The 57,346-nt window shown below is 58.6% G+C and carries 55 protein-coding genes (1 of these 55 running past the window's edge); 17 read left to right on the top strand and 38 right to left on the bottom strand.

The window, feature by feature from the left end; genetic code table 11:
• On the top strand, positions 1-1,969 hold the 3' portion of the coding sequence (locus AAE484_RS04860; protein ID WP_341937210.1) for a P-loop NTPase fold protein. Its footprint begins 551 nt before the window's first position; the window shows 1,969 of its 2,520 coding nt (coding positions 552-2,520); its start codon lies beyond the left edge, outside the window; the stop codon is at positions 1,967-1,969.
• A gap of 165 nt (positions 1,970-2,134) precedes the next feature.
• Here AAE484_RS04860 and AAE484_RS17450 read toward each other — a convergent pair whose 3' ends face one another.
• Positions 2,135-2,338, bottom strand: coding sequence for an EAL domain-containing protein (locus AAE484_RS17450; protein WP_445928830.1), 204 nt, complete (start codon positions 2,336-2,338; stop codon positions 2,135-2,137).
• Positions 2,339-3,224: 886 nt separating this feature from the next.
• On the opposite strand from AAE484_RS17450, the gene AAE484_RS04855 reads away from it, so the two are divergent.
• On the top strand, positions 3,225-3,674 hold the full coding sequence (locus AAE484_RS04855; protein ID WP_341937209.1) for a hypothetical protein: 450 nt from the start codon (positions 3,225-3,227) through the stop codon (positions 3,672-3,674).
• Here the strand turns inward: AAE484_RS04855 and AAE484_RS04850 are convergent.
• From AAE484_RS04850 to AAE484_RS04745, 22 genes are all read right to left on the bottom strand, one after another.
• A complete protein-coding gene (locus tag AAE484_RS04850) occupies positions 3,573-3,929 on the bottom strand; it encodes a hypothetical protein (RefSeq protein ID WP_341937208.1) in 357 nt (118 codons plus the stop codon). The genes AAE484_RS04855 and AAE484_RS04850 overlap by 102 nt on opposite strands.
• Complete coding sequence (locus AAE484_RS04845; RefSeq protein ID WP_341937207.1) at positions 3,926-4,330, bottom strand: 3TM-type holin; 405 nt, start codon at positions 4,328-4,330, stop codon at positions 3,926-3,928. The genes AAE484_RS04850 and AAE484_RS04845 overlap by 4 nt, the downstream gene beginning before the upstream one ends.
• Positions 4,331-4,415: 85 nt before the next feature.
• On the bottom strand, positions 4,416-4,703 hold the full coding sequence (locus tag AAE484_RS04840) for a hypothetical protein (RefSeq protein ID WP_341937206.1): 288 nt from the start codon (positions 4,701-4,703) through the stop codon (positions 4,416-4,418).
• Positions 4,700-5,152: a hypothetical protein gene (locus AAE484_RS04835; RefSeq protein WP_341937205.1), complete on the bottom strand. Its 453-nt coding sequence runs from the start codon at positions 5,150-5,152 to the stop codon at positions 4,700-4,702. Before AAE484_RS04835 ends, AAE484_RS04840 begins: the two co-directional genes overlap by 4 nt.
• 47 nt (positions 5,153-5,199) lie before the next feature.
• Complete coding sequence (locus AAE484_RS04830) at positions 5,200-5,442, bottom strand: hypothetical protein (RefSeq protein WP_341937204.1); 243 nt, start codon at positions 5,440-5,442, stop codon at positions 5,200-5,202.
• Position 5,443: 1 nt separating this feature from the next.
• Positions 5,444-6,211, bottom strand: a complete 768-nt coding sequence (locus tag AAE484_RS04825) for a hypothetical protein (RefSeq protein WP_341937203.1) — start codon at positions 6,209-6,211, stop codon at positions 5,444-5,446.
• 3 nt (positions 6,212-6,214) lie between these two features.
• Entirely contained in the window at positions 6,215-7,042 is an 828-nt protein-coding gene (locus AAE484_RS04820) for a hypothetical protein (RefSeq protein WP_341937202.1), read from the bottom strand.
• Positions 7,039-7,428, bottom strand: a complete 390-nt coding sequence (locus tag AAE484_RS04815) for a hypothetical protein (protein ID WP_341937201.1) — start codon at positions 7,426-7,428, stop codon at positions 7,039-7,041. Before AAE484_RS04815 ends, AAE484_RS04820 begins: the two co-directional genes overlap by 4 nt.
• Entirely contained in the window at positions 7,413-7,658 is a 246-nt protein-coding gene (locus tag AAE484_RS04810; RefSeq protein WP_341937200.1) for a hypothetical protein, read from the bottom strand. Before AAE484_RS04810 ends, AAE484_RS04815 begins: the two co-directional genes overlap by 16 nt.
• A complete protein-coding gene (locus AAE484_RS04805; RefSeq protein ID WP_341937199.1) occupies positions 7,658-7,978 on the bottom strand; it encodes a hypothetical protein in 321 nt (106 codons plus the stop codon). The genes AAE484_RS04810 and AAE484_RS04805 overlap by 1 nt, the downstream gene beginning before the upstream one ends.
• Positions 7,979-7,987: 9 nt before the next feature.
• Entirely contained in the window at positions 7,988-8,842 is an 855-nt protein-coding gene (locus AAE484_RS04800; RefSeq protein WP_341937198.1) for a major capsid protein P2, read from the bottom strand.
• Positions 8,843-8,844: 2 nt separating this feature from the next.
• The gene (locus AAE484_RS04795; RefSeq protein ID WP_341937197.1) at positions 8,845-9,003 is read right to left on the bottom strand and encodes a hypothetical protein; all 159 of its coding nucleotides are present in this window, start codon (positions 9,001-9,003) and stop codon (positions 8,845-8,847) included.
• Between the two features lie 127 nt (positions 9,004-9,130).
• On the bottom strand, positions 9,131-9,775 hold the full coding sequence (locus tag AAE484_RS04790) for a hypothetical protein (RefSeq protein WP_341937196.1): 645 nt from the start codon (positions 9,773-9,775) through the stop codon (positions 9,131-9,133).
• Positions 9,657-10,205: a hypothetical protein gene (locus AAE484_RS04785; RefSeq protein ID WP_341937195.1), complete on the bottom strand. Its 549-nt coding sequence runs from the start codon at positions 10,203-10,205 to the stop codon at positions 9,657-9,659. Before AAE484_RS04785 ends, AAE484_RS04790 begins: the two co-directional genes overlap by 119 nt.
• The gene (locus tag AAE484_RS04780) at positions 10,193-10,633 is read right to left on the bottom strand and encodes a hypothetical protein (protein WP_341937194.1); all 441 of its coding nucleotides are present in this window, start codon (positions 10,631-10,633) and stop codon (positions 10,193-10,195) included. The genes AAE484_RS04785 and AAE484_RS04780 overlap by 13 nt, the downstream gene beginning before the upstream one ends.
• A complete protein-coding gene (locus tag AAE484_RS04775) occupies positions 10,630-10,797 on the bottom strand; it encodes a hypothetical protein (RefSeq protein ID WP_341937193.1) in 168 nt (55 codons plus the stop codon). The genes AAE484_RS04780 and AAE484_RS04775 overlap by 4 nt, the downstream gene beginning before the upstream one ends.
• Complete coding sequence (locus AAE484_RS04770; RefSeq protein WP_341937192.1) at positions 10,782-10,910, bottom strand: hypothetical protein; 129 nt, start codon at positions 10,908-10,910, stop codon at positions 10,782-10,784. Before AAE484_RS04770 ends, AAE484_RS04775 begins: the two co-directional genes overlap by 16 nt.
• A 121-nt stretch (positions 10,911-11,031) precedes the next feature.
• Entirely contained in the window at positions 11,032-12,777 is a 1,746-nt protein-coding gene (locus AAE484_RS04765) for a hypothetical protein (protein ID WP_341937191.1), read from the bottom strand.
• A complete protein-coding gene (locus AAE484_RS04760; RefSeq protein WP_341937190.1) occupies positions 12,774-13,052 on the bottom strand; it encodes a hypothetical protein in 279 nt (92 codons plus the stop codon). The genes AAE484_RS04765 and AAE484_RS04760 overlap by 4 nt, the downstream gene beginning before the upstream one ends.
• Complete coding sequence (locus tag AAE484_RS04755) at positions 13,049-13,207, bottom strand: hypothetical protein (protein ID WP_341937189.1); 159 nt, start codon at positions 13,205-13,207, stop codon at positions 13,049-13,051. The genes AAE484_RS04760 and AAE484_RS04755 overlap by 4 nt, the downstream gene beginning before the upstream one ends.
• Positions 13,204-13,416, bottom strand: a complete 213-nt coding sequence (locus AAE484_RS04750) for a hypothetical protein (protein WP_341937188.1) — start codon at positions 13,414-13,416, stop codon at positions 13,204-13,206. The genes AAE484_RS04755 and AAE484_RS04750 overlap by 4 nt, the downstream gene beginning before the upstream one ends.
• Positions 13,413-13,724: a hypothetical protein gene (locus tag AAE484_RS04745; RefSeq protein WP_341937187.1), complete on the bottom strand. Its 312-nt coding sequence runs from the start codon at positions 13,722-13,724 to the stop codon at positions 13,413-13,415. Before AAE484_RS04745 ends, AAE484_RS04750 begins: the two co-directional genes overlap by 4 nt.
• Positions 13,725-14,062: 338 nt before the next feature.
• Between AAE484_RS04745 and AAE484_RS04740 the strand changes: the two genes are divergently transcribed.
• Positions 14,063-14,269, top strand: a complete 207-nt coding sequence (locus AAE484_RS04740) for a hypothetical protein (RefSeq protein ID WP_341937186.1) — start codon at positions 14,063-14,065, stop codon at positions 14,267-14,269.
• Between the two features lie 160 nt (positions 14,270-14,429).
• Here the strand turns inward: AAE484_RS04740 and AAE484_RS04735 are convergent, their stop codons facing one another.
• Both AAE484_RS04735 and AAE484_RS04730 read right to left on the bottom strand, forming a co-directional pair.
• Positions 14,430-15,332, bottom strand: coding sequence for a CHAD domain-containing protein (locus tag AAE484_RS04735; protein ID WP_341937185.1), 903 nt, complete (start codon positions 15,330-15,332; stop codon positions 14,430-14,432).
• 106 nt (positions 15,333-15,438) lie between these two features.
• On the bottom strand, positions 15,439-15,987 hold the full coding sequence (locus AAE484_RS04730) for a PadR family transcriptional regulator (RefSeq protein ID WP_341937184.1): 549 nt from the start codon (positions 15,985-15,987) through the stop codon (positions 15,439-15,441).
• Between the two features lie 129 nt (positions 15,988-16,116).
• Between AAE484_RS04730 and AAE484_RS04725 the strand changes: the two genes are divergently transcribed.
• The 3 genes from AAE484_RS04725 (at position 16,117) to secD (ending at position 21,252) form a co-directional block, all read left to right on the top strand.
• Positions 16,117-16,512 (top strand): DUF2306 domain-containing protein, encoded by a 396-nt coding sequence (locus AAE484_RS04725; RefSeq protein ID WP_341937183.1) that lies wholly within the window; start codon positions 16,117-16,119, stop codon positions 16,510-16,512.
• 114 nt (positions 16,513-16,626) lie between these two features.
• A complete protein-coding gene (locus tag AAE484_RS04720) occupies positions 16,627-18,393 on the top strand; it encodes a DUF4153 domain-containing protein (protein WP_341937182.1) in 1,767 nt (588 codons plus the stop codon).
• 555 nt (positions 18,394-18,948) lie between these two features.
• On the top strand, positions 18,949-21,252 hold the full coding sequence (secD, locus tag AAE484_RS04715) for a protein translocase subunit SecD (RefSeq protein WP_341937181.1): 2,304 nt from the start codon (positions 18,949-18,951) through the stop codon (positions 21,250-21,252).
• Between the two features lie 60 nt (positions 21,253-21,312).
• Here the strand turns inward: secD and AAE484_RS04710 are convergent, their stop codons facing one another.
• From AAE484_RS04710 to AAE484_RS04700, 3 genes are all read right to left on the bottom strand, one after another.
• The gene (locus AAE484_RS04710; protein ID WP_341937180.1) at positions 21,313-22,725 is read right to left on the bottom strand and encodes an energy transducer TonB; all 1,413 of its coding nucleotides are present in this window, start codon (positions 22,723-22,725) and stop codon (positions 21,313-21,315) included.
• Positions 22,722-23,267, bottom strand: coding sequence for a hypothetical protein (locus AAE484_RS04705; protein WP_341937179.1), 546 nt, complete (start codon positions 23,265-23,267; stop codon positions 22,722-22,724). The genes AAE484_RS04710 and AAE484_RS04705 overlap by 4 nt, the downstream gene beginning before the upstream one ends.
• Before the next feature lie 212 nt (positions 23,268-23,479).
• Positions 23,480-24,763, bottom strand: a complete 1,284-nt coding sequence (locus tag AAE484_RS04700; protein WP_341937178.1) for a DUF2254 domain-containing protein — start codon at positions 24,761-24,763, stop codon at positions 23,480-23,482.
• 155 nt (positions 24,764-24,918) lie between these two features.
• On the opposite strand from AAE484_RS04700, the gene AAE484_RS04695 reads away from it, so the two are divergent.
• Genes AAE484_RS04695 through AAE484_RS04685 form a run of 3 tightly spaced genes read left to right on the top strand, consistent with a single transcriptional unit; the run spans position 24,919 to position 30,269 of the window.
• A complete protein-coding gene (locus AAE484_RS04695; protein ID WP_341937177.1) occupies positions 24,919-26,235 on the top strand; it encodes an acetyl-CoA C-acetyltransferase in 1,317 nt (438 codons plus the stop codon).
• An 11-nt stretch (positions 26,236-26,246) separates the two neighbouring features.
• The gene (locus AAE484_RS04690; RefSeq protein WP_341937176.1) at positions 26,247-28,355 is read left to right on the top strand and encodes a 3-hydroxyacyl-CoA dehydrogenase NAD-binding domain-containing protein; all 2,109 of its coding nucleotides are present in this window, start codon (positions 26,247-26,249) and stop codon (positions 28,353-28,355) included.
• A 9-nt stretch (positions 28,356-28,364) separates the two neighbouring features.
• Positions 28,365-30,269 carry an acetyl-CoA hydrolase/transferase C-terminal domain-containing protein gene (locus AAE484_RS04685; RefSeq protein ID WP_341937175.1) on the top strand — a complete coding sequence of 635 codons (1,905 nt, stop codon included), beginning with the start codon at positions 28,365-28,367 and terminating at the stop codon, positions 30,267-30,269.
• Positions 30,270-30,326: 57 nt separating this feature from the next.
• On the opposite strand, the gene chrA is transcribed toward AAE484_RS04685, so the two are convergent.
• The 5 genes from chrA to glgC all read right to left on the bottom strand — a co-directional run bounded on the left by chrA (position 30,327) and on the right by glgC (position 36,523).
• A complete protein-coding gene (chrA, locus tag AAE484_RS04680; protein WP_341937174.1) occupies positions 30,327-31,532 on the bottom strand; it encodes a chromate efflux transporter in 1,206 nt (401 codons plus the stop codon).
• Positions 31,533-31,612: 80 nt separating this feature from the next.
• On the bottom strand, positions 31,613-32,002 hold the full coding sequence (locus AAE484_RS04675) for a PilZ domain-containing protein (RefSeq protein WP_341937173.1): 390 nt from the start codon (positions 32,000-32,002) through the stop codon (positions 31,613-31,615).
• Between the two features lie 15 nt (positions 32,003-32,017).
• Positions 32,018-33,538, bottom strand: coding sequence for a 4-alpha-glucanotransferase (gene malQ, locus AAE484_RS04670; protein WP_341937172.1), 1,521 nt, complete (start codon positions 33,536-33,538; stop codon positions 32,018-32,020).
• The gene (locus AAE484_RS04665) at positions 33,538-35,265 is read right to left on the bottom strand and encodes a glycoside hydrolase family 57 protein (RefSeq protein WP_341937171.1); all 1,728 of its coding nucleotides are present in this window, start codon (positions 35,263-35,265) and stop codon (positions 33,538-33,540) included. The genes malQ and AAE484_RS04665 overlap by 1 nt, the downstream gene beginning before the upstream one ends.
• The gene (gene glgC / locus AAE484_RS04660) at positions 35,255-36,523 is read right to left on the bottom strand and encodes a glucose-1-phosphate adenylyltransferase (RefSeq protein ID WP_341937170.1); all 1,269 of its coding nucleotides are present in this window, start codon (positions 36,521-36,523) and stop codon (positions 35,255-35,257) included. The genes AAE484_RS04665 and glgC overlap by 11 nt, the downstream gene beginning before the upstream one ends.
• Positions 36,524-36,901: 378 nt before the next feature.
• Between glgC and glgB the strand changes: the two genes are divergently transcribed.
• The 5 genes from glgB (at position 36,902) to AAE484_RS04635 (ending at position 43,575) form a co-directional block, all read left to right on the top strand.
• Entirely contained in the window at positions 36,902-39,088 is a 2,187-nt protein-coding gene (glgB, locus tag AAE484_RS04655) for a 1,4-alpha-glucan branching protein GlgB (RefSeq protein ID WP_341937169.1), read from the top strand.
• Positions 39,085-40,563, top strand: a complete 1,479-nt coding sequence (glgA, locus tag AAE484_RS04650; protein WP_341937168.1) for a glycogen synthase GlgA — start codon at positions 39,085-39,087, stop codon at positions 40,561-40,563. Before glgB ends, glgA begins: the two co-directional genes overlap by 4 nt.
• A 44-nt stretch (positions 40,564-40,607) precedes the next feature.
• Positions 40,608-41,201 carry a redoxin domain-containing protein gene (locus AAE484_RS04645; protein ID WP_341937167.1) on the top strand — a complete coding sequence of 198 codons (594 nt, stop codon included), beginning with the start codon at positions 40,608-40,610 and terminating at the stop codon, positions 41,199-41,201.
• Positions 41,202-41,333: 132 nt separating this feature from the next.
• Complete coding sequence (locus tag AAE484_RS04640; RefSeq protein ID WP_341937166.1) at positions 41,334-42,170, top strand: hypothetical protein; 837 nt, start codon at positions 41,334-41,336, stop codon at positions 42,168-42,170.
• 1 nt (position 42,171) lies between these two features.
• On the top strand, positions 42,172-43,575 hold the full coding sequence (locus tag AAE484_RS04635) for a Y-family DNA polymerase (protein WP_341937165.1): 1,404 nt from the start codon (positions 42,172-42,174) through the stop codon (positions 43,573-43,575).
• A gap of 205 nt (positions 43,576-43,780) precedes the next feature.
• Here AAE484_RS04635 and AAE484_RS04630 read toward each other — a convergent pair whose 3' ends face one another.
• Positions 43,781-46,861, bottom strand: coding sequence for an efflux RND transporter permease subunit (locus tag AAE484_RS04630; RefSeq protein ID WP_341937164.1), 3,081 nt, complete (start codon positions 46,859-46,861; stop codon positions 43,781-43,783).
• A 28-nt stretch (positions 46,862-46,889) separates the two neighbouring features.
• Positions 46,890-48,011: an efflux RND transporter periplasmic adaptor subunit gene (locus tag AAE484_RS04625; protein ID WP_341937163.1), complete on the bottom strand. Its 1,122-nt coding sequence runs from the start codon at positions 48,009-48,011 to the stop codon at positions 46,890-46,892.
• Positions 48,012-48,259: 248 nt separating this feature from the next.
• On the opposite strand from AAE484_RS04625, the gene AAE484_RS04620 reads away from it, so the two are divergent.
• Complete coding sequence (locus AAE484_RS04620) at positions 48,260-51,373, top strand: error-prone DNA polymerase (RefSeq protein ID WP_341937162.1); 3,114 nt, start codon at positions 48,260-48,262, stop codon at positions 51,371-51,373.
• 21 nt (positions 51,374-51,394) lie between these two features.
• Here the strand turns inward: AAE484_RS04620 and AAE484_RS04615 are convergent, their stop codons facing one another.
• Together AAE484_RS04615 and AAE484_RS04610 are read right to left on the bottom strand one after the other, a co-directional pair.
• Positions 51,395-52,000 carry a DUF938 domain-containing protein gene (locus tag AAE484_RS04615; RefSeq protein ID WP_341937161.1) on the bottom strand — a complete coding sequence of 202 codons (606 nt, stop codon included), beginning with the start codon at positions 51,998-52,000 and terminating at the stop codon, positions 51,395-51,397.
• Positions 52,001-52,032: 32 nt separating this feature from the next.
• Positions 52,033-53,625 carry a fused MFS/spermidine synthase gene (locus AAE484_RS04610; protein WP_341937160.1) on the bottom strand — a complete coding sequence of 531 codons (1,593 nt, stop codon included), beginning with the start codon at positions 53,623-53,625 and terminating at the stop codon, positions 52,033-52,035.
• A gap of 155 nt (positions 53,626-53,780) precedes the next feature.
• Here AAE484_RS04610 and AAE484_RS04605 point away from each other — a divergent pair, with 155 nt between their 5' ends.
• Positions 53,781-54,458, top strand: a complete 678-nt coding sequence (locus AAE484_RS04605) for a hypothetical protein (protein ID WP_341937159.1) — start codon at positions 53,781-53,783, stop codon at positions 54,456-54,458.
• A gap of 18 nt (positions 54,459-54,476) precedes the next feature.
• Positions 54,477-55,865 carry an aminodeoxychorismate synthase component I gene (pabB, locus tag AAE484_RS04600; RefSeq protein ID WP_341937158.1) on the top strand — a complete coding sequence of 463 codons (1,389 nt, stop codon included), beginning with the start codon at positions 54,477-54,479 and terminating at the stop codon, positions 55,863-55,865.
• Positions 55,866-56,319: 454 nt separating this feature from the next.
• Here pabB and thrH read toward each other — a convergent pair whose 3' ends face one another.
• Positions 56,320-56,937 (bottom strand): bifunctional phosphoserine phosphatase/homoserine phosphotransferase ThrH, encoded by a 618-nt coding sequence (gene thrH / locus AAE484_RS04595; RefSeq protein WP_341937222.1) that lies wholly within the window; start codon positions 56,935-56,937, stop codon positions 56,320-56,322.
• Positions 56,938-57,346 lie beyond the last annotated feature (409 nt).

Below are 57,346 nucleotides of genomic sequence, written 5' to 3'. Positions count from 1 at the left end.
ACAGAAAAGCCTACCTATTTCAGACAGCGCTGAAGACGATGCGAGCCAATTTCAAACGCTCGACGTTAGGCATTTAAACCGACCCCGTCAAATCGACCGAAACCCACTTTATCCCTTTATTGGCGATATTATCCATCGGGTTTTCCAAGACCTAGCTTCCGAGAACGCAGAGTCGGAAATTCTCGAGCACTGCTACGTCGACTCACCTCAAAAGCCAGACAAAAGACAGCCCTACATTGACCGAAGCACAAGAAGACTCAAAGTTTCCAAGAAGGATGCCGGCGACTTTCAACAGAGAGTAGTCTCTGCATTGAAAGCAGGGGAAACGGGTCACGCCGAGGTTATATTGTTAATCGGGAGCGTAGGTGTTGGCAAAAGTACATTTATACAGAGATTTCGGAAGGTTTTGGTAAGGAACGAAATTAATGAATCAGGAATCTGGATATACTTAGATTTCAAAAACTATAGTGACACCGGAGAAACTCTTGACAGCTTCATATCCGGGGAAATCGATGAAACATTAACCGAGGAGTATTCAGAGCTCGGGCTAAATGATTGGCAGTTTCTCAAACAGGCTTATCATGCTGACTATGAGAAGTTGAAAAAAGGCGCTCTTTCTCCACTTTTCCAGAAAGACCCGGATGGTTTTGAGCTAAAGTTCGGGGAGAAAATCGATGAATGGAGCTCTTCAGATCGTGGGAAACACTGCACGAAGATACTAACAACAGCCTCGAAACGCTTGCAAAGAAGTATATTTTTGGTTTTCGATAATGCGGATCAGCTCAACCCGGAGACTCAAAATAAAATTTTCCTAGCGGCACAGAAACTGACCAATACGATTGGTTGTTACGCTTTGATTGCGATGCGCGAGGAAAGCTATTGGAAGAACCGAGATGCAGGCCCGCTAGATGCTTTTCATAACACCGCATACCATGTTCAGCCGCCCAGCCTAGATCAAGTATTGTCCAAAAGGTTTTCTTACGCAAAGAGTCTTATACTTAGCGAGCGCTTTAGCGTCTACAGTGATTTTGAAGTAAGTGAAAAAGAGTTGGCGGCGGTTTTTGATCGGCTGGTGCAAACCCTGCTTGGTGAAGACAGGTCCTATATTAATTTTATCGAGGCGACCTCAGCAAGAGATACCCGAAGAGCTCTAGATAACGTCGCTGCTTTCATGGTTTCAGGCCACACTAATATAGAGGCGATTCTGAGAGATGAGAGAAAATCAAATCCGATTGGTTTTCCAGTACCATTTCATGAGTTCTTGAACGCCATCATATTACGAGATCACCAGGTTTTTTCTGAAGATGATTGCGACACAATCAACATTTTTAATGTGACAGGGACATCTGATGCATCAAACTTCAATAGGATCGCGGTCCTCGGTCGTATACTAAGCTCAAAGAACAGCAAGAGCGAAATTGGAACAGGGTATGTACTTATTGAACAAGTTGTGAACGATTGCTATTCAGCGGGAATACTACCTGAAACTACAATTTCTATTATCACGACCCTAAACTCGAGACGACTAATCGAAACTGAAACGACAATAAAGAGCGACATATCTCAAAGTAAGTACTTGCGGGCAACAAAGGCGGGTAGCTATTACATTGAGGACCTATGCAAGATGTTTGGCTATCTTGATCTCGTCGTCTATGGGACGCCGATTTGTCGAGAGAAGTCGTTCAATAAGCTGAATAAGATATATCAAGATATAAACCGTATTTCAGAAAACACTAGTGCAGCGCGCTTGCAAAGAGTGCAGAAGAGACTGGAGCTTGTAGAAGCCTTTGTTGAATATCTTTTTCATGAGAATCAAAAATGTGCATTCTCTAGCCAACCAGAGCTTTTTTCACCAGAAGCTACCGGATTGGTAGATGATATGAGAAAAAGGTTTTCTATTGAGAAACAGGCAGTCATGGAAAGGGCTCGTAATATCTTTGACAGGAAACCATCACAAAAAACTAGTTAGAGTGCGGTATGGCCATGAAAAAATCTTTTAAATTCATCTATTTAACTGTAGATATTTGATATAAACAGAAGTTTTTAACTTATTGCAAAAATCGCGCTTCGAAAAGCTCTGAAGGAATCGCCTTGCTGTACAAAAATCCCTGCCCATTCTCACAGCCAGTACTCTTTAAAAAATCGCCGTTTTCTTCCGGTCATTGGCAATACTGGGAAGAAAACTTTGTTCAATTTTTAGCTCGTCTAGCGGTATTCCCTGGAGATAACTCAATAATGAATAGCCAGTGCCAAAATCATCCACTGAAATGTCGACACCAAGGGCTTTGAGTGTGTTGACTCGATTGGGCGCGCCGCAATGTTCGTCATCAACAACGATTCTGTGATCTCAAGCTGCAGTTGGTCAGGCTGCAGCTGATATAACTGCAGAAGCTCCTCAATGCGATTCAACAGCGTGTCGTTGCCGCAACTGCAACATGATACGTTACGGCCACAACGACTGCACTCGGATGTACGTCCGCTTTTGGCCGAATGCGGACAGTCGGATACACCCTTGAATGAAGGAAAGACGACCTGTAAGCCTTCCGTGCACAGAACGCCGAGTCCAGGGCCAGAAATTAAACCCTGAGAGGACAGCAGAAGGCGGTAGGGCAGTGTATCGGGAATGAGCGCTGAAACGCTTCCCAGAGACGACGGGATCGCATAGTGAACACGCTGCCTCTAGCAACTGATACGTAAACTGATACAAGATCGGGATATTTTGCGCTGAAGCACCATGTAACTTATTGTTACATAAGAGGTTTTTCCCACAATTGGACAATTTTAAACTGATAGCAGGTTTGACTGATAACAAAGAGAGCGCTTCGGGTCTTTGCCATACGCTGTAAGTGCACGGCAAGGGCAACTTTAGAAGAAGTCAAAAATGGCAAGAATCTCATCTAATTTTGAAAACAGGCATCTTGCTGTGAGCTGAAATAGGGCTGGAAGCTAATTGTAGCAAGGGCTTGCGCTTTTCAAATGGTGGTGAGACCGAATCTCAGTCTCACATTGAAATGACATAAACAAACTTAGTCTGTCTATACGAGATAATGCTATATTTAACATAATATACATTATGCGAAGTGTTATTTCTGGGCGCCATAAAACGCCTTCAAAATCAACCCCCTACGCGAGCCCTCGCCGCGACCTTATATCAAAATATTCTTACTCGGTGTCGCCTAAATCACCATCCTTCAGGCCCATTCGCAACCTGAAGGAGTGATTTTATGCAATTCGACCCCGAAAACCGGCCCAGCTGGCGACAAATCGTATCAATCACAGGCGTGTCAGAGCGCACGGCCCGGCGCTGGCTCACCGAAGGAGCGCCGACCTACGCCGTACGCCTGATCGACCTGGAGCGGCGCGGGCGCATTATTCCCGAGAGCTGGCCCGAGGATTTCAAATTTAATCATGGGGGCTACTTTGAGAGCGGCAACCACCAGCCCGCCTACAACTGGCAACAGCTGACGTGGCTAAAGTATATCGTGAGTTGCTGGTATGAGGCCCTTGAGGCCGTGAGACTGGCTCAGGCGAGCATTGATTACCTGACCGACAAACTGCCACGCGCCGAGGTGTTAGAGCTTGAGGCGCACCGCGAGCGTCTGCGGGAGATTGAACGCCAGCGCCGGGTATCGGTGGCCGAGGCGGTGGCGCTCGCCAGTGAGCGGACGGGCTAACAGCAAGGCCGGAGCCCCCGAGCTGGGGGCTTTTGTGGCGGGATGGTGTGCGCCCTGCTGATTGGCCACGGCCTGCTCCAGCTGCTCGATCCGGTAGACCAGCAGCGCCTGGGTTCGTGCCATGTCCGCGACGGTTTCCGGTATTGATCGCATCTGATTCCCAAAGAAAAACAGCACCAGCGCCAGCAGCGCGACCGCCGATCCGTTGAATTTTCCACTGTCCACGTTTTGCAACTTCTCGAACATATCCGTCATTTTTTGCCCATCGTCTGTTTCAGCTGCGGTGCGATTTTCTCTGCCGAGCGCCCGACCACGTAACCGCCCAGGCCGATCTGCAACAGTGTCCAGGCTTCGTCGGATAGCCGAAACTCGGTCCATCCCATTGTGTCGAGCACCACCAGCACCAGAAACGTCAGCATTGTGATTGGCCGCCAGCTGCGTTGAATCCAGCTTTGCCCTTGCGCCTCGGCGGTAATGATCTGCGCCTGGGCGTCGAGCACTTTACGCTCGTATCCGATCAACTCGCCGGCCATTTCATTTTGCATTTCGATCAGCTTGTTTTTCAGCTGCAATCGCTCTGCATCACTGGTGTGCATGTTGTCGATCAGCCCAGTCACCGGCTTTATCAGATCGCCCAGGAAGTTGATCACACTCACTGCGGGAACACCTGGCGCTTGATGTACTCGGCCAGCAGTGTGGCCGCAACGGACGCGCCCACCATGATGATGACTTTATTTCCGCTCATTGGAGCCCCCACACTTTTTGTGCATAGTCGTCGTTTTCGTTCCAGGGGTTGATCAGGTCCACCGCCGCAAAGAGATGCGTGTCATAACTGTGGCCGTTGTGTTCGCCCCTGATAGCGTATTTCTCGGCGGTCTGGTTGACGAAGTTGTCCTGATGCGCCGGGTTCACTTTGTTGAGCGCCTCGCCGATCAGGTGGCGCTTGCTGTACAGGAACAGCCCGCCCCCGACCGCCAGCACCGTCAGCACCATGACACCATCGACCTGAACGCTGACCCGCTTTTTCATGCCAGAACCTCATTGATGCCCATGTACTCGCCGCTGATGCGCGACCACTTGGCCGGGTTGCCGCTCAGCCGATCCCGGCGAACGTCCAGGTGCAGCATATTGCCCGGCGCGGTGTCGGTATAAAGCCCGATGCCGGTAAAGCCAATCTCTTTGGCCAGCCGGTAGGCGCGGGCGCGTTCTTCGCCGGTTTGCATCCAGCCGTACACGCCCGGCTCAATTTCGACTTTGGGAAATACGTCGATCGCTCGCACCTCGCCCCAGACTTCCACGTTGTGTTGGCTGTGGTCGCCCTGCCCGGTTCGACCTATGGCGCCATTGGCATCAGACACGACCACCGGCGCACCCCAGGCGGCGCGGAAGGCGTCGAGCTTTTGCAGTAGCTCAGGGTTTAACTGGTCGTACCAGTCCCCGAATTCTTCCGGTGTGAAATAGGTCAATGTTCTGCGCATGAGTGCTGCCGCTCCGATGATGCCAATGATGATCAAGGCCGCCCGTTTCACAGGTCGTCCGTTTGTACCGTGAGGCCCATGTCGCTTGCCGCTTGGTGGATAAACCCTTGCGGCCAATCGCTTTTGGTTTTGGCGTTGTTGGCGCGCAGCGTGTCGAAGTCGATGGAGCCTGGAAAATCCGGCGCCGTAATTTCGGCATCGATCGCGACTCGGATCGCGTCAATAATGGCCTGTTTGTCTTTGGTTTCTTGGGTATTTTTCGGCCCGTAAATAATGGCGGATTTTTTCACTTTATTCCTCCCACTCAAACACGGCTGTCAGACCCGCTTCGGTCACCTCACCGGCGCGGATCATCATGCCCGCGCCGCTCGGAATCACTATCGGATAGTCAAAGTTTTTTTGTTCCGGTTCGTCGGCGGCTACCCGGTTGTTGATGATTGTTTGAACGCCTGCCGCCGCTTCGCTTTGCAGAAAATTTTGAGTTGACGTCCCTGGATAGGCTTTTATCTTGGACTTAGCCCCGACAATATTTTTAACCACCCCCTCCAATCCGGTCCCCCATACGTGCGAGGCGTCGGCCAGCGCTTCGCTTACATCGGATAGCACGTCCACCGTTAACCTGCCCGCTTTGTTGCATGAAAGACTCAGATTCCCGACGCTGACTTCATGGCCGCTTTCGTTTTCCAAAAGAATCGAGGCGTATTCACCCACCGCACTGACCGACACCCGAGGACGGATAAAGGTTTTTCCGGCTGAGCTTTTTTCCTTGTTGGCGTCGATCACATACACGCTGCCGGTTACCCGGTTATCGAATACCTCCCGGTCGGAGACTTCAAACTCCACCTCTTGAGATACGTTCAACAGGTTGACGATTTCCAGACCGTCGAAGCGCTCTCCCTCGCGCATCGCAATGCCTTTGCCCGGTTTTAGGACAAAGCGGCGCGTATCGCCGCCCGTCTTGAGCTTTATTTCAATCTCGCCCAGGCCTTCCATGTAATAGAAGCGCCCGCCCTGCTGGCTGATGGACTGGCTGAGCCCTGCTCCGATGACTGTTTTCACTCGTTACCCCTTGAATACTTGGCTGGCGACGTAGCCGCCGATAGCGATAATGGCTAATGTTTTTCCGGTGTCGGCCAGCTCGCGCACGGTCTGGTTCGCCGGTTCGGTGACGGCCTGTCCCGCCTTGATGTTCATGGCTCCGGCCAGTGATTGGCGGGCGACCTGATCGCTTGAGGCCAGCACTTTTTCGCTGAACTCGTACATGTTGTCTTGATTTTCACTGAGGAACTCAATCACTGAATCGCCCATTCCGCCGACCAGATCGAACGCGCCACCATCGGTGATATTGCGCACACTGTTGTCCACGCTGTTGTCACTGTTATCTGTGGCGCTCCGGTCGCTCGAATCGGCAAAATCTACCGTCATCGAGCTATCGGAAGAATCATTAAAACTCCGATCACTGGAATCGTTGAAGCTGCGGTCGCTTTCGTCGGTGAAGCTGCGGTCGCTGTTGTCTTCCCAGTTGCTCGACCGGTCGCTGTTGTCCTCCCAGCTTCGGGAGTAATCGCTTTCATCGGTGAAGCTGCGGTCACTGTTATCGGTAATGCTCCGGTCGCTGTTGTCTTCCATGTCTACATCCATGGAATTGTCGCTGTTGTCGGAGTAGTCGTACTCCCGAGAATAGTCCTGGTTGTAATCCTGATTGTAATAGCGCCGGCTGCTGTCACTGGTGATTTCGGTATCGCCATGATTGCCCGAGCTGACAAAGGAGTCATCAATCCCGCCACTGATACCGGCGTTCAGCGTCTCCGTTTTTCGTCTATCGGTGTAGTCGGTGCTTGTCCGGCTACTGGTTTGGGTTTTCGACTTGGAGCCGAACATATTACTCATAGCGACGCCCTGAAAATTGATACTTTGCGCTCGAAGCCGAGCGGCCCCATCAGTCGGCTGATGGTGGCTTCTGGATGGATGGTTTCGAACGCGATTGAGTCCACGCCCTGGGCTTTGGCCCGGCGCTTCAACTCGGCAAAAATGGCGCGGGAGTGACTGCCCGCCAACACCTCCACCCGCAATTCGATATAGCCCCCGTTGAGGCTTTCAAAGTAAGTCACCAGCCACGACCGCCAGCCGTCGCCGGTGACCTCCCACAGTGTGGAATGGCCCTCAATAATGGCGGCTTTGAATTCCAGCCAACGCGCCGGATCAACGATATCGCGCAGCGCTTTGCCCGCTTCATCGTTCCAGCCTCGTTGCTTGAATATCAGATCTGTTTCCACAACCACACCGCCGCCAGTCCGATTCCGACCACTGCCGCCCCTTTGCCGATGGTTTCAGCGTCCAGGCGCAGACCATCGGGCGCCATGTTCAGGCCCCCGACATTCATACCCCCGGCGTTTTGGCTGGCCCGGTTCGCGTTGCGCTGATCGCCGCCCGAGGTGGCGGAGGTGCTCGAACTGAGCCCCCCGCCCCCGGTCAGGCTTTCAAACGCTGGCAGACCCGGCAACATTACTTCACCGCCTTCATCAGCAGACCCAGGCCGAGCAGACCCAAAGAGCCATACAACAGCGGCTTGGGAATTTGATCGACGTAGCCACCCATGGAGGGCTTGCCGGTGCCGGGAACGCGAGCGTTCCCGGTCTGATAGGCCTCTGAGGTGGTAGCCGCCTCACTTTCGTGCAGCGCGGCCTCCTGCTCATTGGGCGCGTTTTGGTATCGCATGGCGTCGCGCTCGTTTTTGACCTGCTGGACTTTGGCGTACCCGTCCACCAGGCGGTCAAGTGCGCCGCCAAAATCGATACCCCCTTCTGCCGCTGGATTGCGTAGCATATGGCCCCCTTACGCGGCTTTTTGCGTGTTGCCACCGGCCAGAGACGCCCAGGTGCTTAGGTACTCCACCAGATAGCGCGTGGTGTTGCTGTAGGTAGCACCCATGGTGGCCGACAGCCGCATCTGCTGGATCTGCCGACCGCCACTGGCCTGCATGACCAGCGCTTCATCCAGCACACCCGCCGTGGTGAAGTCGATATACAGACCCTCGGCAGCGGCGTACTGAGTGCGCCCGGCCACTTCCACGTCCCACGTAGCGCGGGCGCGGTTCAGGTCGAACACCACGGCGTCATCCACTTTCAGTTTGAGATGGTCAACGGCGGCATTCAGCACGTGAATCGCGGCGATCCGGTCGCGCTTTTCAATGGCGTCATAGTGGTTTTCACCCTCGGCCTGGCCGCCCACGTTGTGGTTGACCACGTAGGGCAGAATTCCCGCCGACACCGGACGGTTGGCGGTTTTGCGGCCCCAGGCGCTCACGCCGGGACTGACCACTGCGCCGTCAATGTCGAACTCCACCCGCAGCGCCTGCAAGCCACCGGTACCGAGCGCGGTCGCCATGGACTGGCCTTCGTTTTCGAGCTCCGGCTTGCGGAAGTAAAAGCTCAGGTTTGAGGTGCTGGTTTTACGGCCATAGCGATCATTGAACGCTTTCAGCTCCTCGCCGTCCTTGAACTCCTGCAGGGTGATGGTTCGGTTGGGAGAAACGAGCAGGACGCGTACGTTTTTGGCCTGGGCCAATGTAATGTTGGTCAGCTCGATATTAAAATCGAGCCACGTCCGGCCCACCATCGGTGATACCAGAGCGCGCTGGCCCGGTGAGACGTTTTCAATGAGCGTGATTTCTTCGCGAATACGGGACATGATTACTTACCCCCCTTCGCGACAGAGGCAGCCTGCTTCAACGGCTTCACGCCGGATCGAACAGCCGCATACATGATGGCGCCAAAGGCGCTCATACCCACGACCACGGAGGTAACCACCTTCGCGTCGATGTTTTTGGTAATAGGTTTCAATTGGTTCACAGTCGCCCCCTTTGGCGTTGTTACTGGTTTGCGCCCTGTGCGCTGTAAACCAGTGTCGACTGTGACTCGCTTGGCCTGTCTACCCCACTTCGCTCAATAGTTCGCTTTAGTTCGCTTACCTTTTCGCTCAAAGTGGGGTGAAAACTTTGATTTTTTCGGCGGGTTTACCATTGCCCCGGTACCAGAATTCGCCCGGCTGGCAGGCCCCCAGCTCCGAATGGTTGATGTTCAGCGCTTTGCCCGCCTTCACCGCCGCATCAAAATCCATGTAACTGGCCCAGATATGACCGGCCTGGAAAGCGTCTTTGGTGATCAACTGGGGGCGCTGGCTGGTGGCGTGGATGATCACGCCGTACTTGCGGCCCTGAGTCCAGAGACGGCGGTGATAAAACAGGCGCTTCGGGTTGATCGCTCCCGGCCCCTCGCAGCAGTCGGCGTACTCCTCCACCACCCCATAGGTCGTCCGGTTGCCGTCCGCAATCTCCCAGAGGGCATGGGCCCAGACCTCGAACGCCGCTGGCGACGGATCGCCCACGTAGGCGATACGGAAACCCTTGCCGCTCCGGTGAGCGCGGGCCAGTGCTTTGACGTACTCGGCCAGTGACTCGAACCGGTGCGCCTTGTGGTCCTTGTTGTTGTCCCAGAGCGCGACCCTACAAGAACTGTTCGGAATTCCACCCCGGCGCTGGAGCGTCTGACTCTTCCCGAATCCGCTGTTCGCCAGATAGAGCGTGTGGTTGTTCTTGAGGTTGGTGTTCTCGTTGATCGCCATTGGCCTGGCCTTCCTCCTGTTGCTGTTTTCGCTTGGCTTCCGCTTTATCTTTCGCTCTGAGTTCGGTCAGAGTCCGCTTAATGCGCCGCCAGAGACCGCCCAGGTAGAAACCGGCGGTGATCTCCTCCTGATACGGCAAACGCCCGTCGCCGGCTGTCAGGTGGTGCTTGTCGATGGCTGGCCCGAGACTGGCCCGGCCCGCCTCGATTTCTTCATCGTCCAGGCGCAAACGCTGATCGACGAAGGTGGTCACGCCCACCTCTACCACCCGTAGGAACGACTCGCCCATGTTCTGCGCGGCCTCCATGGGGTCAACGCCCTGCACCTGCACCCGCTCTGGTTCCGCTTCGGGCTCGCTCCAGTCGCTCGCTTGAGCTTGCTCACGCTCGAAGGCTTCGGCCCGGTTGATTACCTGGTCTAGTTCAGCCATGCACCCACCCCCGCTGCTGTTATCAGTGCCAAGCCGCTCAACAGAGCGCCTTTGTTGAGCGAACGGCCCTCGGCGGGCGCTTCGGCTTCGCTCTCCGGTTCGCTTTGTGTTGGGTCAAAGTCGCCCAGGCTTTCGCTTTCCGGTTCGCTCGCCGGCTCGCTCGGCTTCTGATGCTCCAGCGCCGGTTCATTGACCGGCGCTTCCCGCCTGTTGTCTGTGACATTGGACGGGCGAATAATGGTTACTCCGGTAACAAACTGTGCCTCGTCCCAGATTTTTTGCTGGCGCACCTTGCCGGTGCCCTGGTTCAACCCGCAGCACTCGCACTGAGTGTAAAAATGCCGCCCCCGTTTGGTGGTCTGGCGTACCTCGGCCTTTCCGCCCTGCTCGCACGTCCAGTGGCCCAATAGTTCGTTTTTGCTGCTCACGATGCACCCCCCGGCGCCCATTGAACTGTGAGTGTTCCGCCGTCGCCCAACGCAAACGCGGCCGCACCGACCACCAGCGCGACCGCTGCGCCCGCTTTGGTGGCCATGGCCATGACTGCGTAGGCTTTGCCGTATTTGATTATTTCGCTCAGTTGTTCGCGCACCAGTCGCCCCCCTCATCATTCACCACGACAGACAGACCACCCACCTCATAGGGCACACCCAAATAGGCATTTCTGGCGATCAGCCCAATAATGTTGCTATCTACTATCACCATTCCATCGACCACCAACGTCACCCGTACGTCCTCGAGAACTGACGCTCTCACACTTTGCCGACTCGCTATCCACTCCCTTACCCACACTCTAATTCGTTCAAACATTTCTCACCCCGTACAGTTATTGACACAAGTCCAAGCCCGCGAACTGGGCCCAGGCGTTCGCCGTGTCCCGTTTCGCTTGCTCCCATTGCTCCAGCATCCAGGCGGCGGTTTCATTGGTCACCGCATGACGGCGCCGCTTGACCTCCTGGAACTTCTTTTTCAGGTTTCGCCAGTAGTGCCCTGATTTCGCGCCCGGTGTCGCGCCGGGCTCCCACGCCAAGTCTTTTGGCAGCTCTGGCAACCACTCGGGCGGGCGGTTTGAGTCGCCCATGGCCCAGCTCATAAAGCAGCTTTTGGCGTCCTCGCCTTTTAGAATTATCTGGTATTTATTGCACCGGACCGGCAGGGCGTTCAGCTTCTCGCGCACCGCCTGCAGGCGCTGGCCGATCTGGTGGCGCTTGTCCCGTTCGGTTTTCGGCGTGTCTTCCAGTTTTTTGTTGAGCTGCTTCCGGCGCTTGTAGTCGGCGCCGTTTTTCTGGGTGAGGTGGTCGTACACGTCCGCGATGATCTGGCCCATGGCGTGAAGCTGGGCTTTACCGATGGTGACCCAATCCGGCGCCCTGGCCGGCTCGCTGATCCCGTATCGGTTGCCCCGCACCTTGCCCTGGCTGTCCGATCCCTCGGCCTTGGTCATGTACCCCGCCGCTTTCGCCATATAGGCGCCCGCGCAGGTGCAATCTTTGATTTTCTCGAGGTGGAAATAGCCGTTCCCCCAGATGCGTTCGATTCGCTCTGCCCAGCTCTCGAATTGCTTGTAGGGCACCTGCCAGCCCAGCAGCATGTGAACGTGGGGATTTTCCTCCCCGTTTTCGTTCGTGGGCACTTCCACCACCCAGCTATAGGCCAAACCCTCTGCCGCTTTGAAAGTAACGGGCGAGCATGGGCCCGCGTTGTATTCCCTGGTAACGATATCGCCCACCAGCATCGTTTTATTGGGTTTAGTCCACCCGATAACGGCGCCGGTTTTTTTGTTGTAGCGCGGCGTGATTCGGCTGAATGGCCCCTCAGCCTTGATGATCGTTTTTGAAACAACCATTTTCCCGGCGAGCATCGTTTTATTGTCCCGGGTCAAAGTCGTTTTACAGACTGGATCAACCCGCGTCCCGTCCGGCATCGTCCAGCCGCGGCGATACATTTTCTGCATGGCATCCATGCACCGGGAAACCTCGCCCTGGATGGTGGTTTCTCCCGCGGCGATTCTCGCCCGGGTTTCGTCGTTGAACGTGCCGGTCACGAAAGTTTTATACCCGCCCTTCTGGGCGCTCATGTACTCGCAGCTTTCCGCGATTTTCTTGGCGCCGCGCTGGCTCAGCATTTCGCTGATCCGCTCGCCGTCGACCTGGGGCGGTACGTTGTTGGCGGTTTCCGCCTGGGTTCTGATTCGCCACTCGTCGGACCACTCGCGAAATTCGACGATGGTGGCGCACCCCGTCTGCCCGGTGGGCGTTATCTGCGCCCGTTTCTCGACCTCGGACGGCTCTGGCGGTTTCGGTTCGCAGTGCTGCAGCTTGAGCGATTCATATTGGAATTTTTGGCGCTTGTAGGCGCGTTCAAATTGCCGCTGGGCCTTTGTCGGACATTTGGACGCCTTGACAAGCCTATGCGTCGCTTCGCTCCGCGCGGCGCGTTGCGCCTTCGTTTCCACCACCATCGGACCAATTAGCGAGCCACCCAAAAAAGCCCGCGTGATGGCGGGCCGGTGGTCGATTGGCGTTTGGCGCTCCAGCGCTTCGCGCACCTGCTTTTCGATTACTTCATTCATGGAAACAAAAACCCCATGACCGTGACGCGGTACCGGCCACCCTCGCGCACCCTGGAAACGGCAAAGCCCATATCAAGCTGGTGCTCGATGTACTGGATTGAGGCCTGTTTGGTGGCGAAATGGTGAGTGGCCTCCACCTCCAGCAGGGGGCGAATTTTTCCCGGCTCGATCACTCGGGTTTTGATTTCCGGCAGGGGGGTACAACAGGGGCTTCCCGGCCCCTCGCAGTCGACTTCGGGGCAGCACATAGTGCGGTTCTCTCTTGGCTGATTCACAAGACACCCCCGTTATCGATGATTTCCTTTTCCAGTGCACTCAGCCGCTCCGCAAAGTCGGTGTAGTACTTCCGATTCCTGATCAACTCTTTTCGGGCCGCTTCCGCTCTCCACAGACGCTCAGGCTTAAAGCCCTCGATGATTAGCTGGGTCACTGTTCGCCCTCCTGCTTGCAGCACTGGCACTCAAAGTCATTGAGAGAGGTCGCCCAATCGTGCGGATAGACGCCAGGGAACGCCACGGCCACCTCCACCAGCGCATCTTCGAGCTCTGGATACGCCGCCGTATCCCAGCACTCTGGGTAATGGATTTTCCCCGCGACCATTGCTTTTATGCCTGCCATAACGGCGCCTTTAGGAATCATGACGCACCCTCCCCGGCCTTGATCACTTTGCCCATAAAAACCATCTGCTCTTTCATCTGGCCCAGGCGCTCCAGCAGTTGCTGGTTAAAATCCGTGTCGTACCGGGGGGCGGCGCCGTGCGCTTCTTCGTGCTGCATGAACGCGGCGTGTTCCACATCGCGGCAGAGTGCCAGCAGGCGGGTGGATCCGATAAATAGGGTGGTAGCTTCGGCGGGTGACCGCCGGCCCATGGCCTGGCGGTAGGTCTGTTCGGCGTAGCGTTGTTCTAGCGAGCCGTTCAGCTGTTGTTCATTTGGACTATGATTCATTGAGGTTTCCTCCGCTGTTTATTCGGCCCCTCGCCTCGAATACCGCCCTGGGACCGGTGCCAGCCAGAAGACCAGGGCGGGTTCCAGCGAGGAACAGGGAGGAATTTATACCTGTGTGAAAGGTATATCAATGCCAAGAGTCCATTGATTACCGAACCGATAGGCCTAGAATAGGAGTTTAAGAAGAAATGGATCTAACCGACCGGTGCCAACCAGTGTTGAAAACGACGATGATTCTGGACCTCTTGAGAGAGCGTCTAGGGTCCGATTACAAGACTTCCCTTGCCCTCGGAAAGCGCCCCTCGTTTGTGTCCGGAATGCGCTCCCGAGGCGCCGTTATGTCGGACGAAATCGGCCTAAAAGCGGCGGAATTACTGGACTTCCCGGCCGACGCCTTGCTTTTGTCGCTGGCGGCTGAACGCGCCATGAACACGCCCAACGCGCTGGAAATTCAGCGCCTCGCCGAACAGCACTACCCGCCCGATTGGGGCTCTGAGGCCGACCATTCCGACCGCCCAACCGACACGCACAAAAAAACCGCCTGAACGAGGGCGGTTGCTGTCAGAGTGCCGTTTAAATTGTCGAGCTAAGCCCTTGATCTGGCGGCACTTTCCTCTTTTTTTGACTGCGATGGTCTATACATTATGCGAAGTGATCGATGTGTAGGCTTCATCTAATTCATGGGGTTTTTCGTGAGATCTGGTGCTACCGCTGTTCTGCAGGCCTTTCCCAGATTTGCCAATAGCGCTGCCAACGTTTTCCGAGTGCCTTGGGTTTTTCTGCGTAGAGACGTTGTCCGATCTCCCATGCCTTCCCGCGCAAGCATTGTTGCTCCTCCAGAATGACCTGTTGCAGGCGTTGCCTAGTCTCGTCCGTCGCCAGGCGCTCGCCCTCGGATTCCAGTAGAGAGTCCAACAATGCCAGATCGTGGTCGTTACCCAAGATGTCCGCCAGGGCCTTGCCCTCGTTCCGCCAGGCCTTGTTGACCCGAGGCCAGAGCGGACGTAGCAGCTGCAAGTGATGGCTGTGGTATTTGACCCGTTTGCGCCACCCGTGAAAGTCGCCAGCGATGCCGGTAAACGCGCGTCTGGCCGCTTTGCGGCCGCGCTTGTAGGTCTTGCCGAAGCCGCGCACGGCCTTGAATCCATTCTCTTCCAGGCACCACCGATCAACGCTGCGGTGCGCCTTTTCCAGCGCTTGGCGGGCTTCGCTCAGCAGTGCCTCGGGGTCTTGCTCGGCGGCCGCTGTGTCTCGCCTTTTCCGCAGTTCGACCAGCACCGGCGCACATGTGGCGCGCTCGGTGTCCTCGAGCGTTGCCAGCAGACGCTCGAGTGCTTCCACCATTGACTGCTCGTCCCTGACAACCGCGAGATTGCGGGCGATATCCCGAAAGCGGGCGTTCTCACGCCGATAGGCTTTGCCCAGGGCCGGTCGTACCAGTCGCACGAGAGCACGCAGTTTTTTACAGCGTTTGCGCACCTGGTGGATTGCCTCGTGACGGTCAAGTTGGGGATCGTCGATCTCGGCGATGGCTTTGTCGATCTGCTCGCGGCCGATCCGCCGGAGGCTCTTTTGCACTGTCTCGTCTTTCCCCACTGCGTAGCTCATGGCGCGAAGTCTCCTCATGGGTTTCTGCTCGCGTGCCCTACCCCGTCTTTTGGGTTGTCGCTATATATCACAGTGTAGGAAAGTGAGCCCGAATCGCCAACACGGTTCAAAGGGGTTTTGTCGATGATCCGAGGACGTCCATCAGTTCTTCCGACCAGGAAAGCCAGGACCGGTTAACCTGAATTCCCCTTTTCAGAGCGAGATACTGAAGTCGATAATGGCGTGGTAGGCCGTCAGGCTCAGAGAAGTACCTGGCTTCAATAGCGAGATATTTTTCCAACGTCGCCCGCCAATGGTTACGGTGAACGGAAAGCTCTTCGAGAGCATTGTCGTCTTCCCAGAACTCGCCAGCGAACAGTTTCAGAAGCAGAGGATCACGTGTTTTTGGACGAGGAGAGGGAGTATTCACCCACTCCTTCAGAATCTCTTTTCCTTGTGCGGTTATTGAATAGACCTTGGCGTCTGGCTTGCCACTTTGGTGAACGTCCTCAAACGTCACGCACGCCTCCCCCAAAAGCTTTGAGAGTTCTCGATAGGTCTGCTGGTGGCTTGAATTCCAGACATTGCCCATCCGTTCCTTTAATGTCTGGGTAAGGTCATAACCGGTTGCAGGTGACTCGTTCAGGCAACTCAGCAAGGCGTAACGAAGAGACATGCGCCATTTCCTCTCTATGGTAAGTCGGACCCATTATCGGGTCCTATCGGCCTAGTATGCATATAGTTGCATATTGAGAAAAGATGTGCAAAATGGACAGTTCCTACACCGAGACGAGAGTTTTTTGGAATGAATATTGATGTGTTCTGGAGTGCTTCGCTGGCCATTCAAGTGCACATTGTGATCGCCGCGCTGGCCGTTCTATTTGGCGCCATGCAACTGACGTTCAGAAAGGGGACATGGGTACACCGCCAGGTTGGCAGATTCTGGGTAATATTGATGGCAGTGGTGGCGCTCTCCTCCTTTTTTATCCACGAAATTCGGGTTTGGGGACTCTGGAGTCCCATTCACCTTCTCTCCATTTTCACGCTTGGCACCTTGTTTGTCGGGGTTTATGCCGCACGCCAAAAACAATACCGGACCCACGCGATCACGATGTCGGTCACCTACTTTCTTGCCCTCATACTAACCGGCGCGCTCACCCTACTTCCCGGACGAATGATGCATGGGATGGTTTTCGGATAACAGGGTTGTCCTTTGCGACCGCCCTCACCCACCAGTTTTTTGGGACCATCATTTGGGCAGTTTGGGGCGTTTACTTTACACTACGGCCCAAGGTTACAAAGGGCGCATAATACAATGAATAACACCATATCCAGGGAAAACCGGCTGGCACTCGTCATTCTCGCCATTGGCCAGTCGCTGCTATTACTCCTGCTGCACAAGGCAGTCAATCATACTGTCTGGCCGGCCACCTCTCCAGAGTGGCTTTACGCACTCTATACCGTGGCAATCGGCTTGCCGTTGTTTCTGTACCTTGGCGCCACGCACTGGCGGGAAAGGGCCAACGGCATCGCCGCGGTGCTCCTCGGCGGCGTTCTGTTCTGGCTGGGCTGGCACAACGGCTGGCTCAGCGCACCGCTGCTGGAGGATACCGACTACCGGTATTATGGGGGTATCCGGTCCCTGGGTTGCGGGCTGTTCATCGCCCTGTTCATTCTCGCGTTTTTCTTCCGGACCTGGCGGGAGCACGGGAGGCTGGCCTACGCTGGCCTGCTTGAAAACTCCTGGCGCAATGCCCTGACCCTCGCCTTCCTGGGGCTGTTTATCCTGGTGTTCTGGCTGCTACTGCTCCTGTGGTCGAAGCTGTTCGATGTCATCGGGATCGATTTTTTTGTTCAGCTGTTCACCGAGCCCGAGTTTATCTATCCGGTCACCGGCCTGGTCGCAGGCTGGGGGCTGGGGTTGATTCGTGGCCGGGAGAGCCTGATCGCCACGGTGCGCAACCTGTGTGAGGTCCTGACCCGGGCACTGTTGCCGCTGGTGGCGCTGATCCTGCTCCTGTTTCTGGCCGCCCTGCCCTTTACCGGCCTCAAGCCCTTGTGGGATACGGGCTTCGCCGCCGCCCTGATGCTCTGGCTGGCGGCCACTCTGCTGTACTTTTTCAATGCCGTGACCGCCGAATACGAACACCCTTTCGATAAGGCCCCATGGCTGAGGCGTTTGCTGGTTCTGGCACAGCTGTTCTTGCCCATTACCGTCCTGCTGGCCGCCTGGTCTCTGGGGCTGCGCATCGATCAATACGGCCTCACTGTGGCGCGCCTCTGGGGCGCGTTTGTCACACTGTTCATTGGCCTGTTCAGTCTCGGCTACGCGGCCTTGATTGTGATTGACCGGCGCCTGGATCTTGACCACTTCCGTCGATGGAATACGCTACTCGGCGCCGCCCTGGCCACGGCACTGATTCTGGTCCATACCCCCCTGTTCGATTTCCACAAATGGTCGGCTCAGAGCCAAGTGGCGCGCCTGGAAAGCGGCAGCACCGAGCCCGATGCATTCGATGCGCTCTATTTGCGTTTCAATCTGGGAGCTTACGGCACCAATGCATTGAAATCCCTGCAGGCATCCGAGTGGGTAGCGGACGACCCCGAGCTTGAAAAGCGCATCGACGACGCTCTCTCGGCCACCACCCGCTGGCAGCGACAGGCACCGGCAAGGCAGGACGATACCGACTGGCGTCGGGCCCAGTTCCAGCTATTGCCCGGCACGGAACTCAGCGATGAGTTTCTGGAAGGGTTGGACCCCACCGAGCAAAACTGCCTGGACGGTGATGCTCATTGTGTGCTGGGGGATTTCGAACACCGGGGGCACCGCTATCGTGCGAGCACCACTACCCGTACCTACATGCACCAGTCACCGGTATGGCAGTGGCTCGATAATCAATGGCGATTAATAGGCGATGTCCGACGCTTTGGCTGCGAACGAGCTGAAGCGGGGCCGGATCTAGAGAAGCCTTTCTCACCCATCGAGAGCGAGTTTTTCCTCTTTCGCAACGGACCCTGTCTATACCAGCTGCAGCCGTCGGAAAGCTACGTATCGGATAGACTGGCGGACCAGGATAGCTAGGTCCTGGCGTGTGGCCAGATTCAATGCACGGTTGGTGTGGGTTTGAGTCTATTATTTTCAAGGCCGGATTGACTTTGATCCGGGTCGCCCCCAATCTGTAGTAATCGTCACCAGGGACGCCGCCATGCACCCATCCCACCGCCAGAGAACCCGCCGTACGCCCGGAGCTTTCAACGCTCTATGGGTGGCCGTACTGGTTTTGTCTCTGGGGTTATTCGGGTCTGGAGCCGTCTATCAGGAGTCCGATCAATCGTCGGCGGCCGGTTTCTCCGGAGCGTTTGATCCGCTTATCGGCGCTCCTTCGTCCACGGAGCTGAAAACCCTCCCCAATTGGCTACGCCAGTCGGCCGAGGGGTCGGACGATGGCGAAGCCCAAGCCGATGAAAAAAACGACTTATTCAACGACGATGAGCACCTATCAAGGCTCATTTCCGGCTATTCACCTCCGATCATTCCAGCCTCGCGCTGTCAGAGTGCGCACTCCCCACGAGCCCCACCTCTCGTTTAATCCACTTGGCTTTTCACCCAAAAAACCGGATTAGACGAGGAATCCCTATGAAATCCCTTAAAGTTCGGGCCATTGTGTATGGCCTGATTGTTCTGCTGGGCGTATTGAGCGCCCTCCCCAACCTGTTACCCCAATCCATCGACGAAAAATTGCCGTCCTGGTTCACCGCCAATCAGCTTGTATTGGGCCTGGACCTGCGCGGTGGCTCGCATCTGTTACTCAATGTCGACACCTCGGAGCTGGGCTTCGAGGCTCTGTCCACGGCCGAGCGCGACGAGGCCATGGATGATGTTCTGGAGCGCAGCCTGGAAATGGTCCGGCGCCGCCTGGATGAGACCGGCCTCACCGACCCCAGCGTGACCCGCCAGGGCGATGACGGCATTCTGGTGCAACTACCCGGCGTGGACGATCCGGGCCGAATCCGGACCCTGCTGGGCACCACCGCCAAGATGACCTTTCACTGGGCCGCCAACGACTCATCCCTGGGTCCGATACTGACGCTGCGCGGCTCCGATGACGAATCGGCGTACCGGCTGGAAAAACGGGTGGCCCTCAAAGGCGAGCACATTCGCGACGCCCGGATGGCCTTCAACCCGGATACCGGTGAGCCCATTGTGAACTTCAGTCTCGATAACGAGGGTGCCCGCCGTTTTGGAGACATGACCCGTGACAACATCGGCCGGGCTCTGGCTGTGGTACTCGATGGCGAGGTGATCACCGCGCCGGTCATCCGCTCGGTGATTGCCGGCGGCAGCGGTGAAATCAGCGGTGGGTTTACCACAACCGAAGCCAGCGACCTTGCCCTGCTGTTGCGGGCCGGCGCCCTGCCCGCGCCCCTTGATGTGGTGGAGGAGCGCACGGTGGGCCCGGAGCTCGGCAGCGACTCGATTGCCATGGGCGTCAGTGCCGGCCTGCTGGGCACGCTGCTGGTGTTCGGGTTCATGTTGGTGATGTACCGCCGCTGGGGGGTGATAGCGAGCGTGGCGCTGGCGCTGAACATTGCGTTGATATTCGGGGTGCTCAGCCTGTTTCGCGCCACGCTCACCCTGCCGGGTATTGCGGGCATTATTCTTAGCATTGGCATGGCGGTGGATGCGAACATTCTGATCAATGAGCGCATCCGCGAAGAGGTCCGCCAGGGAGGCCGCGCCTGGAAGGCGCTGGAGGCCGGGTTTGGCCGGGCCTGGGCCACCATTCTGGATTCCAACGTGACCACACTGATCGCCATCAGCCTGCTGTTTCTGTTCGGTAGCGGCCCGGTGCGGGGGTTTGCGCTCACCATGGCCATTGGGCTTTTGACCTCCCTGTTTACCGCCATTGCGGTGGTCCGGGTATTGATGGAATGGCGCGTCAAGCGACTGGGTCGTCGCCCGCTGGTGATTCCCGGACCGGCCTGGTTGGACCGGGTGGGACAAAAGCCCTTCAATGTCATGAGGGCCCGGTTTGTCGGTATCGCCCTGTCCGCCCTGCTCTCACTGGCTTCGATCGGTCTGTTTTTCTCTCCGGGGCTGACCTATGGTGTGGATTTTACCGGTGGCAGCGTGATGGAAGTACGCGCACCGGCACTTACGGTTGAGGAGCTGCGCAGCGGAATTAGCCACCCGACGCTGGCGGGCGTTGCCATTCAGGAGTTCGGTGAGGACGGCCTGTTTCAGGTTCGTCTGCCGGAGCAGACCGCCGATAACGTGGCCTCCGGCTCGTTGATTCAGGCGTTGAAAACAGAGGTTCTGGAAGCCGATCCCTCGGCCAGCTTTCCGCGCGTGGAGATGGTGGGCCCGAAGGTCAGTGGCGACTTTACGGAGGCCACCGTATTGGCGGTTTTAATGGCCGGTGCCGGCATGCTGTTGTATCTGTGGTTCCGTTTTGAATCGCACTTTGCTCTGGCGGCCACGATCACATTGGCTCTGGATCTGGCCAAGACCATCGGTTTTTTTGTGCTCACCGGTATCGAGTTCAACCTGACGGCGGTCGCCGCCCTGCTGGCGCTGATCGGCTATTCAGTCAACGACAAAGTGGTGGTGTTTGACCGCATTCGGGAATATTTGCGGCAGGACCCGGATCGCCCATTGCAAGCACTGTTCAACGACAGTATTTCATCCACGCTTACGCGGACATTATTGACCTCGGCCACCACGGTACTGGTGTTGCTGCCCATGGCGGTGGGCGGTGGTGCGGCCGTGGCCAGTTTTGCCTGGCCAATGCTGTTCGGAATCGTAGCGGGAACCAGCTCGTCGATTTTCATCGCCGCGCCGATTCTGTATGTACTCAGTGAGCGGCGAGCAAAAAGTGGCCTGGCCCAACTCAAACCGACAGGAGAAGCTCTGCAGGCGGAGCTGGATGCCCTGCCGTAACATTTCTGGACCTGCGGCAAGCCGAGGATGCAGAGAGCCCGCTTCTCACTAACGAGTGAATTAAAGCGACTCTCTGAGCGGCTTGCCTTCTCGGTATAGCGCCAGGTGGGCTTCGCGGCCCGCGACTGGAAGTTTTAGCTGCTTTGCGTCTTTCAGCACTTTCTTTTGCCAGCGTATCGCTTTATCAAAGTCACCTTGCTCGGCTGCGATGGCCGCGGCCGTCATGTAGTACCGTTGTCGATCCGGGTAATCCTCATCCACGCTTTCCCAAAAAGACTGCGCAAGCGATGCGCTTCGAACGTTATCGTCCGGATGGGTGGCGAGCACCCAGGCGTAGCGCAGGCGCGCGGCCGCTTTCTGAGTGGCGGCTTCTTTCAGCCAAAACAGCGCCTGTTCCGGGTTCTTTTCAAACCGTGCTCCGCTGAAGAGCTCCAGGGCCAGAAGGTATTGCGCATCGATAACGCCATCATTGGCGGATTGCAGCAACCAGAAATGGCTCTTCTCAGCGTCTTCTTCGCAAGCATCGCCATAGAGAATGTTTCGCCCCAGAAAAAAGCCTGCGGTGCTGTGTCCCTGGCGGGCGGCCTTGATAAACCAGTCATTGGGGTTCTGAAGATTCTCGGGTGATAAATAGTCTGTCCCCCCGTAAGATTGGGCCGCCTGGGTCAGGTACGCATAGGCAAACTGGTCTTGAGCCCCTCCAGCATCGGCCTCTGCGCGAGCCCGGGTGAGGTTGCGATCAACGATTCGCCCTCGGAGGTCCTCATGATCTCTGCCATTATCCAGGACGAAAACGAACCGATAGGTGGCGCCATGGACCAAAACAGGTTCGCCATCGAGAGTAGTTGGCTCGAACTGAAAGCCTCGAAGCACCTTGAGGGCTGCTTTGGTGAAACGATCGTCCATACTGAAGTACGCGAGGTGATCGCTGGTCGTGCCGTCCTTTTCGATGGTGAACATGAAATCAACCCAGCCCTCTTTACCCTGACGAGCGGCAGAGCGCGGATAATCGGGAGGATATAGATAGATTGGCCGGAAGCGCTTCACCGAAAACTCCGCTCCGGAAAACGTCGGCTGCATTCTTTCGATCAGGGCTTCGTTGCCATACCTCTGCCGCAGGGCGTCGTGCCTGGCTTTGGCCTGCTCTCTTTGAGCATCGTCAAGATGCTTGAAGACCAATTTCTGAGTACCCTGCTCGTCCAGTTCTGGATCCTGGGCAGATAGCGCTAACCACGCATAGCTCTCGATCAGATCCCGCTCGACAAATTCACCTCTCAGGTACATGACACCCAGGTTCATTTGCGCCAGGTGATCCCCCCGTTCGGCCGCATCGCGAAATGCGCCGTAGGCCGCCTCAAAACGACCGGCATCATAGTGCGTCAAGCCATTCTGCAAGCTGGCGAGCGCCGACGCCGAAAACCCGGTTGTCAGGACACAGAATAACAATGGGACAGTCAGGAGGGTGTATTTCATGGTGATTCCCCTGCTTGAGAGGCTGAGGTTTCTGGAAGGAAATAGAGAACTTCAAGCTGTGTGGCTTCATCAGTTGGTGTAGAGACTTTCAACCTTGACGGCGTCTCTACCAACTCTACCCGCTGGCGCTGCCCGTTGATCCGGGCTTCCAGGAGGTTGTTCTGGGGGTCCCATCGTAGGGTCATGTCGATGGGCTCACCCCAGGGAACCTCCTGATCAAGGTACTGACTCTGAAAGCCGTTGCGCTCAGTCAGATAAACCAGGTGACCTTTGTGGCCGATATCACAGTCCGTATCAAGCAGCTCAAGGTAGGCAATTTGGGAGCTATCGTCCGAGTGAGAAAGCTTGAACCGGATTCGCTCACCGGGCTTCAATGTGGTGTCAACGTCGATGGCACCCGGTCCCGGATTGAGCCGGAGAGCCCAGGGGCTCTGCTGTTGAAAGACGGCGTTTTTGGGCCCGAAGGACGCAGTAGTGCTGCACCCGAGGAGCAGACTGGTCAACCCTAAGAGCAGAATGTGGAGTAAGAGGTGGCGTTTCATCCGTCCCTGTTGCCTGTATTCAGAATATTATTTGTTTGCAGCGATAGCCGCTGGAGTCCGTTATGGTGGTCCCGTGGCTCTGTAAGCCTAAAACTACCTAGGCCCCACATTTTTGTCAACTGAAACGCAATTGCTCACTGCGCTGGAAGTCTACTCTGACACCTCAGGATCCAGCCCGTTAACGCGCTGATTGTAAGCTCCCCTTTGCTGAGCTAGGTGATCGCTGCCGATGAAAAAGTCGCGGCCTGACGCACTGCATCAATATCTTCTTCATGCTCCATCACTCTCTCCGAGCGGCCCAAGGCCATGCGAGAGCACTTTCTGGCGGCGTCGCTCACTCCCTCGTCATCAGATCTGGACAGGGCAAACAACGCCCTTTGCAGCCGGACCGACACTTCGACAAAGCCGGCGCCGTCCCGCGCGATGGCCGTAAAGGCGTCATCAAACATGTCTTCAACCGACAGGTGCGGAACGGAAATGCGGTCGTAGACGATATCCCGTTTCTGATTCTCCTCCAGTGGTACCTGCCAAAGGGTAAACAATCGCACCATGGCGCCAATCACATCAATCGCGGTACCGGGATCATTCACACCCGTCGACAAAGCTTTGTCGGCAATTTCCGACAGCGCCAATAAACCAAAGCGAGGGTCATCCTCAAAGGTACGGCTGCGACCGATGGTCACAGTACTCAGTAAGGCAGCCACAGGCAGAGGATGTCCCCCATCAATGGCGAACAGCGCCCTACCGGCACTCACAAAAGTCCCTGGCAGAGCCAGCACGGTGACGTGACAACCTGATTCTTCGGCGCAGTCCTGCAGTTTCTCCATATCAATATGCTGCACGTAACCCACCGATGCGGAAAATAGCTCGACACCTCGCTCGGTTGATTCAGAGGGCGAGACCGCCAAAGCGCTCATTGTCGGAGCACGGCGGCGTCGCTTGAGCGCGTCCGCTGTGGCCTCTTCCACCCGTTCGATGGTATTGACCACTCGGCCCAGGCGGGCAATTCGATCGACCCAACGCATCAGCGTGATAACAACTGTCGCGAACACGAAAACCGTTAACGCAAAAATCGCAAACAGCCCCGCCGAACCGAAGAACCCGTTCTTGACCGCTATCAGGGACACCAGACTGAATATGAAGGCCCCGATAAACACCGATAGCGCGTTCTGGGTGACGTCATCGGCAATCACCAGCGGAATCGACCGAGGGGTAGCCGCCGCACTGGCCGAGGCATAGGCGGCGACCATGGAGCCCACCGCAAACGTCGCAATCATCAGCATGCTGGCCGCCATGATCGACAGCAATGACTCCACTGAATCCAGGCTCACCTGGGGCAAAACTTCACCCAGTCCCGAGTCGTCCGCCAGCTTGGCAATAAACGCCCCTCCGATAGATAGCAGGCAGAGCGCCAGAGGTTTGACCCACAGGCGTTCTTTCAACCGATTGGCGAGAAAGCGGAGACGGTCCATGGAAAGGAGCGATGAGTGAGACATAAACATTTCCTTAGTCATGCGGGCGACAGCCCCATCCTGACATACTACTCTCAACTCTCTTGGAGCGCGCGATGGCAATAAGTTGGCAGATTGGGGGTTAAACCCTTATCCTTAGTAACAGGCATTTTGTTGACCCTTCAGTCAAAGGAGCCACCATGGCGAACGACGCAGATCACGCACCGCCCGCGACACCCCGCCCCGTCTATATCGTCGATGGCGCCCGAACGCCCTTTCTGAAGGCGCGCGGGCGACCGGGCCCCTTCACTCCGGTTGATCTGGCCGTTCAGTGCGGACGGCCACTGATGCTGCGCCAACAGCTCTCGCCCAAGGCTTTTGACCAGGTGATTCTCGGCTGCGTGAATGTGATCTCCGAGGAGATGAACCCGGCCCGGGTGGCGGCCCTGCGACTGGGAATGGGCGAGACCATGCCCGCGTTTACCGTGCAGATCAACTGCGGCTCGGGCATGCAGTCCATTGATACCGCCTACCGCTACATTCAGGGCGGCAACGCCAATCTGATTCTCGCCGGCGGCACCGAGGCGCTGAGCCACTCGCCCCTGCTGCTGCAGCAGCGCGCCGTGAACTGGCTGGCGGATCTACAGCAATCGAAGAGCTTTCTCGCCAAACTCAAAACCCTGGGACGCTTCAGCCCGGGCATGTTCAAACCGGTGATCGGCCTGGAGCGGGGCCTGACTGACCCGATTGTGGAAATGAACATGGGCCAGACAGCGGAGGTGATTGCCCAGCTGTTTGGGGTGACCCGCCATCAGGCGGACGAATACGCGGTGAGCAGCCATCACCGGCTGGCGAGAGCCCAGTCCGAAGGCTGGCTCAAAGAGGAAATATTCCCGCTGATTGCCCCCAATGGACGCATTTTCAACGATGATGACGGCGTCCGGCCCGACAACTCCGTCGAACACCTGGCCAAGCTCAAGCCGGTGTTCGAGCGCCCCTACGGGCGCGTGACCGCGGGCAACAGCTCCCAGATTACCGACGGCGCTTCCTGGGTCATCCTGGCCTCGGAAGAGGCTCTCAAAGAACACAACCTGACCCCGAAAGGGGTGATTGTCGACAGTTACTGGGCGGCGCTGGACCCGGAGATCATGGGCCTGGGCCCGGCACTCAGTATCGCCGGACTGCTGAAACGGCACGACCTCAGTATCGATGATATCGATCTGTGGGAGTTGAACGAGGCCTTTGCCGCCCAGGTGCTGTCCTGTCTGGCGGCGTTGGAGGATGAGACCTTCTGCCGCGAAGCACTGGGCGTGGACAAGCCCTTTGGTCGAATCGACCGGGAAAAGCTGAACGTCGATGGCGGCGGCGTCAGTCTGGGTCATCCGGTAGGCACCAGCGGCAACCGCATTACCCTGCACCTGCTCAATGCCCTGGAGCGCAAAGGGTTGAAACGCGGCATCGCCACCCAATGCATCGGCGGCGGACAAGCCGGCGCACTGCTGATCGAACGAGTTTAAGGAGCGCTGATATGACCGGTCCCGTATATTCCGCAATTCAGGCCCGCGCTTTCGAGCTGGGCCCTTTTGGCAGCTCTCCGTCCGAGGACTCCAGCCGCTGGCACCACTGGCGCCTGGCCCGCGACTCGCAGGATGTGGCCTGGTTGTTGTTCGACAAGGCCGATTCCAGCGTCAATGTGTTGTCCGCCGAGGTTCTGGAAGAGCTGGGGCAGGTGCTGGATGAACTGGAGAAAGATCGCCCCAAAGGCCTGGTCCTGCGCTCGGCCAAACGCGGCAGTTTCTGTGTGGGCGCCGACATCAAGGAGTTTCGCCACCTGACCAGTGAAGGCGAAGTGAACGAAAAGCTCACCCGGGCCCATGCCCTGGTGAAACGCCTGGAAGACTTGCCCTGCCCCACGGTGGCCGTCATCCATGGCGCGGCTCTGGGGGGAGGCCTGGAGCTGGCCCTGTGCTGTGACTACCGGATCGCCGTACCCGGCGCCACTTTCGGCACACCAGAGGTCTTGCTGGGCCTGCACCCGGGCCTGGGCGGCACCGGTCGTCTGGTGGATCTGATCGATCCGGTGGCGGCCATGACCATGATGCTGACCGGCAAAAACACCCGTGACAAAAAGGCCAAAGCGCTGGGGCTGGTCGATCAACTGGTACAGGAGCGGCACCTCGCCGCCGCCGTGGAAGCGGCCATTGCGGGGAAGGTCAAAAAACACAAAAACAGCTGGAAGGCCAAGCTGTTTCGAATTGACCCGCTGCGTCGCTTTGTGGGCAAGAAAATGCGCTCTCAGGCCGCCAAAAAGGCGCCGCCTCAGCACTATCCCGCGCCCAACGCCCTGATTGAGCTCTGGGAAAAATTCGGCCGCAACGGCTCTGACCTGTTGCGCCATGAAGTCCCCTCCTTCGCGAAACTGCTGACCACTGACACCTCTCGCAACCTGGTGCGTGTATTCTTCCTCCGGGAGCAGATGAAGTCGCTCACCAATGTGGGTGACGAGGAAAAGGTCGAGCCCATTGCCCAGGTACACGTCATCGGTGCCGGCGCCATGGGTGGGGATATTGCCGGCTGGTGCGCCATCCAGGGGCTGCGCGTCACGTTGTTTGACCTGGAGCCTGAAGTGGTTGCCAAAGCCATCGGCAAAACCACTGACCTGTGCAAGAAAAAGCGTTTCAGTAGCGCGGACACCCGCGCGGTACTCGACCGCCTGATTCCCGATTTTACCAACGCCGGGATCAGTCAGGCCGACCTGGTGCTGGAAGCGGTACCCGAAAAACTGGAGATCAAACGCAAAGTTTTTGCCGAGGTGGAACCCAAACTCAAAGAAGGCGCCATTCTCGCCACCAACACCTCCAGCATTCCACTGGAGCAACTGCAGGAGGAGCTCAAACAACCGGAACGGTTGGTCGGTGTGCATTTCTTCAACCCGGTGGCGTTGATGCAGCTGGTGGAAATTGTGCAGCACTCCAAACTGGGCACCCAGGCACTGAATAGGGCCAAGGTGTTTGTCGGCCAGATCAGCCGCTTGCCGGCGCCGGTCAGTAGTGCCCCCGGCTTTCTGGTCAACCGTGCGCTGACGCCCTATCTGATTGAAGCCATCATGATGCTGGATGAAGGTCATAAAGCCGAGAGCATCGACCAGGTCGCGCTGGATTTCGGGATGCCCATGGGGCCGATTGAGCTGGCGGACCAGGTCGGTCTGGATATCTGTCTGGGCGTGGCGGAGATGTTGCGCGAGCGACTGGACAATGACCTGCCGGAAACGCCCGACTGGTTCCGGAAAAAAGTCGACGACGGCAAACTCGGCAAGAAAACCGGCGAGGGTCTCTACCGCTGGGAGAAAGGCAAACCCAAAAAGCAGTCCAATACGCCCAAGGCCCCGGAAGAAACGCTGGATCGCCTGATCCTGCCCATGCTCAACGCCTGCATGGCATGCCTGCGTGAAAACGTGATCGATGATCGCGACCTGCTCGATGGCGCCATGATCTTTGGTACCGGCTTTGCACCTTTCCGCGGTGGCCCCATGCATTACGCCGGCGAGCGGGGCTACCAGGATATACACCACCGCTTGCAGCAACTGGCCGAACTGCACGGCGACCGCTTTGCGCCGGACCCCGGCTGGGAGTCGTAACGACTGGTTATGTCGACACACCCCAGGATCCACAGCGACGGCGCCGCTCTGATTGATGCAATCATTGCAACACTGGGCAAGCGCATTGTTGTGGGTCTGCCGCTGGGGTTGGGCAAAGCCAATCACCTGATCAATGAGCTTTATCGTCGGGCCTGCCAGGATCCCGAACTTGAACTCGTGATTTTTACGGCTCTGACACTGGAAGCTCCGGTACCGGGAAGCGAGCTGGAAAAACGGTTTTTGGGCCCGATCTCCCAACGACTGTTCGATGATTACCCCGCGCTGGAATACGCCCGGGATATGCGCCACAGTGCCTTGCCCGAGAATGTCACTGTCCGGGATTTTTATCTGGCCCCCGGCGCCTGGCTGAACAGCCCGATCGCGCAACAATCCTACACCTCCATCAACTATACCCACGCGCTGGATGCGCTGATCCGTGCCGGGGTCAATCTGGTGCTGCAACTGGTGGCGCCCGCCGACCCCGATCGCGGCGAGCGCTATAGTCTGAGCTGCAACCCGGATATCACGGTCGACCTGCTGGAGCAACGCCGGGCCGGTAAAATTGATTTCATCTGCGCGGCTCAGGTGAATGGCGCCCTGCCCTTTCTCGGCGGAGAAGCCGACCGGGAGGCGGGTGATTTTGACCACATCCTGCAGAGCCCCGACTGCGAATTCCCGCTGTACAGCCCGCCCCACAAACCCGTGAGTAAGACGGATTATGCCATCGGCTTGCAGGTCGCAAGACTGGTTCCCGATGGCGGTACCCTGCAGATCGGCATTGGCTCCATCGGTGATGCCATTGCTCAGGGGCTGTTACTGCGCGAGCAGAATAATGCTCTGTTCAAACAGTTGATCAGGCAACTGGGCGAAGATGACAATCCCGAACTGATGCACACCGGTGTGTTTGAGCAGGGGCTCTATGGCGTGACCGAAATGCTGGTGGAGGGATTTCTGGCCCTGCTGCAGGCCGGCATTCTCCGCCGCACTGTGGGCGGCGCCGCAGTGCACGGCGGCTTCTTTGTAGGCAGCCCGGTGTTTTACCGGTTACTGGAGCAGCTGTCGCCGCAACAGCGGGATCAGATCGCGATGATGCCGGTGTCGTTCACCAACACGATTGGCGACAGCCTGCCCTATCGGCCTGACGAGCCAGAACGTTCTGACGCGATTGGGCGGGAAAGTGCGAAGCGAGAGGCGCGCGTGGGCGCCCGCTTTATCAACAGCGCCATGATGGCCACCCTCAATGGCTCTGTCGTGTCCGATGGATTGGAAGATGGCCGGGTCGTGAGCGGGGTCGGCGGCCAGTACAATTTTGTCTCCCAGGCCTTTGATCTGCCGGGCGCGCGCGCCATCATCACCCTGCCGGCGACGCGTACCAAAAAGGGCCAGGTAAAATCCAACATTCTCTGGAACTACGGCCACACCACCCTGCCCCGCCATCTGCGCGATATCATCGTGACCGAATACGGCGTCGCGGATTTGAGAGACAAGAGCGATGCCGAGGTGATGGCCGCCATGCTCGGCATTGCCGATTCGCGTTTTCAGCCCGAGCTGCTCAAGTGCGCCCAGGCGGCGGGCAAACTGCCCGACGATTACCAGATACCCGAACGGTTTCGTCAGAATACGCCCGAACGCATTCACTCAGCTCTGGCTGAAGGCTATCAGGCACAACAGTTGCCGGCCTTTCCCCTGGGCAGTGGTCTGAGTGACGATGAAGAACATCTGGCCAAGGCGCTGGCAAAACTCGCACCGCAGGTGGGCGACTGGCGTTCGATGGCGGCACTTGTGATCAGGGGCTGGCGGCGCCCAATGACCGAGCGGATGCGTTCGAGTCTGCAGCGCATGCAGCTGGAACACCCGAAGGGGGCACGCGAGCGCCTCTACCGGGCGCTTCTGGTGGCCACTCTGGAAGACTGAGAGTCCCTTACCCTACCCCTGAGCGGGCCGGGCGTGAAGCAAACCCCAAGCAGCTATTTAGAGCAATCCGATCAACGCGGGCAAGACCGCGCATAGAATCACCACCAGCCAGGGTGGTAGTCGCCAGAACATCAAGGCCACAAAGGCCGCCAGGGCGAGCGCAAAATCGCCGGAGCTGTGAATGGCGCTGGTCCACACCGGGTCGTAAAAGGCCGCCAGCAGCAAACCCACCACCGCCGCATTCACGCCGAGCATCGCCTTCTGCATACTCGGATGCCGACGGGCGGACGCCCAGAGTGGCAGAATGCCCAACAACAATAAAAAGCCCGGCAGAAAAATGCCGACCAATGCCGTCATGGCCAGCAAAACGGCATGGGGACCAGTCCCCGTGACGGCACCCAGATAGCCGGCAAAGGTGAACAGCGGACCGGGCACCGCCTGAGCGGCCCCGTACCCCGCCAGAAACAGGTCATTGGAAACCGTCCCTTGCGGTACCAGCTCCGCCTGCAGAAGCGGCAACACCACATGACCGCCCCCGAATACCAGACTGCCCGCCCGATAAAAGCTATCGAACAAACCGAGGTAGGCGTTATCGGAAAAATTGGCCAGCAAAGGCAGCCCGAACAGCAGAACGGCGAATAGTGCCAACGAGGCGATACCCAGCGCTTTGCCTGTGCTCGGCAAGTTGCCCGCGGACACCGTCTGGGTGGGATGCAGCCATCGCCACCCGATCAGCCCGCCTGCCGCCATGGCGAGCAACTGGCCCCAGGTACCGGGTAGCGCAATCACCAACAGGGCCGCCACCGCGGCCAGACTGGCACGCGCCCGGTCCGGGCATAGATTCTTGCCCATTCCCCAGAGCGCCTGGGCCACCACGGCGACAGCCACGACTTTGAGGCCATTGAGCCAGTCGGTGCCGGTCGTCAGGTTGGTGTTCAGCAGTGCCAGGCCAAAGGCGATCATCAGTACCGCGGAAGGCAAAGTGAAGCCCAGCCAGGCGGCCAGGGCGCCCCCGACGCCACCGTGCGACAACCCCAGCCCCATACCGACCTGGCTACTGGCCGGCCCGGGTAGAAACTGACACAGGGCCATCAGGTCAGCGTAGGCCTGATCGGTCAGCCAGCGGCGGCGGGCGACAAACTCCTCGCGAAAGTAACCCAGGTGAGCCACCGGCCCACCAAAGCTGGTGCAACCCAGTTTGAGGAAAACCCAGAAAATATTCAGGTGCAGGAAAATGCGCGGGCGGTAGTTGCGGTCAGACATGGGCCATCCGAATCAGTGCTCGATAGCCTGCCAGTTTATCCGCTCAAGCGGGCCCAACCAACCCGCTGAAGGCACTCTAATCAGTGGCGACCGGGACGCCGGGCCCTTGCTGAGGTGTCGGCTACCAGGTCGCGATTCTGCCGATGTTGGTCCAACTGCCGATGCTCAATGTACTCCAGCAAGGCATGGGAACTCTCGTCATCCAGCATCTCAAGGTCCAGGCCATAACCAAATTGGGATTTTCTCGCGACCAGAGCACTGATCTGGCAGCGCTCCTTCCCCTTGATTCGGCGGCCCAACAGCACTTCAAGCTCGATCTTCTGCAACTCCCGGACGTTCTGGTAATCCGTTTCCAGAAAAAGCCCGTGGCCACTGGCATTCTTGATTCGTCCCATCGCGACGGGAGCGCCATGCCGATAAATTAGAGCGTTGATATTCAGTGGAATACGCCGGCTGCATCGATGCTCCATGGGATACCTCGTCAATTAATCATCGTTGGGTTTGTCTGGGGGTTGGACTTCGACCTCCGGCAACCGGCCATAGCGTGTCAGCCACTGTCTGACCTCCGAGGTCAGAGTGTCCGGGAACCAGTCCCACTGAAAGCGCCAGCGCCAATTACCCGATTCGGTACCGGGCGTATTCATTCGATGAGCACCATCCAGGATCAGCAGGTCCTGCAGTGGCACGATGGCAATACGGGCAACCGATGCCAGAGCGGCACAGACCAGCAGTCGGGGCATGGGCTCTTCCGAGCCGAAACAGTAAGCTCTCAATCGCTGCTGCACGTCTTCGGGCTGAGCCTGGTACCAACCCAGGCTGGTATCGTTGTCGTGGGTGCCGGTATAAACGATATTGTGAGCTTCATGTTCATGGGGCAAATGCGGGTTGTCGGTGCTGCCATCAAAAGCGAACTGCAGCACGACCATGCCCGGCAGTCGAAACTCCCGCCGCAGCGCCTCGACCTCCGGGGTAATCAACCCGAGGTTTTCAGCCACCAATGGCAGGTTTTTGTGTTCGCGAAACAGGCTGTTTAAAAGCGCCCGGCCCGGTGATTTGACCCACCGCCCCCGACTGGCATCCTCGTGGTCGGCGGGAATTTCCCAGTAGGCTTCCAACCCACGGAAGTGATCCAGGCGAATCAGATCAAAGAGTTCCAGCTGGGTATTGAACCGCTGACGCCACCAGCGGAAATTCTGCGCCTGCATTTCATCCCAATTGTAATGGGGGTTGCCCCAGTGCTGGCCGGTCTCGGAAAAGTAATCCGGCGGGACGCCGGCCACGGTGAGCGGGCTCCCCTCCCCGTCAAGATTGAACAGGTCCTGATTGGCCCAGACGTCGGCACTGTCATAGGCAACAAAGATGGGCATATCACCAAACAGGAAAACATTTTTGTCCCGGGCATACTGGCGCAGCGCCTGCCATTGTTCAAAAAATACAAACTGCTCAAAGCGGCGCACATCAATGGGCGCTTTCAGTTCGCGCCGCATGCGGGTCAGTCCCTGGGTCCGGCGCAGACGGATATCATCGGGCCAGCGACACCAACTCTCCCCGCCGTAGCACTCGCGCAGCGCATCAAACAGGGCGTAGTCCTCCAGCCAGTAGCGATGCTCCTGGCAAAAACTCTCAAACCGTTTGACCCGGTCGGACTCCGGCTCCCAGTGGGTAAAAAATTGTCCGGCGGCCAACGCCCGGGCAACCGCCGGCTTCTCATGCTCGCGCTGCGTCTGGGTCAACCACCCCCGAGCCACCAGATCATCCAGACTGATCAGTTCGGGGTTACCGGCCTGGACCGACAGCGTCTGGTACGGGGAGAGATTGCAGTGCGTCGGCCCGATGGGCAGCATTTGCCAGAGACCAAAGCCAGCCGCCGCCAACCAGTCGACAAACTGATAAGCGGATTGACCCAGGGTGCCCATGGTATCGGGTCCAGGCAGTGATGTGGGATGCAGAAGCACCCCCGCGCTGCGGGATTGCAATAGAGGGTGTGGCAAATCGCGCACAGCCATCAGGCGCCCCCTTCCGCCGGCGCGTGGCCCCGGCGCATCACCCCGCCGGCCGCTGGCGCACCACCGCCGCGACTGAACGCGTGCTGTAGTGATTCAGGAACCGGCTGCTCGAGGAGCCGATACAGGTTGATCAGGTGTCGGCGATACAGGTAGTCAAAGTCGCGCACACTGTCGCTCGGGTTGTAGTCGCCGAACCACCAGAACCAGTCCGAACCCTCGCATTGGGCCAACTGCAGTTCCGCCTCTTTCTGCTGTTCGGGATCCAGGGTGTCAATGACCCGGTCGTACACCGCTTTGGCGCTACAGAGCATGTCCCAGGCCAGGTTCTTGTCCGGCTCGCCCATCCAGGTTGAGAAAGTGCCGTACACCCAACTGCCAGCGACCAGGTGCTTGAGCGGCACAGGCTTCACTTGCGGATCGGCCAGAGCAGCGGCATAGGTCGTCATATCCAGTTGAGGGTGATCACTGATCCGGCGGTACAGGGCTTCGAGGAAGTACCAGGCGTTTTCCGGGTAATATTCCCAGGCGTTTTCACCATCCATGATGATGGAGATCACACAGTCTTCCGGTGTTTTGCTCGCCTCGGCAATCGCCACCAGGTGGTTGATCAGATCGCCCACGGCGTCTTCCGCATGCCAGTCGGCGTACTGAAACCCGATCAGGTCCGAGAGGCCATCATCGCGGAAAAAGCTTGTCACCGAGTGCTCACCGAATCGATAGGCCTTGTGCAGATTTTCCGGTGCCTGCCCCTCGTTGGCGGTATGTTTGAGGCTGTTATGCAGCACCGAGTCCCCTGTGGCAGTCCATTGGAAGCCGGATTCACTCAGGAGTTTGAGCGTGTCATCACTCAGCGCGCCCTCGGAGGCCCAGCAGCCCGCGGGGCGACACCCGAAAAAGTCCTTGAACACTTCCAACCCTTTGGTCAGGTGCCAGCGGGCACGCTCATCGCCGCCGGGGTACTCCGCCGCCTTGGGCAGGGCGGCATCCGGCATGGCTTCGAGCAGACTTCTGAAATCCAGCAGCAACGGCAGGATCGGGTGCGCGTAGGGACTCATGGCCAGCTCGATGCGGCCCTGTTCCTGCAACTGCCGATAGCGGGGTTTGATGGCACTCATCTGCTCGGCAATGACGTTGAGCAACTCGCGCCGGTCCTGGTCGCTGTAACCCCCCGCTTTTTCCTGCAAATCAGTGATACGGGAATCGTCCCGACGCTGATTTTCCCCCAGCCAGCTCAGGTGGTACCAGACAAGCAGATCGATCAGAAACTGGTGGTTCAGATAGCATTGCTGCTGGGGGTTATTGTTGGACTGCTCCAGCGTGTCCACCAGAAACGCGAAGGGGGCAAAACGCTCGATCATCCGGTCCCGGTGAGCCCGCAGACAGTTGTTGGCCAGCTCCAGAAAGCCCTCGCTTCCGGGCTCGGGCAGATCCTCCTGCACCAGAGCGGCGAGCATGGGGTCGCGAATCGCGCTGCCCTGCTTGAGGTAGGCGTCTATCTGAGACTGATAGTCGTCCAGCTGCTCGAGCAATATGGGCGCAAAATTGACCACCACGCGCGCCTTGGGGTTGTCCTCAAGGTGCACCAGCATATCCGTATAATCCTTGATGGCGTGCAGGTACGTCCAGGGAAAGTAGTACTCTCCCGTCAGCCGGTCCCGGTAGTCCGGTTGGTGCATATGCCAACAGAAAACCACCTTGGCTTTGTTCTTTTGCTCCTTAGACGACATGGGGGTATTCCTCGTCCAGCATTTCCGGTGTCACCAGGACGACACCTTTGGGGGAGACATGAAAGCGCTTTCGATCGGCCTCAATGTCGTAGCCAATCTCCGTGCCTGCCGGTATCTGGCAACCACGATCAATCAGTGCCTTCTTGATGCGGCAGTTGCGCCCGATATCGACTCGGGGAAAGATCACCGAGTCGGTCACTTCGGCGTAGGAGTGCACTCTGACCCGCGGAAACAACAGTGAGTGTTTTATCTTCGCTCCCGAGACAATACAACCCCCGGCGATCATCGAATCCACCGCCACCCCTCGGCGATCGTCATCGTCAAACACGAACTTGGCCGGAGGCACCTGCTCCTGATAGGTCCAGATGGGCCACTCGGAATCGTACAGGTCCAACTCCGGCGTAATGCCGGTCAGCTCGAGGTTGGCCTGCCAGAGTGCATCGACGGTGCCTACATCGCGCCAGTAGGCTTTGCCTCCGGACACAGGATCCCGGAATGGGAAGGCCATAATCCGGTGGCTGTCCAGAAGCGACGGAATAATATCCTTGCCAAAGTCGTGAGAGGAGCCCGGCAGGGATTGATCGTGCAGCAACTCCCGAAACAGAACCTCGGTGCTGAACACATAAATTCCCATGGAGGCCAACACCTGATCGGTGGAGCCGGGCATGGGGTCGGGGTTAGCCGGTTTTTCCAGAAACTTCACGATCCGGTTGCTTTCATCGATGTTCATCACGCCAAAGGCGCTGGCTTCCTCTATGGGTACTTCAATACAGCCCACGGTGATATCGGCTTCACTTTCCACGTGGGCGGCCAACATGGTGCCGTAGTCCATCTTGTAAACGTGGTCCCCGGCGAGGATCAGTACATAGGCCGGGTCGTGCTGACGGATGATATCCAGGTTCTGCATGACCGCATCGGCCGTCCCCGCATACCAGTTTTCGCCCAGCCGCTGCTGAGCCGGCAGCAGCTCAACAAACTCGCCTAACTCGCCCCCCAGAAAGCCCCAGCCTCGCTGGATGTGCCGGTCCAGGGAATGCGACTTGTACTGAGTAAGCACACTGATACGCCGTATGCCCGAGTTAACACAGTTGGACAGAGGAAAGTCCACAATACGAAACTTGCCGCCATAGTGGACGGCAGGCTTGGCTCGCCAATTGGTCAACTGATGCAGGCGGGAGCCCCGCCCTCCGGCCAGGACAATGGCCAGTGTTTCCCGGGTGAGGCGGCTGACAAACCGGCCGGATTTGGACGTCAACATAAACAATCTCCGCTTAAGCCATAGATCCCACTAACCGTCTCCTGGTACCAGGAGACATTGAGCGGTATTGGCTCCGGGGGTGTACCGATAGTTGTATCGGCAACGGCCAGCCCCTGGAGCAAGTGAGCAATAAAGATGCCAAAAAGACGATATAAAAAAATCGTCCTGATGGCCACTTACCCAAAGTACACTGTTTAGTGTAGTCAGAAAATTTTACTTTCATGTTGTTCAGGATCAATTTCAACCAAAATTTTTTCGCGTCAAATTCATCGGTGACACAGAACCAGAAACCACTGGCAATATGGCTATAACCCTATTACGCTTTAAGAGCACCCCCTAAATGACGGTGCTTTCAAGAACCCTGACGAGAGGCGAATAATGCCAGCCACGCCATTGACCGACCACTGTCTGCGCCTGGCCCAGGCCCGGCACCACGACCCCTTTGAGATTCTCGGTCGCCACCCGGTTGAGGGTGATAAAACACAGGTGGAGCTGCGCGCGTTTTTGCCCGGCGCCCAAACTGCCTCGGCCGTCGGGGTAAAATCGCGCCTGACGATGACGCGCCATCCCGACACCGACCTGTTCCTCTGGCGCGGAAAGCCCGCCGAGCTGCCCCCGCACCCTGAAATCGAATGGCAGACCGACGATGGCCGCACTCAATCGGCCCTGGACCCCTACAGTTTCGCCCCACAAGTGGGCGAGCTGGATCTGCACCTGTTTGGTGAGGGCCGGCACTGGCGCATTTATGAGGTGCTGGGCGCTCATTACAAAGTGGTCGACGGTGTCGCGGGCGTGCTGTTCGCCACCTGGGCCCCGGCGGCCGGACGAATCAGTGTGGTGGGTGACTTCAACGGCTGGGATGACCGCCGTCACGCCATGCGCGTGCGCGGCTCCAGCGGTGTCTGGGAGCTGTTTGTCCCCGGGCTCGAGCCGGGTGTCCTGTACAAACTCTCGGTCCGCAACCGCGATACCGGCCACGTGCAACAGAAAGCCGATCCGTATGGCCAGGCATTCGAACTGCGCCCTCAGACAGCGGCACGCGTGACGGCACCGGTCACCTATCAGTGGGAAGACCACGAATGGCTCCAGGAGCGCGCCCGGTGGGATTGGCAGCAGGCGCCCTTTTCGGTCTATGAAGTGCACTTGGGCTCCTGGCGCCGGGGGAGCGATGGCCAGTTCGTCAATTACCGTACGCTGGCTCATCAATTAGCGGAGTATGTCACGTCTCTGGGCTTTACTCACGTAGAATTGTTGCCGATTTCCGAGCATCCTCTGGACGACTCCTGGGGCTATCAGACCACCGGGTATTTTGCCCCCACCAGCCGCTTTGGCACCCCCGATGATTTCCGTTACATGGTGGATCATCTGCATTCTCAGGGCATCGGTGTCCTGCTCGACTGGGTACCCGCCCACTTTCCCAAAGATGAACACGCCCTCGCCCGCTTTGACGGCACGGCGCTCTATGAGCACGACGACCCCCGTCGGGGCGAGCACCGGGACTGGGGTACGCTGATCTACAACTATGGCCGCAATGAGGTGCGCAACTTCCTGCTCGCCAACGCCCTCTACTGGCTGGATGAGTTTCACCTCGACGGGCTGCGCGTGGACGCCGTGGCCTCCATGCTCTATCTGGATTACTCGCGCGAAGAGGGAGACTGGCTACCCAACAAATACGGCGGCAATGAAAACCTCGAAGCCATCGACTTTCTCCGGCAGCTGAACGAACTCTGTCACGGCCGCCACCCCGGCACGGTGGTGCTGGCCGAGGAATCCACCTCCTGGCCCCAGGTGACTCGCCCCACCTGGGTCGGCGGTCTGGGGTTTTCCATGAAGTGGAATATGGGCTGGATGCACGACACTCTGGTCTATATGAGCAAGGACCCCATCTATCGTCACTATCACCACGACCAGCTGACGTTCGGCCTCATCTACGCCTTCACGGAAAACTTCATGCTGCCCTTCTCGCACGATGAAGTGGTTCACGGCAAGGGCAGTATGGTCACCAAAATGCCGGGCGACGACTGGCAGCGCTTCGCCAATCTGAGGCTGCTCTACGCCTACCAGTACGCCTACCCCGGCACCAAGCTGTTGTTCATGAGTTGTGAGTTTGGTCAGTGGCGGGAGTGGGCTCAATCGCGCGAGCTCGACTGGAATCTGCTCGACGAGCCGCTGCACCGGGGCCTGCACACGGCGGTGGGCGACCTCAACCGGCTCTACCGCACCCTGCCCGCCCTGTACGAGCGCGGGTTCAGCCATGAGGGCTTTGAATGGATTGACTGTCACGACAGCACCCAGTCGATCATCAGTTTTATTCGCCGCAGCGAGAAAGGTTTTGTTCTGATCGCTCTCAACTTTACCCCCACGCCCAGAGAGGGCTACCGCCTGGGTGTGCCCGAAGCGGGCCGGTACCGGGAAATTTTCAATAGTGACTCGGAATACTACGGCGGCAGCAATGTCGGTAACCCGCTGCCGTTGCAGAGCGAAGATATTCCCTGGATGGGTCGCCCCCATTCCATCCAACTCACCCTGCCGCCGCTGGCGGCCGTCATGTTTGAACTGGAATGAATATACTCTTTGTTACCAGCGAGGCTTACCCGCTGATCAAAACCGGAGGCCTGGCCGATGTGGCGGCCAGCCTGCCGCGCGCACTGCTGAAACGCGACCACTCGGTCCGCCTGGTACTGCCGGCCTATCCCAGAGTACTGGAAGCGGCCCGCAAAGTCGGGCTCAAACCCCTGGCATCTCTGACCTATGGCGAGCGCAATATCACGGTGTGGCAGACCCGCCTGCCGGGCACCCGGGTCACGGTCTGGCTGGTGGATATGCCGGAATTCTCCAATCGGGGCGGCAACCCCTATGTCGACGACCAGGGGCTGGATTGGCCGGACAACCATCGGCGCTTTTACTGGTTCGGCGTGGTAGCAGCGGAGCTGGCCATGGGGCGGGCCGGCGTCGACTGGCGGGCCGATCTGGTTCACGGTAACGACTGGCAGTCCGGTATGGCAATGGCTCTGCTGGCGCAGGAACCCAAACGCCCGGCTCTGGTATTCACCATACACAACCTCGCCTATCACGGCCTCTTTCCCTACTCGGCCTTTGCTGAACTGTCGCTGCCCGAGCACTGGTGGCACCCGGAGGCGATGGAGTTTTACGACCAACTGTCCTTCATCAAGGGAGGCCTGGTCTTCGCCGATCAGATCACGACGGTCAGCCCCAGCTATGCCCGGGAAATCCAGACCCCCGAGTTCGGCTGCGGCCTGGACGGCCTGCTCTTCGCCCGGCAAGCGCAGCTTAGCGGGATTCTCAACGGCATCGATACCCAGGAGTGGAACCCGGGCCGCGACCCCCACCTGACCCAGAACTACAGCCGCCGGAACCTGAAACAGAAAGTCGTCAACAAGCTCGCCCTGCAAGAGCGGGTGGGACTGCCCCCCTCGGAAGAAACGCCCCTGCTGGGCTTTATCGGCCGCTTGGTGGAGCAGAAAGGCGTGGACCTGATGTTGTCGGCATTACCGGAATTCCTGAAGCGGGGCGAGTGTCAGTTTGTCATTCTGGGCAGCGGTCAGGCCCAGTACCACACGGCATTGAAGGAGCTGCAGGCCCTTTACCCCGAACAGCTGGCGCTCACCCTCGGCTACGACGAAGGCCTGGCGCACCAGATCGAAGGCGGTGTCGATCTCTTCCTGATGCCCTCCCTGTTCGAGCCCTGTGGGCTGAACCAGCTGTACAGCCTGCGCTACGGCACCCTGCCACTGGTACACGCCGTGGGCGGTCTGAACGACACCGTGTTTGAGTCGTCCGATCAGACTGAGGATGGCACCGCCGCCGAGTCTACGCCCGATAACGGCTTCCGCTTTGAAGCCCCCACCGCCAGCGCCCTGCGCGACGCCCTGACCCGGGCCCTGGCTCTCTACCATCAGCCCGATCGCTGGCGCCAGCGGCAACTCAATGCCATGAAAGGCGATTACTCCTGGGAAAAAAGCGCCCAGGAATACGAGCGGGTGTATGAACAGGCGCTCCAGGTGAGAGATCAGCACTAATTTGTTAGCATGGGGCTACTTTTAAGCTGATGGAGCCTGATTTCATGACTCGATTATTGTGCAGCCTGGGTTTGGCGGGCAGTTTGTTGATGTCAAACGCCGCACTGGCCAACGCCGCCACCGGCGAGCCGGCCCCGGCATTTCGGGCCACGGATGCCACGGGGGAATCCCACACCCTGACAGACTATATTGGCGAGTGGGTGGTACTGGAGTGGTTTCACCCCGATTGTGACGCGGTGAAGAACCACTATGACGATGGCCAGATGTCAGCCCTGCAGAAAGAGTTTCGCGAGCAGGACGTCAAGTGGCTGACCGTCGTCTCCTCTCAGCCCGGCCCGGACAATGTCATGAACTCCGAAGAGGCGCAGGAAGCCGAGGCAGAGTACGACATGAAGAGCAGTACTCCGATCCTGCTGGATGAGACCGGTGTCGTGGCCCGCGCCTATGGTGTGGAAAAAGCGCCCCAGGTGTTTATCATCGACCCCCAGGGCACACTGGTATACACCGGCGCCCCCTACGCGAACGGCGACGAGGGCACGGGCGAGAATTATCTGCGCCAGGCGCTGACAAAGGCCATGAACGGTGAAGAGGTGGAAGTGACCAACACTCAGCCTTATGGTTGTGATGTGAAACTCTAGTGCTCCACCGGGTCAGCCCATAGGGCCGAGTCACCGTTAAAAAACCCCCGGGAGTCATCCCGGGGGTTTTTGTTTTTGCGACACCCGTGCAGACTGTATATACTGTTTATATATACAGTTTTGAGGTGGTGTATGCAGCAGCCCAGTCTGGAACAGCTTGAGCAACAGCAGTTGATTTGGCGGGGCCGGGAGTCATCCGGGCCGGTGGCCGCGCGTCCCAGTGGTTGGCCCGAACTGGATCGACAACTGGGTGGAGGCCTGCCCAGCCGGGGAGTGATTACCGTACAGGGCCCCACCGGTATTGGTGAGTTGCGGCTACTGTGGCCCTTTCTATCCGGCCGCGGCGCTTTATCTGGCCACGGCGTTTTATCTGACCACAGCGTTTTATCGGGCCACGGCGCGCTATCCGGCCACAGCGAGCACTCGGAAAAGGACCGGCTGGTCGCGCTCATCGCGCCCCCCTATCCGCTCAATGCCGAAAGCCTCCCGGGAGCGGGGATGGATCTGAAGCGGCTTCTGCTGGTGCAGCCAGGCACCGATCGGGAGGCCCTCTGGGCGGCCGAGCAGTGTCTGAAAAGCGGCGCCTGTCAGGCCGTCTGCCTGTGGCAGGACCGGGTACCTCTGGTCCAGGCCCGTCGCCTGCAGTTGGCGGCCCGGGCGGGAGAATCGGCCAACTTTCTGTTTCTGGGGGCCCACAACGCAGCGGCCGGGCTGCCCGTCGATCTCTGCCTGGAGTTGAGTCCCCACCCTCATGGCATTGCCGTCAGTGTCCCCCGCCGCAAACAGGGCTGGGCGCTATCGCGCTTTGTTGTCGCCATGACCGATGTCTGGCCCGAACTGACGCTGGATACCCGGCCGCGTCAGCGCGCACCTTACTCAGGCTTTTACCCCGCGAGCGAGCCTCGGGCTAACACCGACACCGGAGCCCGAATTGAGGTTGGAGGTGAAGTCAGAGGTGAGGCGGGTTGATATGCTCTGGTTGTATTTTGAGTTCCCCCGACTGCAGCTGGAAACCCAGTATCCGGATCGGGATAAGGCGCCGCCGCTGGCCGTGGTCAAGGAGTCCGACAACCGCCTGGTTCAGGTCAACGAGCCGGCCAGCCAGCAGGGCGTCAAGCGGGATATGGGGCTGGCGACCGCCGCCACTCTGTGCCGCGACATCCAGTTACTGCCCTACAAGGCCGAACTGGAAGTTCACCGGCTGCATGAGCTGGCGCAGGAACTCTACGCACTCTCGGGGGAGGTGGTTCTGGACGAACCTTGCGGTGTCTGGCTTGGGGCCACCAATATGGTCAAGTACCATAATGGCTTTGACAATTATTGTAGAAATATCGAGCTCTTATTGCAGCATTGTCGGCTCAGTTACCGCCTTGGCTGTGGCTATTCACCTCTGGCCGCCCAACTACTCGCCCGGGCCCATCTCAACCGGGCCGAGGACGACCCCGAGCGGTTGCGTGAACACATCGGGCGCTGCGCCCTGCCCCTCAGCGGGCTCCCGGACAAGACCCTGGAAAAGCTCAAAAGGTTGGGGCTGCAGTCGCTCGATGCCCTACTGGCCATTCCCCTGAAAGAGTTGGCCCGCCGGTTCGATGCTGAACTGGTCCAGTACATCGGGCGACTCACCGGTCAATTAAAACACCCCCTGCCCTTTTACCACCCACCCGAGCACTTTCACCGCTATCGGGAGCTACCCCACGAGCTGGACAATGTCCGGCTTCTGGTGCCCTGGCTGGAACAACTGCTGCAGGAGCTGGAGCAGTTTCTACAGCGCCGGGACCGGGTCGTGGAACGGCTTGAGCTGCGCTTGTACCCGCGCGAAGCCGAGGCGCTGACACTGACCATCGGGGCGGCCCGGGGCGAGTACCGCGCCGAGCAGTGGCGACCGCTGGTGGAGCTGACCCTTGAGAATCAGACCCTCAACGCACCGGTTTATGCGCTGGCCCTGGAGGCCCGGGAGCTGTTGGTCAAAGAGGACGGGGAGCGGGACTTTTTTGAAGCCCCCGCCAGGGGCGATGCCCCCCAGTTGGTAGCACGGTTACAGGCCCGTCTGGGTCGGGAGCAGGTCAGAGGCCTGTGTGTACGAGATGATTTTCGCCCGGCAATCGCCACCGCTCTCACGTCGCCGCTGAGTGCCACCGACCCATTGCCGGCTTTCACCCTGGGGCTGCGCCCGAGCTTTCTGCTCTCCCGGCCCCAGCCTTACCGCCAACCGCTGGAACTGATCGAGGGGCCAGAACGGATCGCCACCGGCTGGTGGGATGGCGAACCCCAGAAACGGGATTATTACATTGCCCGCAACAGCGAGGGACAGTGGTGTTGGGTATTCAGGGAGCCCCGGGAGGCGGTGTGGTTTCTGCAGGGGTATTTTGGGTAGCTGGTCAGGCCGGTGGGCGGAGCCCACCCTACAGAGGGTTATTGGTGGGCGGAGCCCACCCTACAAAAGACGATCGGTGGGCGGAGCCCACCCTACGGAAAATCACGCTTGGCACGATCCGTAGGGTGGGCTCCGCCCACCGCCCCCCAACCATCGGGAAATTTACCTCCCGTAGGGTGGGCTCCGCCCACCGGTTCTCTCCGATTTATCGGGTACTGACGCTGCCTTCCGGGTCACCCGCGGCGTGATAATCCCGCGCCAGCCAGAGGTAGACCGCCGGCACCACGAACAGGGTGAACAGCGTGCCCAGGGTCATGCCGGTGGCAATCACCAGCCCCATGGCGTAACGCGAAGCGGCGCCCGCCCCGGTGGCGATCAGCAGCGGGATCATCGCCAGAACCGTGGCCGCCGTGGTCATCAGAATTGGCCGCAGACGAATGGCGGTGGCCTCTTCAATGGCCTCGCGCTTGCTGCGCCCTTCTTCCTGCAGCTTGTTGGCGAACTCCACGATCAGGATGCCGTGCTTGGCGATCAGGCCGATCAACGTCAGCAGCCCCACCTGGGTGTAGATATTGATGCTGGTGAGCCCCAGGGAGATGAAGATCAACGCCCCGCAAATACTCATCGGCACCGTCACCATGATGATGATGCTGTTGCGGAAGGATTCAAACTGCGCCGCCAGCACCAGGAAAATCACCAGCAGAGCGAAGAAGAAGGTCACCACCAGTTGCTGCCCTTCGGACTTGAGCTGGCGCGACTGGCCCGAGTAGTCGACACTGAAACCGGCGGGCAGAACATCAGCGGCGATCTCATCGAGCAGATTGAGCGCTTCACCCAGCGACACCCCGGGGCGAGGAACACCGGAAATGGTGACCGAGTTCAGCTGCTGAAAGCCCGTCAGTGAACGCGGTTGCACCGACTCCTCCAGAGTGACCAGAGAAGACATGGGCACCAGTTCGCCCTGGCGGTTACGCGTGTAGTAATCTTTCAGCTGCTCGGGATTGAGGCGCTCGGCCCGCTCGACTTGCGGAATCACCCGGTAGGAGCGATTGTCCAGCGCGAAGCGACCGGCATAGCCACCCCCGGTCATGCTCCCCAGATCGGCGGCAGCCTGTTGCATATCAACTCCCATCAACCCGGCTTTGTCCCGGTCGATTTTGGCCGTCTGGCGGGGGCGGTCAATTTTCAGGTCGCTGTCCACAAAGATAAAGCGCCCACTTTCCCGCGCGCGTTGCATCACTTCGCCGACCACTTCGTTCAGCACCTGATAGGGCTGGGTGGTGCCCACCACAAACTCAATCGGCGCACCACCACCGCCCGGGGATGGAAGAGAGGGAGGCACGACCGAAAACACATCCAGGCCGGGAATCTTCTTCACAAAGGGCTGAATATCATTTTCGAGAATCTCCTGGGTGGTGCGCTCGCGCTCATCCCAGGGCGCCAATACCATGCCGGCACCCGCCGTATTGCTGCCGTTCATGCCGTTGATAATGAACAGGTTCTCCATCTCGGGAATCTGTTCGAGCAGCTGATTGATGTAATCCGTATTGCGCTCAACATAGTCGAGCGTGGCGTAGGCATCCGCCGTGGCAATGTTGAACACAAAGCCCTGGTCTTCCGCCGGCTCCAGCTCCGTACTGCTGGAGACAAAGAGGAAGTAGCAGGAGACCAGAATGATCAGCGCAAACACCAGCACCACCGGCATGGTGTTGAGGGTACTGTGCAGGCGCTTCTGGTAGCGCTGGCGCAGCCCCTCGAAACGCTCATCCAGCCAGACCTCGAGCTTGGGCCGGGGCCCGCCGTGGCTGCGCGAGCGCAGGATTCTGGAACACATCATGGGCGAGAGCGTCAGCGCAACCACACCGGAAAGAATGACCGTTGCTGCCAGAGTAAACGCGAACTCGACAAAGAGTACCCCGGTGAGCCCGCCCACAAAACCGAGCGGGATAAAGACCGCCACCAGCGTGGTGGACATGGCCACGATGGGCCAGGCCAACTGTTGGGCCCCCAGCAGCGAGGCGTCCAGGCGGGACATGCCCTCTTCAACATGACGCTGGATATTCTCCAACATGATGATGGCATCATCCACGACAATACCGATGGCCAACACCATGGCCAGCAGGGTCAACAGATTGATGGAAAAACCGAGAATCCACATCAGGAAAAAGGTGCCAACCAGTGACAGGGGCACCGCTACGGCGGGGACAATCACGCTGCGGACCGAGCCGAGGAACCCGTAGATGACCAACACCACAATGACCAGGGCCAGAACGATGGTGAGCACCACCTCATCAATCGCACTTTCGATGTACTCAGTCGAATCGTAGGGGATATCCGCATCCAGGCCTTCGGGCAGCTGGGGCGTAATGTCGCGGTTCCAGACCTCGCGCACATCGGCAATGACATCCAGGGCATTGGAGTCCGGCGCAATCTCAATCCCCATGAAAGTGGCATTCTGGCCGTTAAAACTGACCGACGAGGCGTAGCTTTCCGCTCCCAGCTCAACCTCAGCCACATCGCGCAGGCGCACCAACGCGTCGTCTTCCGAGCGTACCACCAACTCTTCAAACTCATCGACACTGCGCAGGTCCGTGCCGGCATTCAGGTCAATTGCGACCATCTGCCCCTTGGTGCGACCCAGTGCGGCCAGTACGTTGTTGGCCTGAAGCGCCATGCTCACGTCGGAACCGGTCACACCCAGCGAGGCCATGCGCTCAGGGTCCAGCCACAGGCGCATGGCAAAAGTGCGCGCCCCCAGGATCTGGGCCCGCTGCACCCCCGGAATGGTGGCCAACTGGGGCTCCACCACGCGCACAAGGTAATCGGTAATCTGGTTGTTGTTCAGCAGGTCACTGTAAAATGACAGATACATGGCCGCGGTATCTTCACCCACGGCCAGACTCACCACCGGATCTTCGGCGTTTTCGGGCAGGTCGGAACGCAGCGCGTTGACCTGGGCCGCAATCTGGGTCAGAGCTTCGTTGGGGTCGTAATCCAGGCGCAGATAGGCCTGCACGGTACTCATGCCGGCGCTGGAGGTGGACTGGACGTAATCGATACCCTCGGCGGCGGCGATCTCCCGCTCCATGGGCTTGGTAATAAAGCCCTGAATCAGGTCCGCATCGGCACCAATATAGGCCGTGCTGACGGTGACCACGGCGTTCTGGATTTCGGGAAACTGCCGCACATTGAGGTCATAACCCGCGCGTGCTCCCAGCAACAGAATGAACAGGCTGACCACCAGGGCCAGCACGGGCTTGCGGATAAAGACATCGGTAAACCGCATGGATGGACTCTCCTTCTACCGTTCTTGGCTACTGGTTATCCGGGCGCGGATCCAAATCACGGGAGGGTTGCACGCTCTCGTCATCGTTGACTTCCACCAGAGCGTTATTGCGCAGCTTGAGCAGGCCGGAGGTGGCCACCCGCTCGCCGACCTCAAGGCCTTCGGTCACGGCAATCAAGTCTCCGCGCCGCTCGCCCGTGCTGACAAAGCGCCGCTTCACCCGCAGATCACCCTCGTCATCTTCGTTCAGGACAAAAACCGAGTTGCCGTAGGGGTCAAACTGAATCGCTGTCTGGGGCACCACCCTGACCTGGCGCGACTCGCCCATGATCAGGGTGACCCGCCCAAACATTCCCGGGCGCAGTTGCTGCTCGCTGTTGGCCAGTGTCGCCTGAGCGGTAAAGGTGCGGGTGCTTTCGCTGACCGAGGGTTCGATGGCGGTCACCTCACCGTCGAAGTTTGACTCGGGATAGGAGTCAACACGGGCGGAAACCGGCAGGCCTTCTTTCACATCGGAGAACTGGCGCTCGGGCAGAGAGAAATTCAGATAGATGGGATCGAGCGACTGGACTTCCACCACCGGGCTGCCGGGCGAGACGTACTGACCGATATTGACCTGCCGGATGCCGGAGATACCGGCAAAGGGTGCACGAATGGTTTTCTGGCGAATCCGCGCCTGCTGGGCCTTGACCGAGGCGGTGGCCTGAGCGGCTTCGCTTTCCCGGCGCTGCAGTTCCGACTTGGAGCTGTTGCCCTCGGCAAACAGCCGCTGATAGCGCTCGAGCTCCATCAGCGCCAGGTTTTCAGCCGCTTCGAGTCGATCCAGCTCAGCCTCGTCGGCTTCGATATCCAGCGAGACCAGGCGCTGCCCTTTTTCCACCGCTTCGCCGTTATCGAAGTGAATGCCGGTCACGATGCCGTTCGCCTCGGTGGTCAGCTGGGCACCACTGACGGCCCGAAAGGTGCCTACTGCGGTGGCCTCCCGGTCCCAACGGCTCTCTTCCACTTCGGTCGCGGTAATGGCGGCCGCTTCCTCGGGCATGTTGTCGAAGAAGTTGCCGATCATGGTGTTCACAAAAGCTTTGTAGCCGAAGATGCCGCCAAAAACGACGCCGACAACCACCAGCATCACTATCATTCGTTTGGTCATGCGTGTGCTCCCTACTCCTTTTTCAACGTTGAAAACGCCCGGTTCTGGTCTTTCAGGAAGGATCTGACGAACGTCCGCACGGTGTATACGTAAGCTGGCGCTCGATCGATGAGGCGCACAGCTTAGCGCAGCTCAGTGGGCGAGTATAGCTCGGTTACACAATCTTACATTTGTCGCCGACACGCCTCACTTGTCCGGCGTTCGACACACCCCTATACTGTATATTTAACCAGCAACCAGAGGTCGGTATGGCCTACGCGGAACTACTCTGCCAGAGCAATTTTTCTTTTCTGGAAGGTGCCTCCCACCCCGAGGAGCTGATCGCGGAAGCGGATGCGTTGGGTTACCGCGCCCTGGCGCTGACCGATGAATGCTCCGTGGCGGGTGTGGTGCGCGCTTATGCGGAACACAGGCGCCGACAGCTGGACATCAAACTGATTGTCGGCAGCCGCCTTAAAATGCCGGGGCTGGATCTGGTACTGCTCTGCCCCAGCCGGCTGGCCTATGCGGAGCTGTGCCGCATCATTACCAACGCCCGGCGTCGCAGCCCCAAAGGGCAGTATCAACTGGAAGCCTGGGATCTGAAATCCGTACAGCACTGCCTGGTACTCTGGCTGCCGACGGGCGACCCCGAGCGCGACCGGACCTGGGCCCGCTGGCTGAAAAAACATCATTCAGACCGCCTCTGGCTGGGACTGCGACGTCTGCTCACCCATCGGGAACACCGCTATCTGGCGCACTGCGAGCATTTGGGTCGGGAGTTTGATCTGCCCGTGGCCGCCTGCGGCGAAGTACTGATGCACAGCGCCGAGCGGCTCCCGCTGCAGCAGGCTTTGACCGCCATCCGCCTGGGCACCAGTGTCGCACGGGCCGGGCGGCAGCTGCGCTCCAACGCCGAAAACAGCCTGCGCCCCCTGCCCAAGCTACAGAAACTGTTCAAACCCGAGTGGCTGGCGCAGACCCGGATCATTGCCGATCAGTGCCACTTCAGTCTGGGGGAGCTGTGTTACGAGTACCCGGCCGAACTGGTTCCTCAAGGCCAGACGCCATTCAGCTATTTGTGTGAGCTGGTGGATCAGGGCATCGCCAGGCGCTTTCCGGAGGGCCCCAGCGAGACGGTACGCGCCACCATCGACAAGGAGTTGAAGCTGATTGAAGAGTTGGGCTACGCCCATTTTTTTCTCACCATTCACGACCTGGTGTGCTTCGCCCAGAAGCGCGGCATTCTCTATCAGGGGCGCGGCTCGGCCGCCAACTCGGTGGTCTGCTACTGCCTGGAAATCACCGCCGTGGACCCACGCCACATCAATGTTCTGTTTGAGCGGTTTCTGTCCAGGGAGCGGGATGAGCCTCCGGATATCGATGTGGACTTCGAACACCAGCGGCGCGAGGAAGTCATCCAGTACATTTATGAGAAGTACGGCCGCCCCCGTGCCGCCTTGGCGGCCACCGTGATCTGCTACCGCTTCAAAAGCGCCCTGCGGGATATGGGCAAGGCGCTCGGCATCGGCGAGTCGCAGCTGGATTTTTTCATTCGCAACATCAACCGACGCGACCGGGACAGCGACTGGGAAGACCAGCTGGCCGACCTGGGGCTGGACCGGGAGTCGGACACTGCAACGCAGTTGATCACCCTGGTCAACCAGTTGCGCGGCTTCCCGAGGCACCTGTCACAGCACGTGGGCGGCTTTGTGATTTCCTCCGGCCCACTCTATGAACTGGTGCCGGTAGAGAATGCGGCCATGGCCGAACGCACGGTGATTCAGTGGGACAAAGACGACATCGAGACTCTGGGCCTGCTTAAGGTGGACGTGCTGGCGCTGGGGATGCTCACCGCGCTGCGCAAAAGTTTTGATCTGATCCGGGAACATCAGGGGCGGGCGTTGACGCTCTCCGGCCTGACCGGGCAGATGAATGATCCGGCGGTGTACCGGATGATTCAGAAAGCCGATACCGTGGGACTGTTTCAGATCGAATCCCGGGCACAGATGTCCATGCTGCCACGCCTGAAACCCGCCTGCTATTACGACCTGGTAATCCAGATCGCCATTGTCCGGCCCGGCCCCATTCAGGGCGGCATGGTTCACCCCTACCTGAAACGACGCAACGGCGACGAACCCGTGGACTACCCCTCGGACGCAGTCAAAGGCGTACTCGGTCGCACTCTGGGCGTGCCGATTTTTCAGGAGCAGGTGATACAGCTGGCCATGGTGGCCGCCGGTTTCAGTGGTGGTGAGGCCGACCAGTTACGCCGGGCCATGGCGGCCTGGAAAAAAACCGGAGAGCTGGGCAAGTTTCACCACAAGCTGGTAAACGGGATGGAGGAGCGCGGTTACACTACCGAGTATGCCGAGCGTATTTATCAACAGATTTGCGGCTTTGGCGAATACGGTTTTCCCGAATCCCATTCGGCCAGTTTCGCCCTGCTCGCCTACGCCTCGGCCTGGCTGAAGCACTACCATCCCGAGGCCTTTTATACCGCCCTGCTCAACAGTCACCCCATGGGCTTTTATTCGCCCTCGCAGCTGATTCAGGATGCCCGGCGCCACAACCTGCTCGTCCACCCGGTGTGCGTCAACCAGTCACAGCGGGATCATCGCCTGGAAACCCGGGGGCAAAAACTGGCCATCCGTCTGGGCCTGCGACTGGTCAAGGGCCTCTCCAGTGAGGGCATCGATACCCTGATTGACGCCCGTCAATCCCGGGACGGGCAGCGCTTCACCCATTTGCGCGAGCTGCAGGCGCTCGCCCTGAAGCAGTCTGACCTGGAAGCCCTGTCCAGCGCCAACGCCCTGCACAGCCTGGGCGGCAACCGCTACCAGACCCGCTGGGAGCTGATGGACAGCGAAGCGCCCCTGTTTCAACAGCAAACACCCGAGTTTCAGCAGCATGAACCCGAGCCCCTGGCCGCCGAGCCAGTGGCGGACTACCTGCCCGCGCCCAGCGAGATAGACAACCTGGTGGAAGACTATGCCAGCGTCGGTCTGACGCTGGACCGGCACCCGATTCAATTGCTGGAAGAGGCCGAGACCCTGGGGCGTTACACCCGGGCGCGGGACCTGGCCACCCTGCCCCACAAATCCCTGGTGGCCGTGGCCGGCGTGGTCACCGGCCGCCAGAGTCCGGGCACCGCCGCCGGAGTCACCTTCATCACACTGGAGGATCACACCGGCAACAGCAATATTGTGGTCTGGCTCGCCACGGCCCGGGCGCAGAAGCAGGCCTATCTCACCGCCCGCATTCTGAAAGTCCACGGCATTCTGGAGCGCGAGGGGGACGTGGTGCACGTGATCGCCGGCCGCCTGACCGACCTGAGTGAATCACTGGAACGGCTCAGTCCCCGCTCCCGGGACTTTCATTAACTCTCACGCGTCGAAAGCCTTTCAAGTCGACCGGCGGAATACCAGACAGCGGTTATTGGCGGGCAGCTCCAGCGTTTCTTCCAATAGCAGACCGCGCGTCCGGGCTTCTTCGGCCACCGTCTGACGGTTGCGGATGCCGCGATGCGGCGTATTGTCCCGGAGCATCTGATCGAAACGGGCGTTGCTCTCGCTGGTAAAACGACCCTCCTCATTGAAGGGACCATAAACGATCAGCAGGCCGTCGGGCGGGAGCAGACGGGCACTGCCATCCAGCAGTTTCAGCACCTGGTCCCAGGCAATAATATGAAAGGTATTCGCGGTAAAGATCGCGTCCGCCTCGGAAAGGGGCCAGTCGGGCTGGTCGACATCCAGGATCAGCGGCGGCCGAATATTATCGAGGGACGAGTCGGCCAGCCATTGATGAATGCCGGGATGATTCTCGGGCAGGTCACTAGTCTGCCAGATCAGGTGTGGCAGATGCCGGGCGAAGAAGACCGCATGCTGCCCGGTTCCCGATCCGAGTTCCAACACCTGTTTTGCGTCTTTCAGGCGCGGCTCCAACACCGACAGAATGGGTTGCTTGTTGTTCTCACAGGCTTGCGAGAAGGGCTTGTGTTCAAGGGACATGTCGGGGCCTCGTAAAAAAGCCCCAGTGTAACTCAGTAAAATAAAATATCCCGCCCCACCCGGTCGACCAGCAGGTCGCGGTAGTACTCCGCCTTGGCAATGTGCAGCGTTTCCAGTGGGTTGAAATCATCGGTGATCACCAGCTCGCTGTCGCCGGTCACATCGACTTCCCGCTGCTCCAGCCAGGCCACGGGGCCCCGAGTCTGTCCTGCGCCCTCCAGCTCAAGCGGCCGGTCGGAGACAAAAAACACAAAATCGTTGAAGGTGGCACTGGGCGAAGAGACAAAGGTTCGGCGATGATCAAACACCTGATCCAGAGTATGCGCCACCGCTTCCACGGGCGCCTCTTCCCCTTCCAACGTCAGCCCGACAAAGTTCAGCGCCAGCACGCCGCCCGGTTTGAGCTTGGCTTTGAGCTCATGGAACATTTCCCGGCTGAGCAGGTGAATGGGCTCAGAGCCTCCGGTAAAGCAATCGTGAATGATAAAATCGTAAGTCTTGTCCAGCTCCTTGATGCGATAGCGGGCATCTCCCACGATCACCCGACCTGTGGGTTCAAAGCTGAAGTATTCCCCGGCGGCATGGGCCACTGCCGGATCGATTTCAATGGCGTCGGTGGTCACCCCGAACTGTTCATAGACATTGACCAGATGGCCACTGCCCAGCCCCACCAACAGCGCCGAGGTGCCCGCCGGATCAAAGCGCGGGAGATGACCGACCACCTGCTGATACCCCAACAGACCTTCACCGGAAGCAATGTCCTCGGCACCGATGGTGGAGCCACCGGACATCAACCAGCGGATGCCTTTGTCCGGCTGGTCCACCACCCGCACCCACCCGTAGTGGGTTTCCTGCTCGAACAGCACCTGCGATCCGGGGTAATCGCGCTCGCCTGTAGTTTGACCGATTCCCAGCAACAAAACAGCGGCCAAAAAGCCGGTGGCGGCGCCCCAGAGCGGCAGAGAACTACGCGCTTTGAGGCGCAGGTTTTCGAATAACGCCAACAGAAAGCTGAGCAGCAACAGCATCAGACTCAGGCTGATGATAATGCTCTGGGTACCGAACAGAGGCAGCAGATAAAATCCGAGCAAAAGCGTGCCCAATACACTGCCCAGGGTGCTGATGGCATAGACCGTCCCGGCGGTGCGCCCGACCCGATCGAGTCCCCGGGTGGCCATTTTGATCACATAGGGCCCGACCATACCGAGAGTGAGCAGACAGGGAGTGAACAGCAGAAAGGCGCTGATGAGTGCACCCCAGCGCAACCCCAGGACGTTACTGGCAATCTGGACGGGTTTGCTGATCAGGGGGATAATCCCGATCAGTACGGCGGTCACCAGAAGGATGTGCGACAGACGCAACCAGGGGGCCGTATCGGCCAGGCGGCCACCCACGACATAACCGATGGAGAGGGCCAAAAGCGCGGTGGACAGGAGCGAGGACCAGACGATCATGCTGACCCCATAATAGGGGCCGATCACCCGGGTGCCGAGCAGCTCGATCATCATCACCGTGCCGCCGGAAATGGCCGCCGTGAGGTAGAACAGCCAGCGGTCAAGCGCTGCCAGTGGAGGGTGTTGGGCGGCGCCGGCATTGTGCGTTGCGGGAGCGTTGCGTCTGGACATATCCGTGACCTCTTTTATTGTTTTATCATTTCTGTTTGTATCGCCGATGATGGTGACCAAGACTATAAGAAGTGATGACCGCTGCCAATTGACCCTTGCCCGTTTTGTGGGTTGGTTCGCAGGGTGGTTACTTTTGGCTCCTGGGAGGCACTGTTGTGAGCAAGCGTCTGGCGTCCCTTCTCGCCTGGATCAATTTCATTGTGCCGCTTGTGGCGGTCGTGGGTGCCTACGGCATCTCCATTCATCAGGAGCTGCAACCGGCCTGCGTGCCGCTCTGGGACGGCTGCACCTCCATCAGTCGCGCCGCCCGCTATGGCGACGCGCTCTTCTGGTTTCGGGGTCTGATGATGCCCCTGAGCATGCTGCTGGTGATCTACTGGCTGTTTCAGTGGCGCTGGTTGACCGGCCTCGCAGGCCCGCGCCGGCGTCACGGCGCCATTTTGTGGCTGGGCGTGATATCGGCCCTGGCACTGGTGCTCTACGCCAACTTTCTGGGCTCGGACGGTGACTTTTACCGCTTCATGCGACGGTTCGGGGTGACCTTCTACTTTGCCTTCGCCATGCTCGCCCAACTGATCAGCCTCCAATCGCTATCGACATTGAAGGAGTCACTGCCGCCCCGATTGCGTCGCCCCCTGCGCCTGCAGTTGATCCTGGTGTGTATCCAGTGGTTATGGGGCGGGGTGTCCCTCTGGGTGGACCTGACCCAGCCGGAGAACGAATTTCAGCTTCAGAATATTGTGGAGTGGAATTTCGCTCTGGCGATGGTCGGTTTTTACGGCGTCAGCGGCTGGATGTGGTGGCGTGATAGAATGCCCGCTTTTCTCCGTTGAGTTATTGCCAAGGCACCCATGCGGCCCAGTCCCACTGTCATCCCACTGCCCTACTTTGCCGACAGCGCCCACTGGTTTGCGGCGCTCTCGGGCTGGCGCTCCCCCGTCTGGCTGGACAGTGGGCACCCCGGCAGCAGCTATGGGCGCTACGACATTCTGGCGGCCGAACCCGATCAGCAACTGACAACCTTTGGCGGACAGACGCACATCGAGCGGAGCGGCAAGCCCGCCCTCCGCTCCACCGACAACCCCTTTGCCCTGATCGAACGCCATTCGCCCCCGCCACTGGCCCCGGTACCGGGGTTGCCCTTTGTGACCGGCGCCATTGGCTATTTCGGCTACGATCTGGGCCGGTCGGCTTCCGGGCCAGATCAGGCCCAGAGTGACGTCGGGCTGCCGGATCTCTGGCTGGGTTTTTACCCCTGGGCGGTGATCCAGGACCACCGGGAGCAGCGGTGTTTCCTGGTCTGTCGCCCCGAAAGTCCGGCACCCGAAATTCAGGCGCGGCTGATGGCCGGGCTGGATAAAGTGGACTTGATGTCGTTTATCAAGAGTGAAGACTTATCCTTTAATATCAATCACTTCAAAGCGAATATTAAAGCCGATTATTACCTGAAAAGCCTCGGCCGAATCCAGGAATACATCCGCGCCGGCGACTGCTACCAGGTCAATTTCGCCCAACGCTTCAGCGCCGACTACACCGGCGACCCCGCCCGGGCCTATCTCGCTTTGAGACAGACCCTGCCCTCGCCTTTCTCGGGGTACATCCCCCTGGAAGCCGGCGCGATTCTGAGCCTGTCGCCCGAGCGCTTCGTCGAGCTGCGTGGCGGTCGGGCCGAGACCAAACCGATCAAAGGCACCATGGCCCGGGGCGACACGCCCGAGTCGGACCGGGCCAACGCCGAGGCACTGGTGGCCAGCGCCAAGAACCGGGCCGAGAACCTGATGATTGTGGATCTGCTGCGCAATGATCTGAGCAAGAGCTGCACCCGGGTGGAAGTTCCGCAACTGTTCGAGCTGCAGAGCTTCGCCAATGTGCACCATCTCGTGAGCACGGTCACCGGTCAATTAAGGCCGGACGCCTCGGCGCTGGATCTGCTGGCCGGCTGCTTCCCCGGTGGATCGATTACCGGCGCTCCGAAGATCCGGGCGATGGAGATCATTGAGGAGCTGGAGCCTTCGCGGCGCTCGGTGTATTGCGGCAGCCTGGGCTATCTGAGCGCGGACGGGGCGATGGATACCAATATCGCGATTCGCACGCTGGTGTGTGATCGGGGACGGATGCACTGCTGGGGCGGGGGCGGCATCGTCGCGGATTCGGACCCCGAGGAGGAGTACCGCGAGAGCATCGCCAAGGTGGAGGTGTTGATGCGGACGCTGGAGCAGAAGTTCGGCGCTTCGTCTTAGGTTAAGGGACCAAAAAGAATTTACTCGAAAACCTTGGTTGCTTGCTTCAACGTCCGGCCCGCTCAGGGGTAGGCTCTTCCCAGACACGGCGTAAACCCGTCCCTGGGGCCTCTCCACCGACATCCTGTCGGTGACGGTCTGGGAAGAGCCTACCCCAGATCGGTCCTCTGCACCTTGTAGTACCCACTTTGCGTTCACGTAGGTCTGGTAAGCGACAGCGCACCTGACAAATAGAGCATCCGTTGCCAAGATGTTTCTGGAGGGAACGTCTCTACAAAGCTCGTAGGACCGATTTGGGGTGGACTGTTCCAAGACCGTCAACCGCGGGACTAGTGTTGACGAGTTACAGGGACGTACTCGCCACGTGTCTTGGAACAGTCCACCCCAAAGCGGGCCGGGCGCTCAGATCGCACTAAACCAAGACCCTTACCTCCAAAAAAGTGGAGCCCGTAAATTAAAGACTCAACTCCCGATTACTGGCTTCGATGAAGGCCTTTTTCAGATCTTCGTAATTGTGCACCGCCGGGAACTGCGGGAACTCATCGATCACATTCTGGGGGGCATGGAACAGAATACCGGCGTCGGCCTCGCCCAGCATGGTCGTATCGTTGTAGGAATCGCCGGCCGCGATAACGCGGTAATACAGCGTCTTCAACGCCAATACCGACTGCCGCTTGGGATCCTTCTGGCGGAGCGTATAGTCTGCCACCTTGCCCGCCTCATCGACCTGCAGACGATGACACAACAGCGTGGGGAAGCCGAGCTGGCGCATCAGCGGCTGGGAGAACTCATAGAACGTGTCCGAGAGGATGATTACCTGAAAGCGCTCGCGCAGCCAGTCGACAAACTCCGGCGCCCCTTCCAACGGCTTGAGCTTGGCGATCACATCCTGGATCTCGTTCAACCCCAGATTGTTCTCCTCCAGAATCCGCAGACGCTGCTTCATCAGCACATCATAATCCGGGATATCCCGCGTTGTGGCTTTCAACTCCTCGATGCCGGTCACCTTGGCAAACTCGATCCAGATTTCCGGTACCAGAACCCCTTCCAGGTCAAGACAGGCTATTTCCACGTAAACCCCCACATTGGCTTGATTGTCCTCGGGCCGGGCCCGAAAAAATTGCGGCAAATCTACCGCTTTCCACCCGCGAAAGCAAATGGCGTGAGACCACAGGACAACCACGCCGCTTTTCACGTGGAACATAGTTAAAAATGGAATTAACGTAGATCGCCCACATCAAAACAATTATATGTTTTTGCCGATTTTCCGCTTTATAATGACATTTTTGATCAATATGTGGGTATTGATTTAAATTTAACCACTATATGCTGTGCATTTATTGTGCAAGGCGACTATTTTCTGCTCAATGTTCCACGGCGTCAGAAATTCCGGCCAAACATGCACCTTCATCGGCGCTATATGCTCATAAAGTCTGGATATTAGGAAGTTTTATCCCCCTCTGGTATTCTTCCCGACCCGT

The sequence above is a fragment of the Marinimicrobium sp. C2-29 genome, assembly GCF_038419845.1.
Classification (GTDB): domain Bacteria; phylum Pseudomonadota; class Gammaproteobacteria; order Pseudomonadales; family Cellvibrionaceae; genus Marinimicrobium.
The sequence above is the reverse complement of the archived record's forward strand: the minus strand, read 5'-3'. Positions and strand labels throughout refer to the sequence as shown.

What these genes read in the sequence shown, in the direction of transcription:
- pabB (WP_341937158.1), top strand. Translation starts at nt 54,477, where the DNA reads ATGCGGCCCAGTCCCACTGTCATCCCACTGCCCTACTTTGCCGACAGC.
- AAE484_RS04640 (WP_341937166.1), top strand. Translation starts at nt 41,334, where the DNA reads ATGCAGCAGCCCAGTCTGGAACAGCTTGAGCAACAGCAGTTGATTTGG.
- AAE484_RS04615 (WP_341937161.1), bottom strand. Translation starts at nt 52,000, where the DNA reads ATGTCCCTTGAACACAAGCCCTTCTCGCAAGCCTGTGAGAACAACAAG.
- AAE484_RS04790 (WP_341937196.1), bottom strand. Translation starts at nt 9,775, where the DNA reads ATGGCGATCAACGAGAACACCAACCTCAAGAACAACCACACGCTCTAT.
- secD (WP_341937181.1), top strand. Translation starts at nt 18,949, where the DNA reads ATGAAATCCCTTAAAGTTCGGGCCATTGTGTATGGCCTGATTGTTCTG.
- AAE484_RS04750 (WP_341937188.1), bottom strand. Translation starts at nt 13,416, where the DNA reads ATGATTCCTAAAGGCGCCGTTATGGCAGGCATAAAAGCAATGGTCGCG.
- AAE484_RS04685 (WP_341937175.1), top strand. Translation starts at nt 28,365, where the DNA reads ATGTCGACACACCCCAGGATCCACAGCGACGGCGCCGCTCTGATTGAT.
- malQ (WP_341937172.1), bottom strand. Translation starts at nt 33,538, where the DNA reads ATGGCTGTGCGCGATTTGCCACACCCTCTATTGCAATCCCGCAGCGCG.
- AAE484_RS04630 (WP_341937164.1), bottom strand. Translation starts at nt 46,861, where the DNA reads ATGCGGTTTACCGATGTCTTTATCCGCAAGCCCGTGCTGGCCCTGGTG.
- AAE484_RS04820 (WP_341937202.1), bottom strand. Translation starts at nt 7,042, where the DNA reads ATGAGTAATATGTTCGGCTCCAAGTCGAAAACCCAAACCAGTAGCCGG.
- AAE484_RS04810 (WP_341937200.1), bottom strand. Translation starts at nt 7,658, where the DNA reads ATGTTGCCGGGTCTGCCAGCGTTTGAAAGCCTGACCGGGGGCGGGGGG.
- AAE484_RS04745 (WP_341937187.1), bottom strand. Translation starts at nt 13,724, where the DNA reads ATGAATCATAGTCCAAATGAACAACAGCTGAACGGCTCGCTAGAACAA.
- AAE484_RS04785 (WP_341937195.1), bottom strand. Translation starts at nt 10,205, where the DNA reads ATGGCTGAACTAGACCAGGTAATCAACCGGGCCGAAGCCTTCGAGCGT.
- AAE484_RS04645 (WP_341937167.1), top strand. Translation starts at nt 40,608, where the DNA reads ATGACTCGATTATTGTGCAGCCTGGGTTTGGCGGGCAGTTTGTTGATG.
- AAE484_RS04740 (WP_341937186.1), top strand. Translation starts at nt 14,063, where the DNA reads ATGTCGGACGAAATCGGCCTAAAAGCGGCGGAATTACTGGACTTCCCG.
- AAE484_RS04665 (WP_341937171.1), bottom strand. Translation starts at nt 35,265, where the DNA reads ATGTCGTCTAAGGAGCAAAAGAACAAAGCCAAGGTGGTTTTCTGTTGG.
- AAE484_RS04770 (WP_341937192.1), bottom strand. Translation starts at nt 10,910, where the DNA reads ATGGTGATAGTAGATAGCAACATTATTGGGCTGATCGCCAGAAATGCC.
- AAE484_RS04835 (WP_341937205.1), bottom strand. Translation starts at nt 5,152, where the DNA reads ATGCGCAGAACATTGACCTATTTCACACCGGAAGAATTCGGGGACTGG.
- AAE484_RS04675 (WP_341937173.1), bottom strand. Translation starts at nt 32,002, where the DNA reads ATGGAGCATCGATGCAGCCGGCGTATTCCACTGAATATCAACGCTCTA.
- AAE484_RS04765 (WP_341937191.1), bottom strand. Translation starts at nt 12,777, where the DNA reads ATGAATGAAGTAATCGAAAAGCAGGTGCGCGAAGCGCTGGAGCGCCAA.
- AAE484_RS04610 (WP_341937160.1), bottom strand. Translation starts at nt 53,625, where the DNA reads ATGTCCAGACGCAACGCTCCCGCAACGCACAATGCCGGCGCCGCCCAA.
- AAE484_RS04840 (WP_341937206.1), bottom strand. Translation starts at nt 4,703, where the DNA reads ATGAAAAAGCGGGTCAGCGTTCAGGTCGATGGTGTCATGGTGCTGACG.
- AAE484_RS04800 (WP_341937198.1), bottom strand. Translation starts at nt 8,842, where the DNA reads ATGTCCCGTATTCGCGAAGAAATCACGCTCATTGAAAACGTCTCACCG.
- AAE484_RS04635 (WP_341937165.1), top strand. Translation starts at nt 42,172, where the DNA reads ATGCTCTGGTTGTATTTTGAGTTCCCCCGACTGCAGCTGGAAACCCAG.
- AAE484_RS04690 (WP_341937176.1), top strand. Translation starts at nt 26,247, where the DNA reads ATGACCGGTCCCGTATATTCCGCAATTCAGGCCCGCGCTTTCGAGCTG.
- AAE484_RS04705 (WP_341937179.1), bottom strand. Translation starts at nt 23,267, where the DNA reads ATGAAACGCCACCTCTTACTCCACATTCTGCTCTTAGGGTTGACCAGT.
- glgC (WP_341937170.1), bottom strand. Translation starts at nt 36,523, where the DNA reads ATGTTGACGTCCAAATCCGGCCGGTTTGTCAGCCGCCTCACCCGGGAA.
- AAE484_RS04625 (WP_341937163.1), bottom strand. Translation starts at nt 48,011, where the DNA reads ATGACCAAACGAATGATAGTGATGCTGGTGGTTGTCGGCGTCGTTTTT.
- glgA (WP_341937168.1), top strand. Translation starts at nt 39,085, where the DNA reads ATGAATATACTCTTTGTTACCAGCGAGGCTTACCCGCTGATCAAAACC.
- AAE484_RS04805 (WP_341937199.1), bottom strand. Translation starts at nt 7,978, where the DNA reads ATGCTACGCAATCCAGCGGCAGAAGGGGGTATCGATTTTGGCGGCGCA.
- AAE484_RS04710 (WP_341937180.1), bottom strand. Translation starts at nt 22,725, where the DNA reads ATGAAATACACCCTCCTGACTGTCCCATTGTTATTCTGTGTCCTGACA.
- chrA (WP_341937174.1), bottom strand. Translation starts at nt 31,532, where the DNA reads ATGTCTGACCGCAACTACCGCCCGCGCATTTTCCTGCACCTGAATATT.
- AAE484_RS04730 (WP_341937184.1), bottom strand. Translation starts at nt 15,987, where the DNA reads ATGTCTCTTCGTTACGCCTTGCTGAGTTGCCTGAACGAGTCACCTGCA.
- AAE484_RS04700 (WP_341937178.1), bottom strand. Translation starts at nt 24,763, where the DNA reads ATGTCTCACTCATCGCTCCTTTCCATGGACCGTCTCCGCTTTCTCGCC.
- AAE484_RS04855 (WP_341937209.1), top strand. Translation starts at nt 3,225, where the DNA reads ATGCAATTCGACCCCGAAAACCGGCCCAGCTGGCGACAAATCGTATCA.
- glgB (WP_341937169.1), top strand. Translation starts at nt 36,902, where the DNA reads ATGCCAGCCACGCCATTGACCGACCACTGTCTGCGCCTGGCCCAGGCC.
- AAE484_RS04725 (WP_341937183.1), top strand. Translation starts at nt 16,117, where the DNA reads ATGAATATTGATGTGTTCTGGAGTGCTTCGCTGGCCATTCAAGTGCAC.
- AAE484_RS04695 (WP_341937177.1), top strand. Translation starts at nt 24,919, where the DNA reads ATGGCGAACGACGCAGATCACGCACCGCCCGCGACACCCCGCCCCGTC.
- AAE484_RS04850 (WP_341937208.1), bottom strand. Translation starts at nt 3,929, where the DNA reads ATGACGGATATGTTCGAGAAGTTGCAAAACGTGGACAGTGGAAAATTC.
- AAE484_RS04720 (WP_341937182.1), top strand. Translation starts at nt 16,627, where the DNA reads ATGAATAACACCATATCCAGGGAAAACCGGCTGGCACTCGTCATTCTC.
- AAE484_RS04735 (WP_341937185.1), bottom strand. Translation starts at nt 15,332, where the DNA reads ATGAGCTACGCAGTGGGGAAAGACGAGACAGTGCAAAAGAGCCTCCGG.
- AAE484_RS04620 (WP_341937162.1), top strand. Translation starts at nt 48,260, where the DNA reads ATGGCCTACGCGGAACTACTCTGCCAGAGCAATTTTTCTTTTCTGGAA.